The organism is Pedococcus sp., from assembly GCF_036000045.1.
GTDB lineage: Bacteria > Actinomycetota > Actinomycetes > Actinomycetales > Dermatophilaceae > Pedococcus.
Window position 1 is genome coordinate 112,445 of the sequence record NZ_DASYGF010000016.1, and the last position, 54,901, is coordinate 167,345.

At 70.6% G+C, this 54,901-nt stretch carries 59 protein-coding genes (2 of these 59 cut by a window edge); 38 read left to right on the plus strand and 21 right to left on the minus strand.

The features are described 5' to 3' along the window. The 9 genes from VGN50_RS02750 to VGN50_RS02790 all read left to right on the plus strand — a co-directional run. A protein-coding gene (locus VGN50_RS02750) for a zinc-dependent metalloprotease (protein WP_327443104.1) crosses the window boundary here: on the plus strand, positions 1–203 show its 3' portion. 877 nt of this gene lie to the left of the window's left edge; the window shows 203 of its 1,080 coding nt (coding positions 878–1,080); its start codon lies off the left edge, out of view; the stop codon is at positions 201–203. Beyond that, positions 200–1,180 (plus strand): tRNA lysidine(34) synthetase TilS, encoded by a 981-nt coding sequence (gene tilS, locus VGN50_RS02755; protein WP_327443105.1) that lies wholly within the window; start codon positions 200–202, stop codon positions 1,178–1,180. Before VGN50_RS02750 ends, tilS begins: the two co-directional genes overlap by 4 nt. 56 nt (positions 1,181–1,236) lie before the next feature. Further along, on the plus strand, positions 1,237–1,773 hold the full coding sequence (hpt, locus tag VGN50_RS02760) for a hypoxanthine phosphoribosyltransferase (RefSeq protein WP_414694537.1): 537 nt from the start codon (positions 1,237–1,239) through the stop codon (positions 1,771–1,773). Between the two features lie 173 nt (positions 1,774–1,946). Further along, the gene (ftsH, locus tag VGN50_RS02765) at positions 1,947–4,046 is read left to right on the plus strand and encodes an ATP-dependent zinc metalloprotease FtsH (RefSeq protein ID WP_327443107.1); all 2,100 of its coding nucleotides are present in this window, start codon (positions 1,947–1,949) and stop codon (positions 4,044–4,046) included. After that, the gene (folE, locus tag VGN50_RS02770; RefSeq protein WP_327443108.1) at positions 4,036–4,629 is read left to right on the plus strand and encodes a GTP cyclohydrolase I FolE; all 594 of its coding nucleotides are present in this window, start codon (positions 4,036–4,038) and stop codon (positions 4,627–4,629) included. The genes ftsH and folE overlap by 11 nt, the downstream gene beginning before the upstream one ends. Further along, positions 4,626–6,350: a phosphatidylglycerol lysyltransferase domain-containing protein gene (locus tag VGN50_RS02775; RefSeq protein WP_327443109.1), complete on the plus strand. Its 1,725-nt coding sequence runs from the start codon at positions 4,626–4,628 to the stop codon at positions 6,348–6,350. The genes folE and VGN50_RS02775 overlap by 4 nt, the downstream gene beginning before the upstream one ends. A gap of 44 nt (positions 6,351–6,394) precedes the next feature. Next, a complete protein-coding gene (folP, locus tag VGN50_RS02780; RefSeq protein WP_327443184.1) occupies positions 6,395–7,192 on the plus strand; it encodes a dihydropteroate synthase in 798 nt (265 codons plus the stop codon). Next, positions 7,189–8,073: a 2-amino-4-hydroxy-6-hydroxymethyldihydropteridine diphosphokinase gene (gene folK, locus VGN50_RS02785; RefSeq protein WP_327443110.1), complete on the plus strand. Its 885-nt coding sequence runs from the start codon at positions 7,189–7,191 to the stop codon at positions 8,071–8,073. Before folP ends, folK begins: the two co-directional genes overlap by 4 nt. Continuing rightward, positions 8,067–8,534: a DUF3180 domain-containing protein gene (locus tag VGN50_RS02790; RefSeq protein WP_327443111.1), complete on the plus strand. Its 468-nt coding sequence runs from the start codon at positions 8,067–8,069 to the stop codon at positions 8,532–8,534. Before folK ends, VGN50_RS02790 begins: the two co-directional genes overlap by 7 nt. Before the next feature lie 33 nt (positions 8,535–8,567). Here the strand turns inward: VGN50_RS02790 and VGN50_RS02795 are convergent, their stop codons facing one another. Both VGN50_RS02795 and VGN50_RS02800 read right to left on the minus strand, forming a co-directional pair. Continuing rightward, positions 8,568–9,737, minus strand: coding sequence for an NADH-quinone oxidoreductase subunit D (locus VGN50_RS02795; protein ID WP_327443112.1), 1,170 nt, complete (start codon positions 9,735–9,737; stop codon positions 8,568–8,570). A gap of 35 nt (positions 9,738–9,772) precedes the next feature. Next, complete coding sequence (locus VGN50_RS02800) at positions 9,773–10,402, minus strand: sigma-70 family RNA polymerase sigma factor (RefSeq protein ID WP_327443113.1); 630 nt, start codon at positions 10,400–10,402, stop codon at positions 9,773–9,775. 979 nt (positions 10,403–11,381) lie between these two features. Here VGN50_RS02800 and VGN50_RS02805 point away from each other — a divergent pair. Then, positions 11,382–11,669 (plus strand): hypothetical protein, encoded by a 288-nt coding sequence (locus tag VGN50_RS02805; protein ID WP_327443114.1) that lies wholly within the window; start codon positions 11,382–11,384, stop codon positions 11,667–11,669. Here VGN50_RS02805 and VGN50_RS02810 read toward each other — a convergent pair. The 6 genes from VGN50_RS02810 to VGN50_RS02835 all read right to left on the minus strand — a co-directional run bounded on the left by VGN50_RS02810 (position 11,666) and on the right by VGN50_RS02835 (position 16,378). After that, positions 11,666–12,190, minus strand: coding sequence for an exosortase/archaeosortase family protein (locus VGN50_RS02810; RefSeq protein WP_327443115.1), 525 nt, complete (start codon positions 12,188–12,190; stop codon positions 11,666–11,668). The two genes, VGN50_RS02805 and VGN50_RS02810, sit on opposite strands and share 4 nt — an antisense overlap. A 1-nt stretch (position 12,191) precedes the next feature. Then, positions 12,192–13,547, minus strand: coding sequence for a glycosyltransferase family 2 protein (locus tag VGN50_RS02815; RefSeq protein WP_327443116.1), 1,356 nt, complete (start codon positions 13,545–13,547; stop codon positions 12,192–12,194). Beyond that, positions 13,544–13,759: a hypothetical protein gene (locus VGN50_RS02820; RefSeq protein ID WP_327443117.1), complete on the minus strand. Its 216-nt coding sequence runs from the start codon at positions 13,757–13,759 to the stop codon at positions 13,544–13,546. Before VGN50_RS02820 ends, VGN50_RS02815 begins: the two co-directional genes overlap by 4 nt. Positions 13,760–13,763: 4 nt before the next feature. Continuing rightward, positions 13,764–14,903, minus strand: a complete 1,140-nt coding sequence (gene wecB / locus VGN50_RS02825) for a non-hydrolyzing UDP-N-acetylglucosamine 2-epimerase (RefSeq protein ID WP_327443118.1) — start codon at positions 14,901–14,903, stop codon at positions 13,764–13,766. Beyond that, entirely contained in the window at positions 14,900–15,616 is a 717-nt protein-coding gene (locus VGN50_RS02830; RefSeq protein WP_327443119.1) for a hypothetical protein, read from the minus strand. The genes wecB and VGN50_RS02830 overlap by 4 nt, the downstream gene beginning before the upstream one ends. 195 nt (positions 15,617–15,811) lie before the next feature. Further along, positions 15,812–16,378 (minus strand): hypothetical protein, encoded by a 567-nt coding sequence (locus tag VGN50_RS02835; protein WP_327443120.1) that lies wholly within the window; start codon positions 16,376–16,378, stop codon positions 15,812–15,814. Between the two features lie 93 nt (positions 16,379–16,471). Between VGN50_RS02835 and VGN50_RS02840 the strand changes: the two genes are divergently transcribed. After that, positions 16,472–17,674 (plus strand): cytochrome P450, encoded by a 1,203-nt coding sequence (locus tag VGN50_RS02840; protein ID WP_327443121.1) that lies wholly within the window; start codon positions 16,472–16,474, stop codon positions 17,672–17,674. Here VGN50_RS02840 and VGN50_RS02845 read toward each other — a convergent pair. Next, a complete protein-coding gene (locus VGN50_RS02845) occupies positions 17,658–18,599 on the minus strand; it encodes an SAM-dependent methyltransferase (RefSeq protein WP_327443122.1) in 942 nt (313 codons plus the stop codon). The genes VGN50_RS02840 and VGN50_RS02845 overlap by 17 nt on opposite strands. 23 nt (positions 18,600–18,622) lie before the next feature. Between VGN50_RS02845 and VGN50_RS02850 the strand changes: the two genes are divergently transcribed. The 8 genes from VGN50_RS02850 to VGN50_RS02885 all read left to right on the plus strand — a co-directional run bounded on the left by VGN50_RS02850 (position 18,623) and on the right by VGN50_RS02885 (position 25,727). Beyond that, positions 18,623–19,579 carry a Rossmann-like and DUF2520 domain-containing protein gene (locus VGN50_RS02850; protein WP_327443123.1) on the plus strand — a complete coding sequence of 319 codons (957 nt, stop codon included), beginning with the start codon at positions 18,623–18,625 and terminating at the stop codon, positions 19,577–19,579. Between the two features lie 14 nt (positions 19,580–19,593). Beyond that, a complete protein-coding gene (gene panC / locus VGN50_RS02855; RefSeq protein ID WP_414694539.1) occupies positions 19,594–20,538 on the plus strand; it encodes a pantoate--beta-alanine ligase in 945 nt (314 codons plus the stop codon). A 14-nt stretch (positions 20,539–20,552) separates the two neighbouring features. Continuing rightward, positions 20,553–20,978: an aspartate 1-decarboxylase gene (panD, locus tag VGN50_RS02860; RefSeq protein ID WP_327443124.1), complete on the plus strand. Its 426-nt coding sequence runs from the start codon at positions 20,553–20,555 to the stop codon at positions 20,976–20,978. Next, a complete protein-coding gene (locus VGN50_RS02865) occupies positions 20,971–22,656 on the plus strand; it encodes an L-aspartate oxidase (RefSeq protein ID WP_327443125.1) in 1,686 nt (561 codons plus the stop codon). The genes panD and VGN50_RS02865 overlap by 8 nt, the downstream gene beginning before the upstream one ends. Beyond that, entirely contained in the window at positions 22,653–23,600 is a 948-nt protein-coding gene (gene nadC, locus VGN50_RS02870) for a carboxylating nicotinate-nucleotide diphosphorylase (RefSeq protein ID WP_327443126.1), read from the plus strand. The genes VGN50_RS02865 and nadC overlap by 4 nt, the downstream gene beginning before the upstream one ends. 13 nt (positions 23,601–23,613) lie before the next feature. Continuing rightward, positions 23,614–25,131, plus strand: coding sequence for a lysine--tRNA ligase (gene lysS, locus VGN50_RS02875; RefSeq protein ID WP_327443127.1), 1,518 nt, complete (start codon positions 23,614–23,616; stop codon positions 25,129–25,131). Beyond that, complete coding sequence (locus VGN50_RS02880) at positions 25,128–25,316, plus strand: lysyl-tRNA synthetase (RefSeq protein WP_327443128.1); 189 nt, start codon at positions 25,128–25,130, stop codon at positions 25,314–25,316. The genes lysS and VGN50_RS02880 overlap by 4 nt, the downstream gene beginning before the upstream one ends. A gap of 84 nt (positions 25,317–25,400) precedes the next feature. After that, complete coding sequence (locus VGN50_RS02885) at positions 25,401–25,727, plus strand: Lsr2 family protein (protein WP_327443129.1); 327 nt, start codon at positions 25,401–25,403, stop codon at positions 25,725–25,727. Between the two features lie 7 nt (positions 25,728–25,734). Here VGN50_RS02885 and ligD (VGN50_RS02890) read toward each other — a convergent pair whose 3' ends face one another. Then, on the minus strand, positions 25,735–26,607 hold the full coding sequence (gene ligD, locus VGN50_RS02890) for a non-homologous end-joining DNA ligase (RefSeq protein ID WP_327443130.1): 873 nt from the start codon (positions 26,605–26,607) through the stop codon (positions 25,735–25,737). After that, positions 26,604–27,584: a non-homologous end-joining DNA ligase gene (gene ligD / locus VGN50_RS02895; RefSeq protein ID WP_327443131.1), complete on the minus strand. Its 981-nt coding sequence runs from the start codon at positions 27,582–27,584 to the stop codon at positions 26,604–26,606. The genes ligD (VGN50_RS02890) and ligD (VGN50_RS02895) overlap by 4 nt, the downstream gene beginning before the upstream one ends. A gap of 94 nt (positions 27,585–27,678) precedes the next feature. Here ligD (VGN50_RS02895) and VGN50_RS02900 point away from each other — a divergent pair, with 94 nt between their 5' ends. Both VGN50_RS02900 and VGN50_RS02905 read left to right on the plus strand, forming a co-directional pair. Continuing rightward, positions 27,679–28,572 carry a Ku protein gene (locus VGN50_RS02900; RefSeq protein WP_327443132.1) on the plus strand — a complete coding sequence of 298 codons (894 nt, stop codon included), beginning with the start codon at positions 27,679–27,681 and terminating at the stop codon, positions 28,570–28,572. 6 nt (positions 28,573–28,578) lie between these two features. Next, positions 28,579–29,406, plus strand: a complete 828-nt coding sequence (locus tag VGN50_RS02905; protein WP_327443133.1) for an Fpg/Nei family DNA glycosylase — start codon at positions 28,579–28,581, stop codon at positions 29,404–29,406. A gap of 34 nt (positions 29,407–29,440) precedes the next feature. Here VGN50_RS02905 and VGN50_RS02910 read toward each other — a convergent pair whose 3' ends face one another. Then, on the minus strand, positions 29,441–30,073 hold the full coding sequence (locus VGN50_RS02910; protein ID WP_327443134.1) for an MBL fold metallo-hydrolase: 633 nt from the start codon (positions 30,071–30,073) through the stop codon (positions 29,441–29,443). Beyond that, a complete protein-coding gene (locus VGN50_RS02915) occupies positions 30,070–31,155 on the minus strand; it encodes an S-(hydroxymethyl)mycothiol dehydrogenase (protein WP_327443135.1) in 1,086 nt (361 codons plus the stop codon). The genes VGN50_RS02910 and VGN50_RS02915 overlap by 4 nt, the downstream gene beginning before the upstream one ends. Before the next feature lie 61 nt (positions 31,156–31,216). On the opposite strand from VGN50_RS02915, the gene paaK reads away from it, so the two are divergent. From paaK to VGN50_RS02940, 5 genes are all read left to right on the plus strand, one after another. Further along, the gene (gene paaK / locus VGN50_RS02920) at positions 31,217–32,494 is read left to right on the plus strand and encodes a phenylacetate--CoA ligase PaaK (RefSeq protein WP_327443136.1); all 1,278 of its coding nucleotides are present in this window, start codon (positions 31,217–31,219) and stop codon (positions 32,492–32,494) included. Between the two features lie 75 nt (positions 32,495–32,569). Then, entirely contained in the window at positions 32,570–33,082 is a 513-nt protein-coding gene (locus VGN50_RS02925) for a hypothetical protein (protein ID WP_327443137.1), read from the plus strand. 204 nt (positions 33,083–33,286) lie between these two features. Continuing rightward, positions 33,287–35,800: an ATP-dependent Clp protease ATP-binding subunit gene (locus tag VGN50_RS02930; protein WP_327443138.1), complete on the plus strand. Its 2,514-nt coding sequence runs from the start codon at positions 33,287–33,289 to the stop codon at positions 35,798–35,800. A gap of 127 nt (positions 35,801–35,927) precedes the next feature. Then, entirely contained in the window at positions 35,928–37,091 is a 1,164-nt protein-coding gene (locus tag VGN50_RS02935; protein WP_327443139.1) for an LCP family protein, read from the plus strand. Beyond that, complete coding sequence (locus tag VGN50_RS02940) at positions 37,075–37,593, plus strand: amino-acid N-acetyltransferase (RefSeq protein ID WP_414694533.1); 519 nt, start codon at positions 37,075–37,077, stop codon at positions 37,591–37,593. The genes VGN50_RS02935 and VGN50_RS02940 overlap by 17 nt, the downstream gene beginning before the upstream one ends. Here the strand turns inward: VGN50_RS02940 and VGN50_RS02945 are convergent. The 7 genes from VGN50_RS02945 to VGN50_RS02975 all read right to left on the minus strand — a co-directional run bounded on the left by VGN50_RS02945 (position 37,590) and on the right by VGN50_RS02975 (position 44,515). After that, on the minus strand, positions 37,590–38,912 hold the full coding sequence (locus tag VGN50_RS02945) for an MFS transporter (protein ID WP_327443141.1): 1,323 nt from the start codon (positions 38,910–38,912) through the stop codon (positions 37,590–37,592). The two genes, VGN50_RS02940 and VGN50_RS02945, sit on opposite strands and share 4 nt — an antisense overlap. Before the next feature lie 136 nt (positions 38,913–39,048). Next, positions 39,049–39,951 (minus strand): A/G-specific adenine glycosylase, encoded by a 903-nt coding sequence (locus VGN50_RS02950; RefSeq protein WP_327443142.1) that lies wholly within the window; start codon positions 39,949–39,951, stop codon positions 39,049–39,051. Continuing rightward, the gene (gene disA / locus VGN50_RS02955) at positions 39,948–41,024 is read right to left on the minus strand and encodes a DNA integrity scanning diadenylate cyclase DisA (protein WP_327443143.1); all 1,077 of its coding nucleotides are present in this window, start codon (positions 41,022–41,024) and stop codon (positions 39,948–39,950) included. The genes VGN50_RS02950 and disA overlap by 4 nt, the downstream gene beginning before the upstream one ends. Before the next feature lie 40 nt (positions 41,025–41,064). After that, on the minus strand, positions 41,065–42,450 hold the full coding sequence (gene radA, locus VGN50_RS02960; RefSeq protein WP_327443144.1) for a DNA repair protein RadA: 1,386 nt from the start codon (positions 42,448–42,450) through the stop codon (positions 41,065–41,067). A gap of 120 nt (positions 42,451–42,570) precedes the next feature. Then, positions 42,571–42,999 carry an SRPBCC domain-containing protein gene (locus tag VGN50_RS02965; protein ID WP_327443145.1) on the minus strand — a complete coding sequence of 143 codons (429 nt, stop codon included), beginning with the start codon at positions 42,997–42,999 and terminating at the stop codon, positions 42,571–42,573. A 20-nt stretch (positions 43,000–43,019) separates the two neighbouring features. Further along, positions 43,020–43,709: a class I SAM-dependent methyltransferase gene (locus VGN50_RS02970; RefSeq protein ID WP_327443146.1), complete on the minus strand. Its 690-nt coding sequence runs from the start codon at positions 43,707–43,709 to the stop codon at positions 43,020–43,022. After that, positions 43,706–44,515, minus strand: coding sequence for a hypothetical protein (locus tag VGN50_RS02975; protein ID WP_327443147.1), 810 nt, complete (start codon positions 44,513–44,515; stop codon positions 43,706–43,708). Before VGN50_RS02975 ends, VGN50_RS02970 begins: the two co-directional genes overlap by 4 nt. A 32-nt stretch (positions 44,516–44,547) precedes the next feature. Between VGN50_RS02975 and VGN50_RS02980 the strand changes: the two genes are divergently transcribed. From VGN50_RS02980 to VGN50_RS03030, 11 genes are all read left to right on the plus strand, one after another. Continuing rightward, positions 44,548–45,474 carry a Ppx/GppA phosphatase family protein gene (locus VGN50_RS02980; protein WP_327443148.1) on the plus strand — a complete coding sequence of 309 codons (927 nt, stop codon included), beginning with the start codon at positions 44,548–44,550 and terminating at the stop codon, positions 45,472–45,474. Between the two features lie 70 nt (positions 45,475–45,544). After that, complete coding sequence (locus VGN50_RS02985; protein ID WP_327443149.1) at positions 45,545–46,369, plus strand: sugar phosphate isomerase/epimerase; 825 nt, start codon at positions 45,545–45,547, stop codon at positions 46,367–46,369. Then, positions 46,366–46,959, plus strand: a complete 594-nt coding sequence (locus VGN50_RS02990; RefSeq protein WP_327443150.1) for a TetR family transcriptional regulator — start codon at positions 46,366–46,368, stop codon at positions 46,957–46,959. The genes VGN50_RS02985 and VGN50_RS02990 overlap by 4 nt, the downstream gene beginning before the upstream one ends. Positions 46,960–47,035: 76 nt before the next feature. Further along, positions 47,036–47,341 carry a metalloregulator ArsR/SmtB family transcription factor gene (locus VGN50_RS02995; protein WP_327443151.1) on the plus strand — a complete coding sequence of 102 codons (306 nt, stop codon included), beginning with the start codon at positions 47,036–47,038 and terminating at the stop codon, positions 47,339–47,341. A gap of 62 nt (positions 47,342–47,403) precedes the next feature. Then, positions 47,404–48,393, plus strand: a complete 990-nt coding sequence (locus VGN50_RS03000; RefSeq protein WP_327443152.1) for a TIGR03086 family metal-binding protein — start codon at positions 47,404–47,406, stop codon at positions 48,391–48,393. Positions 48,394–48,485: 92 nt separating this feature from the next. After that, positions 48,486–49,274, plus strand: coding sequence for a VOC family protein (locus VGN50_RS03005; RefSeq protein ID WP_327443153.1), 789 nt, complete (start codon positions 48,486–48,488; stop codon positions 49,272–49,274). Between the two features lie 111 nt (positions 49,275–49,385). Then, entirely contained in the window at positions 49,386–50,111 is a 726-nt protein-coding gene (locus VGN50_RS03010) for an ABC transporter ATP-binding protein (RefSeq protein ID WP_327443154.1), read from the plus strand. After that, entirely contained in the window at positions 50,108–50,842 is a 735-nt protein-coding gene (locus VGN50_RS03015) for an ABC transporter permease (protein ID WP_327443155.1), read from the plus strand. Before VGN50_RS03010 ends, VGN50_RS03015 begins: the two co-directional genes overlap by 4 nt. A gap of 104 nt (positions 50,843–50,946) precedes the next feature. Then, a complete protein-coding gene (locus VGN50_RS03020) occupies positions 50,947–51,897 on the plus strand; it encodes a proline dehydrogenase family protein (protein WP_327443156.1) in 951 nt (316 codons plus the stop codon). Positions 51,898–51,933: 36 nt separating this feature from the next. Further along, positions 51,934–52,740 (plus strand): pyrroline-5-carboxylate reductase, encoded by an 807-nt coding sequence (gene proC / locus VGN50_RS03025; protein ID WP_327443157.1) that lies wholly within the window; start codon positions 51,934–51,936, stop codon positions 52,738–52,740. Between the two features lie 95 nt (positions 52,741–52,835). Then, on the plus strand, positions 52,836–53,354 hold the full coding sequence (locus VGN50_RS03030; protein ID WP_327443158.1) for a GNAT family N-acetyltransferase: 519 nt from the start codon (positions 52,836–52,838) through the stop codon (positions 53,352–53,354). Positions 53,355–53,393: 39 nt separating this feature from the next. Here the strand turns inward: VGN50_RS03030 and VGN50_RS03035 are convergent, their stop codons facing one another. After that, a complete protein-coding gene (locus tag VGN50_RS03035) occupies positions 53,394–54,059 on the minus strand; it encodes a TrkA family potassium uptake protein (RefSeq protein WP_327443159.1) in 666 nt (221 codons plus the stop codon). A gap of 104 nt (positions 54,060–54,163) precedes the next feature. Between VGN50_RS03035 and VGN50_RS03040 the strand changes: the two genes are divergently transcribed. After that, positions 54,164–54,901, plus strand: the 5' portion of a protein-coding gene (locus VGN50_RS03040; protein WP_327443160.1) for an acetoin utilization protein AcuC. 459 nt of this gene lie beyond the right edge of the window; the window shows 738 of its 1,197 coding nt (coding positions 1–738); its start codon is at positions 54,164–54,166; the stop codon falls past the right edge of the window.

Below are 54,901 nucleotides of genomic sequence, written 5' to 3' on the forward strand. Positions count from 1 at the left end.
GCGCGTTCGACCGGCTCCTGCGCAGGCTCCTCGGCCTCGAGGCCAAGATGCGCCAGTACCGCGATGGCGCGGTCTTCGTCCGCGGAGTCGTCGACGCGGTCGGCATGGACGGGTTCAACCGCGTCTGGGAGTCGCCCGAGACGCTGCCGCTGCCGACCGAGATCGAGCACCCCTCGGCCTGGGTCGCTCGCGTGCACGGGTGAGCGGACCCGACACCGCGACCGCGGAGGTGCGCCTGGCGGTGCGTTCGATGCTCGCCGAGTGCGCCTCGGGGGACCTGGTGCTCGTGGCCTGCAGCGGGGGCGCCGACTCCCTGGCGCTCGCGGCGGCGACGGCCTTCGAGGCTCCCAGGCACGAGGTCCGGGCCGGTGCGGTCCTCGTCGACCATGGGCTCCAGGGCGAGTCCGGTCGCATCGTCGAGGAGGCGGCGGGCTCCTGCCGCCGGCTGGGCCTCGACCCTGTCGACGTGGCTCGCGTCGAGGTGCGCCCCGGCAGCCGTGGGCTCGAGGACGCTGCCAGGCAGTCGCGCTACGACGCGCTCTCGGCCGCGGCCTCCCGGCGAAGCGCCCGCTTCGTGCTCCTGGGCCACACTCTCGACGACCAGGCGGAGCAGGTGCTCCTCGGGCTCACCCGAGGCGCCGGCGCCCGGTCCCTGGCCGGTATGCCGCGCGTACGTGACCGGTTCCGGCGTCCCCTCCTCGGGGTGTCCCGCGCCCGGACGCGGGCCTCCTGCGCTGCCCTGGGCCTCGAGTTCTGGGACGACCCGATGAACGAGGACCGGGCCTTCACCCGGGTCCGGGCCAGGGCGGCCCTCGTCGACCTCGAGCGCGACCTCGGTCCAGGGGTCGCCGCGGCGCTGGCCCGCAGTGCCGACCTACTGCGCGAGGACGCAGACCTGCTCGACTCCCTCGCCGACGAGGCCGTCTCGGCCCTCGGCACCGGGCCGTGGGCGGTCGGCGACCTGGACGCCCTTCCCCGCGCCGTGCGCACGCGGGTCTGGCGTCGCCTGGCCCTCGCGGCCGGTGCCCCGGCGGGCCAGCTGAGCACGCGGCATACGGAGGCCTGCGACGCGCTGCTGACGCGCTGGCACGGGCAGGGCGCCGTGAGCCTCCCCGGGCCCCTGCGGGCCACCCGCTCCGGCGGCCGGGTATCCATCGCCGCGCCGGACCCGGTTGAATAGCCCCACCCGCCGACGCACCACCCCCACCCAGGAGAAGAGCCGTGGACGCTGCCCATATGGGAGCCGATCTGGAGAAGGTCCTCATCACCGAGGAGGAGATCCACCACCGCCTCGAGGAGCTGGCCTCGGAGATCTGGGCGCAGTACGACGGCCAGGACCTGCTGCTGGTGGGCGTGCTCAAGGGGGCGGTCATGGTCATGGCGGACCTGTCGCGTGCCCTGCCCGGCACCGCCCCGGTCGACTGGATGGCCGTCTCGTCCTACGGGTCGGGCACCAAGTCCTCCGGCGTCGTGCGGATCCTCAAGGACCTCGACACGGACATCACTGGCAAGCACGTCCTGATCGTCGAGGACATCGTCGACTCCGGGCTGACGCTGTCGTGGATCAAGTCCAACCTCGAGTCGCGTAACCCCGCCTCCGTCGAGATCTGCACCCTGCTGCGCAAGCCTGACGCGGCCAAGGTCCATATCGACGTCAAGTGGGTCGGCTTCGACATCCCCAACGAGTTCGTCGTGGGCTACGGCCTGGACTACGCCGAGAAATACCGCAACCTGCGGGTCGTCGGCACACTCGCCACCCACGTCTACGCCTGACGTCCCGCCGCGCCCGCGACCCGACCGGAACACTGCGGCCGCCCAGGTCGTTGTCCAGCACGAACGGCGCCACCACCGCCGTAGTACCGTCGTGGCATCGCCGCGCCCAGGCCGGGCAGCGGCGCGGAAGCTGATCGAGCAGGAGGCACGGGGCGCCCAGCCCCGCTACACACATGGATTTCAAGCGCATCCTTCGGGCCCCCCTGTTCTGGGTCGTCGCGGTCGTCGCGATCACCCTCATGGTGTTCTCGCTGAGCGACACGGGCGGCTACACGCGGATCGACACCTCCGCCGCCCAGAAGCTGATCGCCGAGCACAAGGTCGCCCGGGTGGTCGTGACCGACAACGTCGTGGTGGACCTCGACCTGAAGAAGGGCGAGAGCTACTCCGACGGCAAGTCCATCAAGGGCGCGACCAAGGTGCGCACCCAGTTCGTCGACGCGGGCGGCCCCAGCTTCATCAAGCTGCTCGAGGACAACGTGCCCCCCGGCGGCATGGACCAGGTCGTCAAGGACACCAACCCGTTCCTGGCCCTGCTGGGCTCGATCCTGCCCGTCATCATCCTGCTGGGCCTGTTCTGGTTCCTCATGAACCAGATGCAGGGCGGCGGCTCCCGTGTCATGCAGTTCGGCAAGTCCCGGGCCAAGCTCGCCACCAAGGACACCCCCAAGGTGACCTTCGCCGACGTCGCGGGCGCTGACGAGGCGGTCGAGGAGCTCCACGAGATCAAGGAGTTCCTGGCCGAGCCGGCCAAGTTCCTGGCGGTCGGCGCCAAGATCCCCAAGGGCGTCCTGCTGTACGGGCCGCCCGGCACCGGCAAGACGCTGCTGGCGCGCGCCGTGGCCGGTGAGGCCGGGGTGCCGTTCTACTCGATCTCGGGCTCCGACTTCGTCGAGATGTTCGTCGGCGTGGGCGCCTCCCGCGTCCGTGACCTCTTCGAGCAGGCCAAGGCCAACGCCCCTGCCATCGTCTTCGTCGACGAGATCGACGCCGTGGGTCGGCACCGTGGTGCGGGCCTGGGTGGCGGTCACGACGAGCGTGAGCAGACCCTCAACCAGCTGCTCGTCGAGATGGACGGCTTCGACGTCAAGACCAACGTCATCCTCATCGCCGCCACCAACCGTCCCGACATCCTCGACCCGGCCCTGCTGCGCCCCGGCCGCTTCGACCGCCAGATCGCGGTCGAGGCTCCCGACATGATCGGCCGCCACCGCATCCTCGAGGTGCACGCCCAGGGCAAGCCGATGGCGACCGGCGTCGACCTCCTGGCTGTCGCCCGTCGGACGCCCGGCTTCACCGGCGCCGACCTTGCCAACGTCCTCAACGAGGCCGCTCTGCTGACGGCCCGCAGCGACAAGCTGCTCATCGACGACCAGGCCCTTGACGAGGCCATCGACCGCGTGATCGCGGGCCCACAGAAACGGACGCGCATCATGTCCGCCAAGGAGCGCAAGATCACGGCCTACCACGAGGGTGGCCACGCCCTGGTCGCCGCGGCGATGAACCACACGGACCCCGTCACCAAGGTGACGATCCTCCCGCGCGGCCGCGCGCTCGGTTACACCATGGTCATGCCGACCGATGACAAGTACTCCACCACGCGCAACGAGATCCTCGACCAGCTCGCCTACGCGCTGGGCGGTCGCGTCGCCGAGGAGGTCGTCTTCCACGACCCCACCACGGGCGCCGCGAACGACATCGAGAAGGCCACCGCGATGGCCCGCAAGATGGTCACCGAGTACGGCATGAGCGAGCGGGTCGGTGCCATCAAGCTGGGCCAGTCGCAGGGCGAGGTCTTCCTCGGTCGCGACATGGGCCACCAGCGTGACTACTCCGAAGAGGTCGCCAGCGTCGTGGACAAGGAGGTGCGCGCCCTCATCGACAACGCTCACGACGAGGCGTGGCACGTCATCAACGACAACCGTGAGATCCTCGACGGCCTCGTCCTGGACCTGCTCGAGCACGAGACGCTCAACGCCAAGGAGCTCGCAGCCATCTTCGAGCCGGTGCGCAAGCGCCCGCTGCGCCCCACCTGGCTGTCCAGCGAGGCCCGGCTCCTGTCCGACCAGCCGCCCGTGCTCACCCCGGCCGAGAAGGCCGCCCAGAACGGCTCGCTGAACGGGCTCGAGGCCGCCGGAAGCGACCGGCACACCGCCCAGGCGATCGACAAGGCCGCCGAGGAGGGCGCCGTGCCGCAGGTCGACGAGGAGCACCCGCCGACTCAGGTCATCGAGGTCCCGGAGGGCGGCCAGGTCGATCCTCGTGAGCACTGAGCGCCGGCGGCACGTGGTCGACCAGCCGCGAGCCGAGGCCGCTGTGCGCGAGCTGCTGCTCGCGATCGGTGAGGACCCCGACCGCGAGGGTCTGGTCGAGACTCCGGCGCGGGTCGCCCGGGCCTACGGCGAGTTCTTCGCCGGCCTGGCGCTGGACGCCGGTGAGGTGCTCTCGAAGACCTTCCAGATCGAGCACGAGGAGATGATCCTGGTGCGCGACATCGAGGTGTACTCCATGTGCGAGCACCATCTCGTCCCCTTCCACGGGGTGGCCCACGTCGGCTACATCCCCGGCAAGGACGGTCGCGTCACCGGTCTGTCCAAGCTGGCCCGCCTCGTGGAGATGTACGCGCGCCGGCCCCAGGTGCAGGAGCGGCTGACCACCCAGGTCGCCGACGCCCTGACCACCCACCTAGCAGCCCAGGGAGTCATCGTCGTCGTCGAGTGCGAGCATCTGTGCATGTCCATGCGCGGCATCCGCAAACCCGGTTCCCGCACCATCACCTCAGCCGTCCGGGGCCAGCTGCGCAACCCGGCTACCCGGGCGGAGGCGATGTCACTGCTGCTGGGCGGCAAGCGGTGACCCAGGAGCCCGCCACCCGAGCAGCTGCGGGCAGAGCCCTGCCGGCCATCCTCGCGGCCAACCGCGTGCCACGGCTGGTCGGCAACTTCACCTACCTCGTGGGCTTCCTCGACCTGGCCACGGCGCTGCTGCACAGCCTGCGGCACCGGCTCAACGGCCTGTTCGACGTGCTGCCCGGTGCCGTCTCGGCAGCAGCGACGGCGGCCACGGTCGTCTCCGGCATCCTGCTCGTCGTGCTGGGCCACTCACTCAAGCGGCGCAAGATCCGGGCCTGGCGCGCCGCCACCGTCCTGCTGGCGTTCTCGGTGGTCCTGCACGTCGTCAAGTTCGAGCCCGCGTCCGGCCTCGCCTCCGTGGTCGGCCTGGTCCTGCTGCTGATGTACCACAAGGAGTTTCGCGCGCTCGGTGACCCCTCGACGCGGTGGGGGGCGGTCTGGGTCGGTGCGGTGCTCCTGTCCGTGTCGGTGCTCCTCGGGTTCCTGACGGTCTGGCTCAACCGTCGCTTCATCGTCGGAGGCTGGCCGCACCTTCGCGCGATCGCCGAGGAGATCGGCCTCGGCCTGGTGGGCGTCAGCGGGCCCCTGCAGTTCTCGCGCGACCGGTCCAACGACATCGTCGGCGCGGTCCTGCTCGGGCTCGGTCTCATGACCGCCCTCACGACGGCATACCTCGCACTGCGACCCCCGGAGCCGCGGCCCGAGCTGACCGACGAGGAGGCAGCACGGCTGCGCGAGCTCCTGAGCCGCCACGCCGACTCCCTCGCGTACTTCAACACCCGGCGTGACAAGTCGGTGGTCTGGTCGGCCACCGGCAAGGCCGCGATCGCCTACCGCGTGGTGTCCGGCGTCATGCTGGCCAGCGGTGACCCCATCGGCGACCCCGAGGCCTGGCCGGGCGCGATCAAGGCGTTCGTCGAGGAGGCGGTCGCCCACGCCTGGACGCCGGCGGTGCTCGGGTGTTCCGAGGCTGCCGGCACGGTGTGGGTGCGCGAGACGGGTTTCGCGGCGCTCGAGCTGGGCGACGAGGCCGTGGTCGACACCTCGACCTTCACCCTCGAGGGACGACCCATGCGCAACGTGCGTCAGATGGTGGGTCGCATCGCCCGGACCGGGTATGCCGTGGAGGTCACGCGCGTGCGTGATGTCCCCGCCGGAGTGCGGGCCCGGGCCATGCGCGATGCCGCAGCGTGGCGTTCCACGGACACCGAGCGCGGGTTCTCCATGGCCCTCGGCCGGCTGCTGGACGACTGCGACCCGGACTGCGTGTTCGTCGCCGCGCGCCAGGACGGCGTGGTCCGCGCGTTCCTGCAGTTCGTCCCGTGGGGGCGGGACGGCATGTCGCTCGACGTGATGCGCCGCGACTCGACCGCCCAGCCCGGGGTCAACGAGCTGATGATCGTCGAGGCGCTCAAAGCCGCCCCGTCGCTCGGGGTGAGCCGGGTGTCGCTGAACTTCGCGGCCTTCCGGTCCGCGCTTGAGCGTGGGGAGAAGCTGGGCGCCGGCCCGATCCTGCGGATCTGGCGACGCTTGCTGCTCATCGCCTCCCGGTGGCTCCAGATCGAGAGCCTCTACCGCTTCAACGCCAAGTTCCAGCCCCACTGGCAGCCGCGGTTCCTCGTCTACCCGACCGGGTCCGACCTGCCGCGGGTCGGCCTGGCCGCCCTCGAGGCAGAGGCGTTCCTGACCTGGCCCAAGCTGGGTCGCCTCGGGGGTGCCCGGTGACGTCGCAGTGGCCGCTCGTGCGGGGCGACGGGCTTCCGGTCGTGATGGGCGTGGTCAACGTGACCCCTGACTCGTTCAGCGACGGCGGTGCGTGGTTCGAGCCGTCCGCGGCGGTGGCCCACGGGTTGGAGCTGTGGGCTCAGGGCGCCGACATCCTCGACGTGGGAGGCGAGTCGACGAGGCCGGGCGCGGATCGGCCGTCGGTGGCGGAGGAGCTGGGCAGAGTGCTGCCGGTCGTGCGCGAGCTCTCCGCGGCGGGTGCGTTGGTCAGCATCGACACCATGCGCGCCGAGGTCGCCGCGGCCGCACTCGAGGCGGGTGCGGCGGTGGTGAACGACGTCAGCGGTGGCTTGGCCGACCCTGCCATGGCCCGCATGGTCGCCCGGGCCTCCGTGCCATTCATCGCGATGCACTGGCGCGGCCACAGTGACCACATGCAGTCGCACGCGCACTACGACGAGGTCGTCGGCGACGTGCGGGCCGAGCTCTCGCGCCGGGCCGACGCGCTTCTCGGTGAAGGCATCGCGGCCGAGAGGCTGGTGCTCGACCCGGGTTTCGGCTTCGCCAAGCTGGCCACCCACAACTGGTCGCTGCTGCGTCACCTCGACCGCCTGCTCGACCTCGGCTTCCCCCTGCTGGTCGGCACGTCCCGCAAGGCCTTCCTCGGCCGGATCGGCATCGCCGAGGGTGATCCTTCGCGTCCTCCGCTCGAGCGCGACGTGGCCACCGCCGCGACCTCGCTGTACGCGGCACAGGCCGGCGTCTGGGGCGTCCGGGTGCACCATGTGCCCTCGACCCTGGACGCCATGCGGGTGGGACGAGCGATCGAGGAGGCGCCATGACCGACCGGATCGTGCTCCAGGGCGTGTCGGCCCGCGGCTACCACGGCGTCCTGCCGTCCGAGAAGCGCGACGGGCAGACCTTTGTCGTCGACGTCGTGATGGAGGTCGACCTCGCGCCCGCCGGCGCCAGCGACGACCTGAACGACACCGTGAACTACGCCGAGGTGGCCGCCGACGTCGTCGCGCTCATCGAGGGAGAGTCGCTCGACCTCATCGAGGCGCTCGCGGCGCGCATCGCCGACCGGGTCCTCGCCCGCCCCCTCGTGGAGGCCGTCGAGGTGACGGTGCACAAGCCGCAGGCACCCGTGGGCCACCCGTTCACCGACGTGCAGGTCAAGGTGACGCGTGAGCGTCAGACGCCAGTCGTCATCGCCATGGGCTCCAACATCGGCGAGTCCCTCGAGACCCTGCACGACGCCGTCATCAGCCTTTATGCCTGGGTCGACATCGTGGACGTCTCAGCCGTCGTCGAGACCGATCCCGTCGGCGGTCCGGACCAGCCGGCATACCTCAACGCCGTGGTCACCGCGACCACACACCTCGCTCCTTCCTCGCTCCTCGCCGGCCTGCATGAGGTCGAACGTGCTCATGGCCGCACCCGCGAGGTCCACTGGGGGCCACGCACCCTCGACCTCGACCTGGTCCAGTATGGCGACCCGGTGTTCGACACCGATGTGCGCATGCAGACGGCGACCCTGACCTTGCCTCATCCGCGGGCGCACGAGCGTGCGTTCGTCCTCGTGCCGTGGCTTCAGGCGGATCCCGAGGCGGCGCTGCGCGTCGACGGCGAGGTGCGACGGGTGGCCGACCTCGTGCGCGACCTCGACACCTCGGGCGTGCGTCAGGGCCCTGAGGTCGACCTCCTGGAGGGGCCATGGTGAACGACGGTCGAGGACTGCGCTGGGCGCAGCTGGCCGGGATCGTCCTGGTCGTCGGTCTGTTGTCCTGGCTCGGGTGGCGCCTCTATCTCGACCGCGGCCACCTGCTGGGTCAGGTCTCGTGGCTGTCGAGTGTGCTGCTCCTCGCGATGGCGGCCCTGGTCATCGCTGCCGGGCTGCCCGTGCGGCGCTTCCTGCGCGGCGAGGCACGCAAGTCGCTCAACCCCGTCCGGGCGGCGCGCACGCTCGTGCTCGCCCAGGCAGCAGCGCTCACCGGAGCGGGCCTCCTGGGCTGGTATGCCGCGCAGGCGGCACTGGCGGTCGCCGACCTCACGCTCCCGGGCTACCGCAGCGTCCTGGGGGAGCTCGTGGCGGTGGGTCTGAGCGCGGCGGTGCTCATGGCGGCGGGCATGCTGACGCAGCGGATGTGCCGCGTCGACCCGCCTCACGACGAGCGCGGCTGACCTCAGGGGTCTCCCTGTCCCGGCGGGGGCTGGCTACTTGTCGATGTCGCCGACGACGAAGAACATCGAGCCGAGGATGGCGACCATGTCGGCGATCAGGTGCCCCGGCAGCACCTCTCCGAGGACCGAGATGTTGTTGAACGACGCCGAGCGCAGCTTGAGCCGCCATGGCGTCTTGTCACCGCGCGAGACGAGGTAGTAGCCGTTGAAGCCGAGGGGGTTCTCGGTGGCGGTGTAGAGGTCCCCCTCGGGGACCTTGAGCACCTTGGGGAGCTTGATGTTCACCGGGCCTCTGGGGAGTGACCGCAGCCGTTCCAGGCAGGCCTCCGCCAGGTCGAGCGACACCTGCGTCTGCTCCAGCAGCACCTCGAGCCTGGCCAGGCAGTCGCCCGCGGTCCGGGTGACGACCCGACCCGGCCCGCCCTCGGCGAACAGCTCGCCGTAGGCCAGGTACGGCTCGTCACGACGTAGGTCCAGGTCGACCCCCGCGGCTCTGGCGATCGGGCCGGAGACGCCGTAGGCGGCGATGATCTCCGGGTCCAGAACGCCCACCCCTCGGGTCCGCGCCTCGAGGATCTCGTTGCCGACGATGAGCGACTCGAGATCCGGCAGCCGACGACGAACCGCTGTCACGGCATACGCGACGCGGTCGAGCCAACCGGCGGGCAGGTCCTCCTTGAGCCCCCCGACGCGGTTGAACATGTAGTGCATCCGGCCGCCTGAGGCCTCCTCCATCACCGCCTGGAGCTCTTCACGCTCGCGGAACGCGTAGAAGATCGGGGTGATGGCGCCCAGCTCCAGCGGATAGGAGCCGAGGAACATCAGGTGGTTGAGCACGCGGTTGAGCTCGGCGAGCAGGGTGCGCGCCCAGACCGCTCGCTCGGGGACCTCCATGCCGAGCATCTGCTCGACGCCCAGGACCACGCCGAGCTCGCTCGAGAACGCCGAGAGCCAGTCGTGCCTGTTGGCGAGGACGATGATCTGGCGGTAGTCGCGCACCTCGAAGAGCTTCTCGGCGCCGCGGTGCATGTAGCCCACGATCGGCTCGGCCGACACGATCCGTTCCCCGTCGACCACGATCCGCAGGCGAAGGACGCCGTGGGTGGCCGGGTGCTGAGGGCCGATGTTGAGCACCATGTCGGCCGTGGCGAGGCCACCGGCGCCCAGTCCCACGGTCAGCTCGCGCTGGGTCGGGGTCGTCATGGCGCAAGTCTGCCGCATCGCCGCTTTTCGGACGTTCAGGCGTGGGTGCGGCGCCCCTGCGGCGCGTGAAGCGTCGAGGCGGCTGCCTGGTTCTCGGCCGCGAGGGCGGCGAGGGTCGTGCGCATGCGTGCCCGGGCACGGAGCGCCAGCTGCCGGGCGGCGTCGACACTGACGCCGAGCTGTTCCGCGACCCGGCTGTAGGGGTGGTTCTCGATGTAGACCATGACCAGGATCTGAGACCAGCGGAGGGGGAGTGCGGCCAGGGCGCGCTTCATCTGGTCGTTGAGGAGCTGCTCAAGCACCAGGTGCTCGGGGGAGTCGGCCACGATGTTGGCGGCGAGGTCGGGGTTGGCCATGGCTGCGGTCTCGATGTCGGCGACCCAGAAGTAACGGGGGTCGTCCTTCAGCTGTCTCAGGTGCAGGTGCAGCACCGTGGCGCGCACGTAGCCCATGAACGCGGTCTCCGGGCCACCGCCGGCGCGCAGCTGCTCCCAGGTGCGGGTGAAGGACTCTGCGACGAGGTCGTCGGCTGCCTGGTCGTGGGATGCCAGCCGCCGTGCGTAGCGCTGCACCGCGGCGAGGTGGCCCTCGTAGAGCTGCGCGAACGCGTCTCGATCGCCGGCGCGTGCCGCCGCGACCAGGCCCGGCACTGCCTGTGCCCGCATCGTTGCGCCTTCACCTGAACGCTCAGCCAAGTACAGAGCCCTTCCCATGACCCTGCAGCCACCCGGGCACCCCACCATTTCCAGTATGCCGCGATGGACCTCCGTGCGTCACCGGCTGCCGCAGGCTGAGCCTCCTCAACGAGCAAGTCCGCGGGTCGCCCACGCGTGTCGCTGGGCGGCAGCCACCGCCAAGGGATGGCAAAGCAGCTGCCGCCCAACCAGCCGGCCCGCACCCCTGCCTGGGCCGGCCACTGGAAGAGACGAGCGCGCAACCCGCACGTGACGACGGGCCGACCCTCGGCGCGCTGAGCACCTCAGCGAGGCCCTCGACCAGCCCGACGATGTTCTCCTCTCCGGCGAGGTCTGGCGCCTGCGCGCGGCGTGCCCCCGCTCGTGCGCCGCACCGTGGCCAGGGCGAGCATGCGTTCAGCAAGCCGCCTCGCCTCGGCCTCTGGGCTGACGCCGTAAGGATGCCTCGTCACCAGCTGTGTGCGAGCTGGAACGATGCCGCCCTCGCCCAGTGCCTCGATCGGTGAGAGCCCGGGGTGTCCCAGGAGCATGTGGGCGAGCTCGTGGCAGACGACGAGGTCACGCTGTTCCGGAGCTGCCGACGCGGCGTACACGATGTAGTCGTGGTTGGTTCCGGCGACCCAGCAGCCTGACGACGACCGGGCACCCAGTTGGGCGGGCAGGAGGTCGATGGGGCGGCTGCGGTGCGCCGCGACAGCGGCGACCAGTCCGACGAGGGAGCCGTCGGCAGGCATGAGTCTCTTGACGAGGGGGAGGGTATGTACGGCGGCTCGATAGCGCGCGGCAGCCCTGTTGATCACGCCCTAGTGAGCCCTGACCGCGCGATTGATGATGCGGCCCTCCGCGGGGCGCCTGAGTGGCCTAGGGAGGTGCTTCGGATCGTCACGATTTCCTCGAGGCGCCGTCATTCACGATGTGCCCGAACCGTTCAGGACCGGAAGGAGTTGGCATGCAGATCCCGGGAGATGACGCGGATCCAGATCCTCTGCACAGCCGGCTCAGCGCCTTCGTGGTCGAGATGACTCGGGCCGAGATGGAGCTGCCCCACATCGTGTACGCGCGGGACGCCCGCGGCTGTATGGACTCCTTCTCCGGGCCCTACCCGACGGCGATGGAGGCCCTTGTGGCAGCGGACGTGGAGCAACAGATCGAGCGGGAGGCGGACTGCCGCCACCCTCTGACCTTCCACATCGCGGCCCTGTACCCGGCACTGGGTCTCGAGGCCGAGGGACGCTAGCGAGCCGCGTTGCCTCCGCGGGCGAGGAGTCGGACCGAGATGACGAGCGTCGCGGCGAATCCGGTGAGTGCCAGGATCGATCCGATGAGGACGTGGCTGATCTCGAAGCCATGATCCAGCCCCCACACCGAGGTGGCCCAGGCGATGACGGTCAGCCGAAGGATGTTGACGGCCAGCAGCATCAGTGCTCCGGCAGCTGTCACGACGAGGACGCGGATGACCGGAATCGTGCTCTTGGCGACGATGGTGGCCATGACGAGCAGAAAGGGCACCAGCAGGCATGCTGTGGTGCAGCCGGAGGTGATGCGCAGCCCTGCCGAGTGGTCGGTGCCGAGGCCGAAGAAGACGACGTCACGTGAGGCACCGGACATGCCGCCCGTCGCCAGGGCGACCATAGGTCGCGCACATCGCGCTTCGAGACTGCGGAATCCATCGTTCTCGACGATGAGCAACGCGCCACAGGAGACGAGAAGCGCGCCGGGCAGGAGCCGGAGACGCGAACCGGCGCGAGAAGCTGCCATGTCAGGCCTCGATCGCGATAGAGCCGGCCGCGAACGGCTCTGCGTTGCGTCGGGTCTTGGCCCATCCGGTGCGACCCGCGAGCGTCCGGCCGAACGCGCGCAAGGTCGTGGGGTAGCTGTAGGCCAGGTAGGCGGAATACCCCAGGCCAAGGAGCAGTGACCGGACCAGGCCCATCTTCGGGTCGACGACGCGGCGATACAACGGTCCCCACACCACGAAGGGCAGAACGCCGGTCATGAGAGTGACCACCGCCAACGGCCAGAAGGCCTGGGCGAAAGCTAGGGGCCCGCCTGGGAAGCCCCATGCCTTCACCGCGAACACGGCATACAGGCTCGGCCAGTAGAGAACCCCGAAAAGCTGCAACCAGGGGGCGACGAGGAAGTACGCGGCTTCCAGGGCTCCCGCTGCACTCAGATGGCGCGACTGAAGGATCGGAGTCAGGTACTTGCGCGAGCATTGCATGGCTCCTTGGGCCCAGCGGGCACGCTGAGCGACCAGTCGTCGGACGCTCTCAACGGCCTCCTGCTCGACCTCGGCGCCGAAGACGAAACGGTTCTGGTATCCCGCGAGCAGGATGTGCAGCCCCAGCTCGTAGTCCTCCAGCAGTGCGCCGTGCCACGGTGCGTCGTGGTGCGCCGCCAAGGTGTTGAGGACCGACAGCCGAGTGAACTGTCCGTTGCCGCCCAGCCCCACGGATCCGGTCTTCTCGCGCAACATCTGCATCGCGGAGATCGTTCCCACGAACTCGAGGTCCTGCATCCGGACGAGGAAGCCGGCAAAGCGCGCTCCCAGGACTGAGCGCGCCGCGCCCTCAGCTCGGCCGAGACGGTTCGACATGCGCACCGAGATCTGAGCTGCTCCCACCTTCTGGTCGCCGAACACTCTGGCGCCGGCAACCAGGTCGAGCACGTCAGTCGCCAGTGACCCATCGGCATCGACGACACCCACGATGACACGTTCAGGGTTGTGGTCCGTCGGCAACCAGTCCAGCAGTGCGTCGTAGGCGGCGTTGAGTGCATCCCCTTTACCGGTGCGCGCATTCGGAAGATGGCGCTGGACGAGGTGGGCGCGCGGGTCCCGGGCCAGCTCCAGCACCACCTGCGCGGTCCGGTCCTCGCTTGCGTCGTCGACGACCCACACGTGTGTCGCCGGGAAGTCGCGCAGCAACCGCGTCACGGTGCCCGCGATGACGACCTCCTCGTCGCGCGCGGGGATGAAGATGTGCCACTCGAATGACGAGGCGTCACCGGGCTCATCGGACGGGTGGCGAACGTACGGCACCACGATGGTGGCGACGTACCCGAGGAACAGGACCATCGAGAACAGCGACAGTGCCTGCAGAATCGCGCCGATCACGGCAGCGGCTTAGCGCGCAGATACGTGAGATACATGAGCGCTCCCCCCACCACAACGCAGAGCGCTCCGAGTGCGGCCAACAGTGGCAGGGCGGCTGCCCCGGTGTACGCGAGAACGCCGCCGTTGGCTGCGCTGCTGCCGTTGGCAGCACCGAGCGCAGCAGCGCCTGCCACGGCACCAGCGCCCGGAAGTGAGGTGAAGGAGCGGTACATGGTGCTATCCCTGGAGTTGCAGTGTCATCGCATGGTTGGGCGAGTTCCGCCTCGCCAGGTGGCGGATCGAGTCGACGACTCGATCCGCGGCGGAGTCGTCTCCGAAAGGACTTGGTAGCTGCTGCAGACGCGTGATCCGTGCGGTGTGCCCGTCAAGGAAGGTCTCGACGGTCCGGCCGATCTCCGGCCCGGGAGAGGCGAGCACTGCGAAGTCCGTCATCGCCTCCGGACGTTCCGTCGACTGACGCACGACCACGAGCGGCCTCTTCAGCACGGTGCACTCTTCTTGTACCCCGCCAGAGTCGGACACGAGAACCGCGGCATGGGCGGCCAGAGCCAAGAAGACAGAAGACCCCAGCGGCTTCTCGACGTAGAGCCGGTCGAGCAACGTCGTGAGGCCCGCCCGCCTCGCCGCCGCGGCGGTCCGCGGGTGCATCGGCACCACGACGGGAAGCTGCAGAGCCGCCAGCTCGCTCAGGATCGCGCGGAGCGCAACGGCCGAGTCGGTGTTCTCGGGCCGATGGATTGTGGCCAGGACATAGCCGTCGGGCGTCAGCCCGCGCGCGGCCAGCAGCCGAAGCCGGGCAGACCGTGCGGGGAGCTGACTCAGTACCGATTCGACGACCGTGTTCCCGGTCAGCCGGATGCGGTCGACCGGAACCCCCTCGGCGCGAAGGTTCGTCACGTTGCCTGGCGTGGCTGCGCAGAGCACGTCCGCGAGATGGTCGGTCAGGACCCTGTTGTGCTCTTCGGGCATGGCCCGGTCGTAGCTGCGCAAGCCGGCCTCGACATGCACGACGGGCACACCTCGGGCGTTTGCTGCCAATGCCCCTGCCAGCGTCGAGTTGGTGTCGCCCTGGACTACCACCGCGACGAAGTCGCCGCCGGCAAGCAGCACATCCAGGCCGTGGAGCATGCGCGAAAGCTGCTCCGCGCGTGCATACCCTCCCGCGGCAAGCCGCAGGTCAGGCTCCTGTAGGCCGTACTCGCTGAGAAAGGCCTCAGACATGTCAGCGTCGAAATGTTGGCCGGTGTGGACGACGAAGGCCGCATCGCCCAGTCGTCTGATCACTGGAGCGAGCTTGACGATCTCGGGCCTCGTCCCCAGGACCACGGCGACGCTGCCACGAGGCAGCGAAGTCATGAAAGCTGAGCCCGCCGGCCAGCTCGCCGGCCAGCCCGCCGAACGCCCAGCAGCGCGATCGCGCCGATGGGTAGAAGGGCGAAGGCGACCCGAAGGTCGATGACCGGCACAGCCACCACCGGGGTGATGGTGATGTCCAACGTTCCGTAGGTGATGTCCTGCTGGCCCTCGACCGTCCCGGGCGCGGTGTTGTACGGCGTGGTGGCGTCCGTGGCGGCGGAGTACGTCCCCGGCGTCGCGGTCGGACTCACCAGGACGGTAGGGGCGAATCGGAAGTAGCCACCGCTGGGCCAGCCGTAGGGACCTCCCGTGGAGGTGGTGGCCTCCCAGGTGCAGGTCAGCGTGGTCCCGCCGCTACCGACCATGCAGCCGTCGAGCCGTGCCGCGTTCGCACCGAAGGTGGTGCCGTTGGAGCTGTAGGAGGTCGGAACCGTCGCCTGTGCGGGAAAGATGGTGCCCGTTGGGGCGTTGAAGGTGACCGTTCCGTTGGTCAGCGGCCCAACGGTCGACCCATACAGGCCGGGAGCACCGGTGTTCTTGATCGTCCAGTCCAAGGTGGTCGTCGACCCCTGTGCGGCGCTGACGACCGTCGGCTGGTTCGTGCCGACGAATGCCAGGTTCGCGGCGAACGCCGGCGCAGCCGCCGACAGTGCCAAGGCGCCGAACACGGCGACAACGGACAGTGTGACCCGACGGGCTGTACCACGAAGCATGAACTGCGCCTTCCACGTTCCCTAGGCCCCCACCTAGGAGCTCAGGGATAAGACGCTCAACAGTCCGCATCGTGACGCCGGGGGCCCCCGACTTTCGGCGGCCCCGGCGTCGGCCCGTGGGAAATCGACCGCCCTTCGACTCACGAGGTCGATTTCCCACCACTTCGGAGGGGACGCACCTGCCGTGGAGCTCCGTCAGCCCGGACAGGCGGGGATGTTCTCCGCCGCGGTGACGCTTCCCTGAGCATCGAGCGTCACCAGCACGGTGTTCTCGGGGGCGTGGAGGCCGGCAAGGTCAGCCGGGGCGACCGACTTGGTCTGCAACGGCTGGTCGGGTGCGACGCAGTGGTGGTACAGGATCCGGGCCCCGTCGGCGACCGGGAGCCGGTAGGTCAGCGTGGTGTTGAGGTTCTCGTAGGGCACCTTCCCCTTGAACGGCTTCACGGGCAGGCCCTGCTGCGCGAGCTTGGCGTCGTCCAGGCCCTTCCAGGTGTAGCGGTCGAGTATGAGAACGGTGACCCCGCCGACGGCCCTGGCGCTCACCACGGCGCCGTAGTCGAACTTCCGTCCGACGTCGTCGCTCCCAGGAGCGCTCGGGGAGGCGGAGGTGGTGGGGCCTCCACCCTTCGCGGTCACCGTGGGCGTCACCGTCACGGTGACCGCGGAGCCAGGTGGCGTCGCTGAGCCGCCGCACCCGGCCACCGTGGCCAGGGAGCCGCCCGCGGCGAGGGCGAGCAGTGCAGTGCGGTGCTGGTACTTCATGGGGACTGACGTCCTTTCGATGGACAGCAACAGCCAAGTCTGCCCGTCCCTGGCGACCTGACAAAACGAGGGCCGCTGCGGCACGCTTCCCCTGTGACCGCCCGTCCAGGCCCTGACGCCGCAGACCTGCTGGACCTCGCCGATCCGGCGACGATCGCCGACCCGTACCCGCGACTGGCGGCCCTGCGTGCCACCGCCCCGATGGCCTGGCACTCGGGCCTGGGGGTCTGGGTGGCCACCGGCCACGCGGAGGCAGGCGCCGTCCTGCGCGATCGCCGCCTCGGTCGCATCTTCCGGCCAAGGACTCCCGCTCCCGAGTGGGACGTCTTCAACTGGCTGCACGCCGACGCGATCCTGGACTCCGAGCCGCCGAAGCACACCCGCCTGCGCAGGCTCGTGTCGGGCGCGTTCGGGCGCGGGCACGTGCAGCGGCTCGCCCCGCGCATCGAGGAGCTGGCCGGTGGGCTGGCGGCCCAGCTGCCGCCCGACGGATTCGACGTCATCGAGGCCTATGCCGAGCCCTTGCCTGTGCTCGTCATCGCCGAGCTGCTCGGCGTCCCGGAGGCCGACCGTCACCATCTGCGCCCGTGGTCACAGGCGATCGTCCGCATGTACGAGGTCGACCGCACGGCGGCCGACGAGGAGGCGGCGCGAAGCGCCGCTGGTGAGTTCGCGGCATACGTGGAGCAGCTGGCGGGACACCGCGCGGACTCACCGGGCGAGGACCTCCTGACCGATCTCGTCCAGGCCCGGGACGGCTCGGACCGGCTGTCGACGCAGGAGCTCGTCGCCACCGCCGTCCTGCTCCTCAACGCCGGTCACGAGGCGAGCGTCAACGGGTTCGGCAACGGCCTGCACTCCTGGCTGACTGCGCCGGACAGAACCGCTGTGGACGTCGCGGACCCCGAAGCAGTTGCGCGGCTCGTCGAGGAGTTCCTGCGTCACGACTCCCCTTTGCACCTGTTCGAGCGGACCGCCAAGGAGCGCGCCGAGGTGGCCGGGGTCGTGCTCGAGCCGGGCGACACCGTCGCTGCGCTGCTCGGGGCCGCCAACCGCGACCCCGCGGTGTTCGCCGACCCGGACCGGTTCGACCCCACACGGGAGCCGAACCCACACCTGGCATTCGGCGCCGGCATCCACTTCTGCATCGGGGCGCCGCTCGCCCGCCTCGAGCTGGAGATCTCTCTGCGGACCCTGCTCGGCCGCTTCCCGCAGCTCGACGTGGTCGACGCCGTGCGCCGGCCGACCTTCGTCCTGCGTGGCTTCGAGCGGCTCGTCGTCAGCCCACGCTCCTGAAGGCCCACAGGAAGTCTCCGAACCCGCCGGGTGCGGTGAGGGCAGCTGCGGCCCCCGCCCGCTCCAGGGCGCGCAGGTAGCCGGCCGGGTCGCTACGAGCCAGGTCATGCGGCGGGGGAGCACCGTTGACCCCGAGACCGCGCAGCACGGTCCGCTGGTCGAGCAGCTGGGTGTGATCGAGGCTGTCCATCGCCACGTGGGCGGTCAGGTCGCACGTGCCGTCCGGCACCGGTTCCACCTGCCGGCCCGACCGGTATGCCGTGAGCGTGCCGTCCGCAGGCCGCTCGCCCCGCCGGTGGCCGTAGTCGACGGCCACCGCGAGGCCACTGTCGATGCGGCGCAGAAGCCCGGCCCACGCGAGATCCCGCGTCAGGCCTACCTCGACGCGCTGTCCCGGGTCGCCCGCGGGCCAGTGAGCCTTGGACCACGCGAGTGCGTCGGCGGTCAGGGGCGCCCCCCAGCTCTCTGCCCCGGCCCGGTCGACCCACCGCAGCCGCAGCACCCCCTGTGCATCGACCTCGGCGACCGGGCAGGGGACGACGTCGAGCCACTCGTGCGCCACCACGAGCGCCGACGTGAGGCGGTCAAGGCCGTCCGGCAGGTCCGCGCCACCTGGCGACACCAGCCACTCGACCTGATCCGGCAGGTCGGATGGGCGGCCGACGACATCGACTCCGGTCAGGCGCAACGACGGGTTCGCCTCGTGCAGAAGGGTCAACAGCTCGCCTCGCCCCGCGCCGACGTCCACGACGTGCGTGAGGCCGTGCTGCTCAGCCAGGCGCACGAGCGCCTCGGCCAGCAGGACCCCGGTCGGGCCGTGGGTGGCCGTGGCGAAATGCCCGACCGGACCCTCCTGCGACCGGTAGAAGCCATGCGGGCCATACAGGGCCTCATGCCAGGCCTGCTCCCATGCGACGGCTTCCACGGCCCAGACGGTACGGACGCCGCGTGCTCACCGCCAGCGTGGGCAGCGGTAACGTTCACGAGGTGACCCCCAGCGACGAGCGTCCGGCGCGCCTGGACGTCGGCGTCGTCGGCGCCGGCCGGGTGGGCGCCGTGCTCGGAGCAGCCCTGCAGCGGGCGGGCCACCGGCTCGTCGGAGTGTCCGGCGTCAGCGACGCATCCCGAACGCGCGCCGAGCAGCTGCTCCCCGGCATACCCGTCCTGGCCGTCCAGGAGGTTGTGGCCCGGGCGGAGCTGGTCCTCCTGACCGTTCCGGACGACGCCCTCGCCGACCTGGTCGCCGGGCTTGCCGTGACTCGCACCTGGCGCGCGGGTCAGCTCGTCGCCCACACCTCGGGCCGACACGGTCTCGAGGTCTACGGCTCAGCGGCGGACCAGCACATCCTCGGGCTGGCCCTCCACCCGGCCATGACCTTCACCGGGACCGCCATCGACCTGGACCGGCTGCTCGACTGCTGCTTCGGCGTCACCGCTCCGGAGCCGCTGCGACCCGTGGCCGAGGCCCTGGTCCTGGAGATGGGCGGCGAGCCGGTCTGGGTCGAGGAGGAGGCGCGACCGCTCTATCACGCGGCCCTCTCCCATGGAGCGAACCACCTGGTCACGCTGGTGGCGCAGTCGCTCCAGGCGCTGGCCGCGGCGGGCGTGGAGTCGCCCGCGCGAGTCCTCGGCCCCCTCGTGGCGGCGGCCTTGGACAACGCGCTTCGATCGGGTGACGCCGCTCTCACCGGACCGGTGGCCCGTGGCGATGCGGGTACCGTGGCTGAGCATCTTCGACAGCTGCAGACGTTGACGCCTGACGTACGACCCACCTACGTCGCCCTGGCCCGCGCCACCGCCGAACGCGCTCTGGCCAGTGGTCGCCTGCGGCCCCAGATGGCGGCACCTCTGCTGGATATCCTCGCGACCGACCCGCACGACCCGACGCCCAGGAGCGCTGAGTGAGCGAACAGACCGCCGTGTCCGCCCCCGTGGCAAGCCGGCCCGCCGAACCTCCCCAGCCCGGACCCGTCGTGGCCCGCACCCGTGACGAGCTGAAGGCGGCCCGCAGCCTGCTCGCCGATGGGGACGTTGCGGTCGTCATGACGATGGGTGCGCTGCACGACGGGCACGCCACCCTGATCCGCACCGCTCGCCAGCGCGCTGCACACGTCGTCGTCACGATCTTCCTCAACCCGCTGCAGTTCGGCCCCCGCGAGGACCTCTCCCGTTACCCGCGCACCTTCGACTCCGACATGGAGATCTGCCGTAACGCGGGCGTCGACCTCGTGTTCGCCCCCACCCCCGACGTCATCTACCAGGACGGCGACCCGGGCGTCCGGATCTCGGCGGGCCCGCTGGGCAACGTCCTCGAGGGCCAGGCCCGCCCCGGCCACTTCGACGGCATGCTCACCGTCGTCGCCAAGCTCATGCACCTCACCCGCGCCGACTCGGCCTACTACGGCCAGAAGGACGCCCAGCAGCTCCTCCTCATCCGCCGCATGGTTCGTGACCTCGACTTCCCTGTCGAGGTCGTGTCCGTGCCCACCGTGCGTGAGCCGGACGGTCTGGCGATGAGCAGCCGGAACACCTACCTCACCGAGTCCGACCGCGAGGTCGCCCTGTCGTTGTCGCGCGCCCTGCAGGCCGGTGCCGCCGCGGCGGCCGAGGGCCCCTCGGCGGTGCGGCGCGCGGCCCGTGCGGTCCTCGTGCGCGAGCCGCTGGTGCTCGTCGACTACCTCGTGCTGGTCCACCCCTCCACGCTCGAGGATGTGCCCGAGTGGTACCGCGGCGAGGCCCTGCTCGCCGTCGCGGGCCGCGTCGGCACGACGCGCCTCATCGACAACCTGCCCATCAACGTCGGCCCTGGCGGGGGCGCGCTGGAGGTCTTCTCCGACGTCCCCTCGGCAGCCCTCGACCAGTAGCCCCGAGGACCGTCATGCAGCGTTTCATGCTCTACGCCAAGATCCACCGGGCGACGGTGACGCAGGCGGATCTGCACTACGTCGGGTCGCTGACGATCGACCGTGACCTCATGGATGCCGCCGGCCTGCTGCCCGGCGAGCAGGTGGACGTCGTCGACGTGGACAACGGCAACCGGCTCACGACCTACGCGATCGAGGGCGAGCGCGGCTCGGGCATCCTGTGCGTCAACGGCGCCGCGGCGCGTCTGATCTCGCCCGGCGACACCGTCATCATCATCGCGTATGCCGCGATGGACGACACCGAGGCGCGCACCTTCGAGCCGCAGGTCGTGTTCGTCGACAAGCACAACAAGATCGTCGAGGTGGGCCATGACGTGGGCGACGTGCCGGACGGCTATGGGCTGAGCACGTCTGCGGTGACCCACCGCCACCATGACTGAGGTGCCTGGGCTTTCGCTGCCGGCGCGTCTCGTGGCGCCCGAACCTGGCTGGACGACCGTTGCCGACGCTATCGTCGTGGGCTCGGGCATCGCCGGACTGACCACCGCCCTGCGACTGCGCCAGCGCGTCGACCGCGTCCTGCTGGTGACCAAGACGGTGCTGAGCGAGGGCTCGACCCGATGGGCCCAGGGCGGCATCGCGGCGGCTCTCGACCCCGGCGACTCGCCCCAGGAGCACCTGCACGACACGCTCGTGGCCGGCTGCGGCATCTGCGACGTCGACGCCGTGACCGCTCTGGTCCACGAGGGACCCGAGCGTGTCCGAGAGCTGGTCGCGCTCGGCGCCGAGTTCGACCTCGACGAGTTCGGCGAGCTGAAGCTGACCCGTGAGGGTGGGCACCTGAAGGACCGCATCGCCCATGCCGGCGGCGATGCCACCGGCAAGGAGATCTCCCGCGCGCTGATCGCCGCACTGCATCGTGTCAAGGACGACCCGGGGATCGAGGTCATCGAGCATGCCCTGGTCGTGGACCTGCTCCGGGACGCCGGTGCCCGAGTCTGCGGGGTCACCCTCCACGTCATCGGTGAGGGCCAGGTCGACCGCGTCGGCGCGGCCCTGGCCAGAGCCGTCGTGCTGGCCACCGGTGGTCTGGGGCAGGTCTACTCGGCGACCACCAACCCGAGCGTAGCCACTGGCGACGGGCTGGCCGCGGCGCTGCGTGCAGGCGCTGAGGTCGCCGATGTCGAGTTCGTGCAGTTCCACCCCACCGTGCTGTGGCTCGGTGTCGGCTCCAGCGGCCAGCAGCCCCTCATCTCCGAGGCGGTCCGTGGCGAGGGGGCGTTCCTCGTGGACTGTGACGGCGTAGCGTTCATGAAGGACGTCCACCCGCTGGCCGACCTGGCTCCTCGCGACGTCGTCTCGCGCGCCATCGTGAACCGGATGAGCGAGACCGGGACCGACCACGTCCACCTCGACGCCAGGCACCTGGGCCGGGAGTTCCTGGAGTCGCGGTTCCCCTCGATCGTCGCCCGCTGCCGCGAGCTGGGGTTCGACCCGGCGACCGACCTGCTGCCGGTGGCACCGGCGCAGCACTATGCCAGCGGCGGGATACGCACGGACCTGCACGGACGCTCCAGCCTGCCGGGGCTGTATGCCTGCGGCGAGGTGTCCTGCACCGGCGTGCACGGCGCCAACAGGCTCGCCTCCAACTCGCTCCTGGAGGGGCTGGTGTTCGCACATCGCATCGCGGACGACATCAGCGAGCGCCTCAGTGCAGGCGAGCTCCCGCAGGCGGAACCCGTTGCGACGCAAGGGATCCCGGCCCTCGTCAACGCCGACCAGCGCACCGCCGTCCAGTCCGCGATGACCGCAGGGGCCGGAGCCGTGCGGTCGGCACAGTCGCTCGCGGCCACCGCAGCCGCGCTCGGCGCGCTCTACGACAGCGGCCCTGCCGGCGAGCCGGGCCCGTTGTCGTGGGAGACCACCAACCTGCTGCACGTCGGCCAGGTGCTGACGCTGGCCGCCACGCTGCGCACGGAGACGAGAGGGGGTCACGTGCGCGCCGACCACCCGGCCGTCGACGACCCGGCCTGGCGCGGACACACCGTCCTGCGCCGTGACGCCGACGGCCGCCTCTCCAGCCGATTCGAGCCCGTCCCCGAACAGGACCTTTCATGACCGACCTGAACTTCCCCGTCGATGCGGCGGCCGACGTCGTCGAGACGGCCCTCGATGAGGACCTCGGCGGCCCTCGGGGCGTCGATGTCACGACGGCCGCGACCATCCCCGCCCACCAACGCAGCCAGGCCGAGGTCGTGGCGCGCGCCGATGGTGTCGTCGCCGGCCTACCTCTGGTCGCCGTGGTCTTCGACGAGGTGGCCAAGCGGCTGGGGGCGCCGCCGCTCACCATCGCCGCGGTGCGTCAGGAGGGCGACGCGGTCAGACGGGGCGACATCGTCGCGACCCTCGAGGGCAGCACCCAGGTCACGCTGGTCGGCGAGCGCACGATGCTCAACCTCGTCTGCCGGCTGTCCGGCATCGCGACGCACACTCGCGAATGGGCGGCACGCCTCGAGGGCACCGGAGCGGTGGTGCTCGACACGCGCAAGACCACCCCCGGGCTGCGCGCCCTGGAGAAGTACGCCGTCAGGGCCGGGGGAGGCACCAACAAGCGGATGGGCCTCTATGACGTCGCGATGATCAAGGACAACCACAAGCTCGCCGCAGGCTCGCTCAGTGCCGCGTATGCCGCGGTGCGCCGCGCCTTTCCCGAGGTGCCCGTGCAGGTGGAGGTCACCACCACGCCCGAGGCACTGGAGGCCGTGGCCGTCGGCGCCCGGTTCCTGCTCTGCGACAACATGTCCGTCGAGCTCCTTCGGACAACCGTCGAGGCCGTGCGCTCCACCGGGGAGGACGTCGAGCTCGAGGCGACCGGTGGGCTGACCCTGGAGGTCGCCCGCGACTATGCGCTGACCGGCGTGGACTACCTCAGTGTCGGGGGCCTGACCCACTCATCACCGATCCTCGACCTGGCGCTCGACCTCGTGGAGGAGGCGACGCCGGCACCTGCGGTCGGCCAGGACGTCGGCGCGGTGGGCTCAACGACGGCTCAACAGCGATAGGTACCCTTGGCGGGTGAACGACACCGCTACGGACGCCCCTGCGCTCCTGCCCGCCGCCGACGTGCCCGAGCAGGTCAGCGTGCGGCGCGAGAAGCGCGACCGGCTACTGGCCCAAGGCATCCAGCCGTACCCGGTGGCGGTGCCGCGCACGCACACGCTCGCCGAGGTGCGCGAGCAGTGGGGACACCTGGAGACCGGCGAGGAGACCGACGACGTGGTGGGCGTCGCCGGCCGCGTCATCTTCGTCCGCAACACCGGCAAGCTGGCGTTCGCGACGCTCCAGGAGGGGGCCGGCACGAGGCTCCAGGTCATGCTGAGCCTCGCTGAGGTCGGCGAGGAGGCGCTCGCCGCCTGGAAGTCCCACGTCGACCTCGGCGACCACGTCTTCGTCGAGGGACGCGTGATCTCCTCCAAGCGCGGTGAGCTGTCCGTCATGGCCAAGCGATGGGAGATGGCCTCGAAGGCCCTGCGCCCTCTGCCCGTGCTGCACAAGGACCTGTCGGAGGAGTCGCGGGTCCGGCAGCGCTACGCGGACCTCATCGTGCGCCAGGAGGCGCGTGACATGGTCCGCACCAAGGCCACCGCCCTGTCGGCGATCCGTGCGGTCCTCGACGCGCAGGGCTACCTCGAGGTCGAGACCCCGGTCCTGCAGCTGATCCACGGCGGTGCGGCCGCCCGGCCGTTCCTCACTCATCTCAACGCCTTCGACCAGGCGATGAGCCTGCGGATCGCCCTGGAGCTCAACCTCAAGAAGGCCGTCGTTGGAGGGGTGGACCGGGTCTACGAGATGGGCCGCATCTTCCGCAACGAGGGCGTGGACTCCACGCACAGCCCCGAGTTCACGATGCTCGAGGCCTACCAGGCGTACGGCGACCAGACGACGATCGCCGAGCTGATGCGCGACATCTACCTGGGGGTGGCCGACGCTCTGGGGTCACGACAGGTGGAGACGGCCTCGGGCACGGTCGACCTCGACGGCCCGTGGCGCTGGCTTCCCGTCTACGAGGCGGTGTCCGAGGTGGTCGGCGAGACGGTGACCATCGACACCGACGTCGAGACCCTCTCCGCGTATGCCGCGAAGCACGACGTCCCGCTGGACCCGGCCTGGGACAAGGACAAGGTCTTCCTCGAGCTGCTCGGCGAGCTCGTCGAGCCCCAGCTGCTCCAGCCGACCTTCCTGTGCGACTACCCCGCGATCGCGCAGCCGCTGGCGCGGCCACACCGCTCGAAGCCGGGTCACATCGAGGCGTGGGACCTCATCATCGACGGGGTGGAACGCGGGACGGGCTTCTCCGAGCTGATCGACCCGGTGGTCCAGCGTGAGGTGCTGACCGCCCAGTCGATCCGCGCGGCCGGAGGCGACCCCGAAGCCATGCAGCTCGACGAGGACTTCCTGCGCGCCCTCGAATACGGCGCACCGCCGATGGGTGGCCTCGGGTTCGGTATCGACCGCCTCGTCATGTTCTTCACCGGTACCAACATTCGCGAGACAATTCTCTTTCCGCATCTGAAGCCGGAGAGTGGCCGATGAGCACGTTGTGGCCCTATCTTGCCGCGCTCATCCCGTCGGCGGGTGTCGGCTTCCTCTTCTGGTTGGTCATCAAGAACATGATCGAGGGCGACCGGAAGGAAAGGCTCGCACATTCCCAGTGGGAGCGCACCCAAGAACACCAGCCCGAAATCGGACATTCCGACGACAATGGGCCGACTGCCTGAGATCGTGAATGGCTCAAGCCATTTCCCTTTCGGGGGAACAGGCTCTATTTTGGAGTCGCCCATTCTCGCTCGGAAGGAATTCGCATGGCTCAGCGCGTCAACATTGTTCTCGAGGACGACATCGACGGCTCTGAGGCCGACGAGACCGTGAGTTTCGCCCTCGACGGGGCCACCTACGAAATCGACCTGAGCTCAGCAAACGCGGCGCAGCTTCGCGATTCTCTGGCTACGTATATCGGTCACGCTCGACGCGCCGGTGGTCGCCGCGCCGCGGGTCGTCCGGCCTCCCGTACCGCCGGAAAGCGCGACCTTGCTGACGTCCGCCAGTGGGCTCGCAAGAACGGCCACACGGTGAGCGAGCGGGGTCGCATCTCCGCCGAGATCCAGGCGGCCTACGACAAGGCTCACTGACCGAGGTTCACTCAACGAGCAGGCCAGCGGCGAGGTCCCCGGACTCCTCGAGGCGTTCGAGGACCTCGTCGAACATGAGGTGCTCGAACCGGCCCCCCTGGGCGCCCGTCTCGACTTCGTCCCAGGTTCGCGGGGCCGCGACCGTGGGTGTCAGCTTGCCGCGCAGTGAGTAAGGACAGATCGTCGTCTTCGCGGCGACGTTCTGGCTCCAGTCCAAGAACACCTTGCCGGGTCTCAGTGACTTGGTCATCTTCCAGACGACCAGGTCGGGGTGCCGCCTGGTGAGCTCCTGGGCCAGCTGCTGGGTCAGGTCGCGCACCTGGTCGGAGGTGAGCTCGCCGGGCAGCGCGGCATACAGCTGCATGCCCTTGCTCCCGCTGGTGATGGGGAAGAGGTCCAGCCCCAGCGCGCCGAGCCGTTCGCGCACGAGCAGGGCCACTGTGGCGCACTCGGCGAGCCCGGCCGGGACCCCGGGGTCGAGGTCGATGACGAGCCGGTCCGGGTTGAGGCGTTCGCCGTCCTCGTCGACGCGCCACTGCGGGACGTGGAGCTCGATGGAGTTGAGGTTGACCAGATAGGTGAGCTGGGCGAGGTCGTCGACCATCGGGTACGTGACGTCGTCGACCTTGACCCGAGGCAGCCAGGACGGCGCCCCCGAGGGGAGGTTCTTCTCGAAGAAGCTCTGGTCCCCGGTGCCATGGGGCCAGCGCACCCGGGTCACCGGCCGCGCCGCCAGATGGCGCAACAGCACCGGGCCCACCTGCGCGTAGTAGCTCAGCACCTCGCCCTTGGTCGTCTCGGTCGCCGGGTACATCAGCTTGTCGAGGCTGGTCAGCTTGAGCTTGCGGCCGTCGACGAGCACGGAGGCGTTCTCGCTCATCGGGGCTCACCGCCGGGCGCCTCGACATGCGCGTCAGGCTCGGCCGGGTGCTGCAGGTCCGCGGGCGTCAGGTCCGTGCGGATGCCGAGGTATGCCGGCTGCCGCAGCCGACCGTCCCGGGTCACCTCCAGGGTGCGCACCTCGACCACCAGGACGGGCTCGACCCAGGTGACTCCCGACGCGTCGAGGCGGGGCACCTCGGTGCTGAACGGCGAGCCGTCACGGCGCAGTGGGGCCAGCGCGGCCGCCAGGTGCACCGCGGCCCGGCCGGCGATCCCGCTGCCCACGCCGCCGGCATAGCGCCAACCGCCGGCGCCGTCGGGCAGTCCGACCAGGACGGCGCCGAGGCGTCCGGAGTCGTTGGTCTTCTCCGGGCGCCAGCCGCCGACCACGACCGAGACCGTCGCGTGGTGCGGCGACTTGAGCCAGTCACCCGAGCGGCGGCCGGACAGGTAGGGGGAGGAGAGCCGCTTGGAGACGATGCCCTCGAGGCCCTGCTCGGAGGTGGCGGCGAACAGCTCGTCCCCGTCGTCGTAGACGGGGGGCACCTGCCAGTGGCTGCCGTCGAGGTCGAGGCGTTCGAGCATCTCGCGGCGGGCGGCCAGGGGTTGGGCCGTGAGGTCGGTGCCGTACAGCCGCAACAGGTCGAAGACCATGAGCGTCACCGGGCGGATGGCCGAGAGCCGTTCCGCCTTGCGCGCGTCGCGCACGTGCATGCGCTCGGCCAACGCCCCGAAGGAGGGGCGGCCGCTCTCGAGGGCCACCACCTCGCCGTCCAGCAGCATGTCGTCGTAGAGCGCGCCCAGACCGGCCAGCTCGGGAAAGGAGACGGTGACGTCGTTGCCGGCACGCGACAGGAGCGTCGCCCGCCCGCCGTGGACATCGGCGAGCACGCGCATGCCGTCCCACTTCACCTCATGCACCCAGTCCCGCCCCTGCGGGATGGCCGAGGCCACAGTGGCCAGCATGGGACGCATGAGGTCATCCTGACGCATAGGCTGGAGAGGCGCAGCGGTCACTGCGCAGGTGCGAGGCTGGACCGAAACTGCGGCATACGGGAGGATCCGAGGCATGCGAGCGATCTGGAAGGGCGCGGTGTCCTTCGGTCTGGTCAACGTCCCGATCCGGCTGTACTCGGCCACGGAGAACCACGACGTGCAGTTCCGCCAGGTGCACCGCGAGGACGGCGGACGCATCAAGTACCAGCGGGTCTGCAGCATCGACGGCGAGATCGTCTCCTACGACGACATCGCGAAGGGCTACGAGACCGAGGACGGCGAGATGGTCGTCCTCACCGACGAGGACTTCAAGGAGCTGCCCGCTGCCAGCAGCAAGGAGATCTCCGTCGAGAAGTTCGTGCCGGCCGACCAGATCGACCCCATGTACTACGACAAGTCGTACTACCTCGAGCCCGACAAGGCCTCCACCAAGCCGTACCTCCTGCTGCGCGACGCACTCGAGAAGGAGAACCGCGTCGCGGTCGTCACGGTGTCGATCCGGACCCGGATGACGATGGCCGTGCTGCGGGTCCACGACGGCGTGATCGTCATGCAGACCATGCTGTGGCCCGACGAGATCCGCAAGCCCGACTTCGCGACGCTCGGGGACGACGCCAAGGCGACCAAGCAGGAGCTCGCGATGGCCGACCTGCTCATCGAGCAGCTGGCCGGCGAGTTCGAGCCGGACGACTACGAGGACGACTACGCCGCGGCGCTGGAGTCCCTGGTCAAGGCCAAGGTCGAGGGCGGTGAGGTGCGAACGGCGCCCGAAGCCAAGGAGGAGTCCGGCGAGGTCGTCGACCTCCTGGCGGCGTTGAAGCGCTCGGTCGACAAGGCCAAGGCGTCGCGCGGCGAGACCGAGACCGCCAAGCCCGTGGCCAAGAAGACCACGGCGAGGTCCGGGGCGGAGAAGGCCACCACCGCCAAGAAGACCGCCGCCAAGAAGGCTTCCAAGAAGGCCAGCTGAGCCGGCGTGCCCGAAGGACACACGCTTTTCGCGCTCGCGCGCGACCTCGACGCGGCATACCGGGGCAGGCAGCCAGTCGCTAGCAGCCCCCAGGGCAAGTTCGCCGCGGGAGCCGCGCTCCTGTCAGGGCGGACGTTCGTCCACGCCACGTCGTGGGGCAAGCATCTGTTCGTGGAGTTCGAGGCTGACGCCTGGCTGCACGTGCATCTCGGCCTGATCGGCACCTTCACCATCGACGACCGCCCGTATGCCGGTGAGCTCCCCGTGGTCGGACAGGTCCGGCTCCGGCTGGCCACCGACGAGCACGTGGCCGACCTGCGCGGCCCCAACCTGTGCGCCGTGATCACTCCCGAGCAGGTCGAGGGGGTCACCTCCCGGCTCGGGCCGGACCCCCTCCGACCCGAGCCCGACCCCGAGCTGGCGTGGCGCAAGCTGTCGCGCAGCAGCAAGACGATCGCCGAGCTGCTGATGGACCAGGCGGTGCTGGCCGGCGTCGGCAACGTCTATCGCAGCGAGATCCTGTTCCGGCAGCGCGTGGACCCGTTCCGGCCCGGCAAGGAGATCCGGCGCACCACCTGGGATGCCATCTGGCTGGACCTCGTCGAGCTGCTTCCGCTCGGGGTCGCGACGGGCAAGATCGTCACCGTCGCGGAGCAGGTCGAGCAGGTGCGGGCCGCCGTCGCGGCGGGAACCCAGGAGCGGCTCGACGAGCGAGTCTCCTACGTCTACAAGCGCGCCGGCGAGCCGTGCCGGGTGTGCGGTTCGCGGATCCGCACCCAGGTCGTCGCAGGACGCAACCTGTTCTGGTGCGGCCGCTGTCAGCGCCGCCGCTGACTGCCCCCGCCGGCCCCAGGGTGCCGGCACCCGGTCAGTGGCCGCGGGCCAACCACTCCTCGAGGTCGCCGGCCTCGGCGCCGATCGTCGTGTCGTCACCGTGCCCGGTGTGCACGACGGTCTCGGCAGGAAGCGTCAGCAGGGAGGCCCGGATCGACCGCACGATCGTGGGGAAGTCGCTGAACGAGCGGCCGGTGGCGCCCGGGCCGCCCTGGAAGAGCGTGTCGCCGGTGAACACGACGTCGAGGGCCGGTACGTGGAAGCAGCACGCACCTGGAGCATGACCGGGCGTGTGCAGGACGCGCAGCCCCACCCCGGCCACCTCGATCACCTCGCCGTCGGCCAGGTCGCGATCCGGCGCCACGGCGTGGACCCGGTCCCACAGCATCCGGTCCTGCGGATGCAGGTATGCCGGCGCGCCGGTCGCCGCGGTCAGGTCGCGAACGGCGCCGATGTGGTCGTCGTGCCCGTGGGTCAGCAGGATCGCGGTGACGCGACGGCCCCGGACTGCGTGGAGAATCGGGCCGGCGTCGTGTGCCGCGTCGACGACGACGCACTCCTGGTCGTCGCCGAGCACCCAGACGTTGTTGTCGACGTCCCAGGTGCCGCCGTCGAGACTGAAGGTCCCCGAGGTGACGACGCGGTCGACCCGCAGCGGGCCGCTCACAGTCGGACCACCGAGCGGAGCACCTCGCCGCGGCCCATCTCGTCGAAGGCGCCCTCGACCTGGTCCAGCGCGATCGTCTCGGACACGAACGCGCCGAGGTCGAACCGGCCCTGTCGGTAGAGGTCGACCAGCATCGGGAAGTCGCGGCTCGGCAGGCAGTCGCCGTACCACGAGGCCTTGAGGGCGCCCCCGCGGCCGAAGATCTCGATCATGGGCAGGGTCACCTCGAGTTCCGGTGTCGGGACTCCGACCAGGACGACGGTGCCGGCCAGGTCACGGGCGTAGAAGGCCTGCTCGTAGGTCTCGGGCCGCCCGACGGCCTCGACGACGACATCGGCGCCGAAGCCGCCGGTGAGCTCGCGGATCGCCTCCACAGGATCCTGCTCACGGCTGTTGACGGTGTGGGTGGCGCCGAAGTCCCTGGCCCACTGCAGCTTCCGGTCGTCCACATCAACGGCGATGATCGTTGTGGCGCCGACGAGGCGCGCGCCGGCGATCGCGGCGTTGCCGACCCCGCCGCAGCCGATCACCGCGACCGAGTCGCCACGGCGCACGCCGCCGGTGTTGACCGCGGCGCCGAAGCCGGCCATGACCCCGCACCCGAGCAGTCCCACGGCGGCCGGGTCTGCCTCGGGGTCCACCTTGGTGCACTGGCCGGCGGCCACCAGCGTCTTCTCCGCGAACGCACCGATGCCCAGGGCTGGGGACAGCTCCGTGCCGTCCGTCAGGGTCATCTTCTGCGTGGCGTTGTGGGTGTTGAAGCAGTACTGCGGCTTGCCCTTGGCGCAGGCCCGGCAGGTCCCGCAGACCGCGCGCCAGTTGAGGATGACGAAGTCGCCCGGCGCGACCTCGGTCACGCCGTCGCCGACCGCCTCCACCACGCCTGCGGCCTCGTGGCCGAGCAGGAAGGGGAACTCGTCGTTGATGCCGCCCTCGCGGTAGTGCAGGTCGGTATGGCACACGCCGCAGGTCTCGACCTTGACCACGGCCTCGCCCGGACCCGGGTCTGGCACCACGATGTCGACGAGCTCGACCGGTGCCCCCTTCGCGCGGGCGATGACTCCCTTGACGGTGCTCGGCATGGAACGGCTCCTTCGGGTGACGACGATCCCAGTGAGAGGTCTGCATCCTAGATTGGGCGTCATGGACACCGTGGTCTCGACCATCGAAGAGCTGCGCGCCCTCCAGCTGGAGCGCCTGCGCTGGAGCCTGGCTCACGCCTACGAGAACGTGCCGCACTACCGGCGAGCCTTCGACGAGGCGCACGTCCGGCCTGAGGACCTGCGCGAGCTCGCCGACCTCGCGCGGTTCCCCTTCACCGCCAAGGCCGACCTGCGGGCCAACTACCCGTTCGGGATGTTCGCGGTGCCGCGGCAGGAGGTGGCCCGGATCCACGCGTCGAGCGGCACCACGGGCCGCCCCACGGTGGTGGGGTACACCAAGGACGACATCGACACCTGGGCCACCGTCATGGCGCGCTCGATCGAGGCCGCAGGCGGGCGGCCTGGCGACCTCCTGCACGTGATCTACGGCTACGGACTGTTCACCGGGGGACTGGGCGCACACTACGGAGCCGAGCGGCTGGGCTGCACCGTCGTGCCGGTGAGCGGAGGCATGACCGAGCGTCAGGTCCAGCTCATCATGGACTTCCAGCCGCGGATCGTCATGGTGACGCCTTCGTACTTCCTGGCCATCCTCGACGAGATGGAGGCGCAAGGAATCAATCCAGCATCGACATCCCTCGAGATCGGCATCTTCGGGGCCGAGCCCTGGACCGAGCAGATGCGCGAGGAGGTCCAGCGGCGCAGCTCCATCACCGCCGTCGACATCTACGGCCTCTCCGAGGTGATGGGTCCCGGCGTGAGCCAGGAGTCCGGGCGCACGCAGGACGGGCTGCACATCTGGGAGGACCACTTCTACCCCGAGGTGGTGGACCCCATCACCGGGGAGGTGCTGCCCGACGGTGAGGAGGGGGAGCTGGTGTTCACCTCGCTCACCAAGCAGGCCATGCCGGTGGTGCGCTACCGCACCCGTGACCTGACCACGCTCCGGCCCGGCACGGCATACCCGCAGTTCCGCCGCATGGCCAAGGTGACGGGGCGCACCGACGACATGATGATCGTGCGCGGCGTCAACGTGTTCCCCTCACAGATCGAGGAGCAGCTGCTCGCGGTCGCGGGGCTCAGCCCGCACTATCTGTGCGTCCTCACCCGGCCCGGGCGGCTCGACGAGCTGACGGTGCAGGTCGAGCGGGCCGAGACGACGAGCGAGGGGCAGGCGGCCGCACTCGGGCGGGACCTCGAACGCCGCGTCAAGGACCGCGTCGGCGTGACCATCCGCGCGCAGGTGCTCGCCCCGCACAGCCTCGAGCGCTCGCTCGGCAAGGCCAAGCGGATCAGCGACCAGCGCGAGCTCCGCTGAGGGGCTTGTCGCGCCGACGTTCAGCCCTGGGCGGACGCTCTGGGCTTTGTCGCGAAGGCGAGTAATCATGATTACATGACAACACGAACAACCGCGGAGGCGTGGCTGGCCGGCCGCCTCCCGGACGACTGGTTCACCGGCCCCGTCGAGGTCCGCCGTGACCGCGACGAGCTGATCATCGTCGGGTCGCTTCCCGCGCCCGAGCTGGCGGACGACGCCGACGAGACCGAGCGCGGGCTCGCAGCGGCGGCCCGCGCCAAGACCTTCCGCGAGGAGACGCGCGAGCGGCGCATCGAGATTGCTCGCGAGCTCGAGCACCTCAGCGGCCGGAAGGTGTCCTGGGCCGTGCGCGTGGGCGAGCACGAGACCCTCTTCACCCACCTCGCCGCCCCCGTCATGACCCGGCTGCGCCAGCCCGAGCGCCGGGTCCTCGACACCCTGGTCGACGCCGGGGTCGCACGGTCGCGCGCCGACGCGCTCGCGTGGTGCGTCAAGCTCGTCGGCGAGAACTCCGACAGCTGGCTGGGTGAGCTGCGCGAGGCCATGGCCCGCGTGGACGAGGTCCGCAAGAAGGGCCCCGGGGCCTGACCGTATGCCGTCCGCTCACGGCGAACATGAGCGGACCGCGCTCAGGTCCGGGAACAGGGTGTCCACCCCCGGCGTTGCGCACGGTGAACGGCCGCACGGCCTCGCTCCTTCGTCCCGATCGAGTATCGGTCGGCGAAAGGCGTACGCCAGGGTCAGACAGCACGGATAGCATCGAGGTGATCTCGATTAGGCAGGAGCAGAGAGATGTTTGAACGGTTCACCGACCGAGCCCGTCGGGTGGTCGTGCTTGCGCAGGAGGAAGCGCGCATGCTCAACCACAACTACATCGGGACGGAGCACATCCTGCTCGGCCTCATCCATGAGGGTGAAGGCGTCGCCTCCAAGGCTCTCGAGAGCCTCGGCATCTCGCTGGAGTCGGTCCGCGAGCAGGTCCAGGAGATCATCGGCCAGGGCCAGCAGGCCCCGAGTGGTCACATTCCCTTCACGCCGCGCGCCAAGAAGGTCCTCGAGCTGAGCCTGCGTGAGGCCCTGCAGCTCGGCCACAACTACATCGGCACCGAGCACATCCTGCTCGGCCTGATCCGCGAAGGCGAGGGCGTCGCCGCCCAGGTCCTCGTCAAGCTGGGAGCCGACCTCAACCGCGTGCGCCAGCAGGTCATCCAGCTCATCTCCGGCTACCAGGGCAAGGAGGGCCAGACCGCGGGTGTCGGCGCCGGCGTCCAGCCGGAGGGCACCCCGGCGGGCTCGCTCGTGCTCGACCAGTTCGGCCGCAACCTCACCCAGGCGGCGCGAGAGGGCAAGCTCGACCCGGTCATCGGACGTGAGAAAGAGATCGAGCGGGTCATGCAGGTGCTGTCCCGCCGCACCAAGAACAACCCTGTCCTCATCGGCGAGCCCGGTGTCGGCAAGACCGCTGTGGTCGAGGGGCTCGCCCAGGACATCGTCAAGGGCGAGGTGCCCGAGACGCTCAAGGACAAGCAGCTCTACACCCTCGACCTCGGCGCGCTCGTGGCCGGCAGCCGCTACCGCGGTGACTTCGAGGAGCGCCTGAAGAAGGTCCTCAAGGAGATCCGCACCCGCGGCGACATCATCCTGTTCATCGACGAGATCCACACCCTCGTCGGTGCAGGCGCCGCCGAGGGCGCCATCGACGCCGCCAGCATCCTCAAGCCCATGCTGGCCCGTGGTGAGCTGCAGACCATCGGTGCGACCACCCTCGACGAGTACCGCAAGCACATCGAGAAGGACTCGGCCCTCGAGCGGCGCTTCCAGCCGATCCAGGTTGCCGAGCCCACACTGAGCCACGCGATCGAGATCCTCAAGGGGCTTCGGGACCGCTACGAGGCCCACCACCGGGTCTCCATCACCGACGGCGCCCTGGTGAGCGCGGCCAACCTGGCCGACCGCTACATCAACGACCGGTTCCTGCCCGACAAGGCGATCGACCTCATCGACGAGGCGGGCGCGCGGTTGCGCATCCGCCGGATGACCGCTCCGCCGGACCTGCGCGAGTTCGACGAGAAGATCGCCGCCGTGCGCCTCGAGAAGGAGTCGGCCATCGACGGCCAGGACTTCGAGAAGGCCGCACACCTGCGCGACGACGAGAAGAAGCTGCTCGCCCGCAAGGCCGAGCGCGAGTCCCAGTGGAAGTCCGGGGACATGGACGTCGTCGCCGAGGTGGACGAGGAGCTCATCGCCGAGGTGCTGGCCGCCAGCACGGGCATCCCGGTCTTCAAGCTCACCGAGGAGGAGTCCAGCCGCCTGCTCCACATGGAGGACGAGCTGCACAAGCGCATCGTCGGCATGGACGACGCCATCAAGGCGCTGTCCCAGGCGATCCGCCGCACCCGTGCGGGGCTCAAGGACCCGCGTCGTCCGGGTGGCTCCTTCATCTTCGCCGGCCCCACCGGCGTCGGTAAGACCGAGCTCGCCAAGACGCTGGCCGAGTTCCTGTTCGGTGACGAGGACAGCCTCATCCAGCTCGACATGTCCGAGTTCTCCGAGAAGCACACCGTGTCGCGGCTCTTCGGCTCCCCGCCCGGCTACGTCGGCTACGAAGAGGGCGGCCAGCTGACCGAGAAGGTCCGTCGCAAGCCGTTCTCGGTGGTGCTGTTCGACGAGGTCGAGAAGGCCCACCCCGACATCTTCAACACCCTCTTGCAGGTGCTCGAGGACGGCCGCCTCACCGACTCCCAGGGCCGGATGGTCGACTTCAAGAACACCGTGATCATCATGACCACCAACCTCGGCACCCGTGACATCTCCAAGGGCTCGCTCGGCTTCTCGGCCGGCGCGGACACCCAGAGCGGTTACGAGCGCATGAAGAACAAGGTCACGGACGAGCTCAAGCAGCACTTCCGCCCCGAGTTCCTCAACCGCGTCGACGACACCATCGTCTTCCCCCAGCTCACGCAGGAGGAGATCGTGGCCATCGTCGACCTCGAGATCGCCAAGCTCGACAAGCGGCTCAAGGACAAGGACATGGGCATCGAGCTCACCGTCGCGGCCAAGAACGTCCTGGCCAAGAAGGGCTACGACCCCGTGCTCGGCGCCCGCCCGCTGCGGCGCACGATCCAGCGCGAGATCGAGGACGTACTGTCCGAGAAGATCCTCTACGGCGAGCTCAAGGCCGGCGAGCTGGTGCTCGTCGACGCCGAGGGCGAGGGCAAGAGCGCGACGTTCACGTTCGTGGGCACGCCTCACCCGAGCAGCATCGAGCTGCCGGTCATCGAGACCGTGGGCGACAGCAGCGACTGACGTCCGCCCCGAGCAGACAGATCAGGTATGCCGCGTGGGTGACCACGCGGCATACCTGTCTGTGCAGTTCTGGTCGGCACGCCTGCCCTTGTCCGATTTCCGCTGCTCTGCCACGTACCCTGGGCGCGTGAATCTGCCCAAGCTCCCCCGTCGACCGCTACTCACCGGCCTGCTTGCCGCGCCTCTGGTGGCTGCCGCCTGTTCCGGGAGCAAGCCCAAGCCGGCCGTCTCGCACACGACGACCCCTCCCGCGCCGACACCGGCCCCGAAGAGCACGGCCGTGACCGGTCGCGGGCTGCCGCCGGACCTGCTGGCGGTGATGACGTCGCTCTACCACGGTGGGGCGGTGCCGGCGAGCCCGGCCGTCGTGCGACCGCTGCACGCCCGCACTCCGCTCAAGGGCGCCGTGGCGACCGCGGGGAGCCTCGGCACCTGGGGCAGGACCCCGATCGCGGTCGTCACGGCCGGCAAGGACGTGACGCTGCTGGTGAAGGCTCCGACCTGGCGCGTCGTGGGCGGCTGGTGGCCCTCCATGAAGGTCGCGGCCCAGCCCACCGGGGTGCGTCGAGTCCTCGTCGTCGGCTCGGACGCCCGGCCCGGTGAGGATGTGGGCCGCTCCCGCGGTGACAGCCTGCACATCGTCGCGTTCGACGGGCAGGGCTCGGGCGGCATCGTGGGCATCCCGCGCGACTCCTACGTGCCCCTGGCGATCGGTGGAGTCGGCAAGATCAACTCGGCCCTGTCCCTCGGTGGGCCCGACAAGCTCGTCGAGACGGTGACCTCCCTGACAGGCGTCACCGTCGAGGGCTATGTGCTGACGGGCTTCGCCGGCTTCCAGGCGTCGGTGGACGCGATCGGTGGACTGCGGTTCAACGCACCCACGACCGTCATCGGCACGCTCGGAGACACGTTGGTGAAGAAGGGCCCCAACCTGCTGAACGGGTTCCGGGCGCTGAACTTCGCGCGAGACCGGGACACCGTGCCCGGCGGTGACTTCGGGCGGTCCGCGAACCAGGGCTTGATCATCATGGCTGCGGCCGTGATGGCGCGTGCTGCCGGGCCCCGCGCGATCCCTGGCTACCTGACCCGCTTCACCCCCCATGTCGCCTCCAACCTCAGCGCCGAGCAGATCCTGACGCTTTCGTCGATGGCCTTCCGCACGTCGCCGGCGCGGTTCCGCAGCAAGGTGGCACCCGGTGTGGGCACCATGCGTGGGAACCAGTCGATCGTCGAGCTCTCTCCCCAGGCCCCGGCCCTCTTCGCGGACATCAAGGATGGCCGGCTTGGCTGACGGCGCTCAAGTGGTGGTTCGGTCGGCCCGCACCTCCGACGTGCGCGCGATCCGCGATCTCGTCGCGCCACTCGCCGAGGCCGGAGTACTGGTCACCAAGGATGCCGTCACCTACTACGAGGCGGTGCAACAGTTCCGGGTGGCCGAGCTCGGTGGTCGGGTCGTGGGCTGTGGAGCGCTGCACGTGATGTGGGAGGACCTCGCCGAGATCCGCACCCTGGCAGTCAGCCCCGACGCACACGGCAAGGGGGTCGGCGCCTCGCTGCTCACGACCCTGATGGACGATGCCCGCGACCTGGGGGTGAGCCGGCTCTTCTGCCTCACGTTCGAGGTGGGGTTCTTCGCGCGGCACGGGTTCGAGGCGATCGAGGGCCAGGCGGTCGAGCCGGAGGTGTATGCCGAGCTCGTGAGGTCCTATGACGAGGGTGTGGCGGAGTTCCTCGACCTCGAGCGCGTCAAGCCGAACACCCTCGGCAACACCCGGATGCTGCGCACCCTCTAGCGGCGTCCGGTCACCCGAATGCGCACCGCGCCGACCAGGACGAGCAGAAGGACCCCTGAGATCACGCCGAAGCCCAGGCGGGGGACCAGCGGCAGCGTGATGCCGATGCCGCCCCCGACCACCCAGGCGATCTGACGCACCGTCTCCGACCAGGCGAACATGCGGGTGCGGACCGACTCGACGATGTCGCGCTGGATGATCGCGTCTCCGGCCAGGTTGATCAGCTGCGCCGACAGCCCCGCGACCAGACCGAGGGCCAGCAGGGTCGTCAGGGAGTAGAAGACCGCTGTGGCCCCAGTGGCGAGCACGTCGACGATGAGCGTCGCGGAGACGATGAGGTCGGGGCGGCGGCGACCCAGTGCGTTGCCCACGAGGGTCGCTGCGGCGTTGCCCAGGCCTGCGGCCCCGGCGACGAGGGCAAGCACCTCCGTGCCGCCGTAGCCCGGGAGGGGATGCTCACGCATGAGGAATGTCATGAACAGGGTGAGGAATCCGGTGAGCAGCCGGGCGCCGACGGCGCACGCGAACGACGCCCGCACCGTCGTCGGCAGCGCAGCGATGCGCGCTCGCCACGCCCTCGCCCCGCGCCCGCGAGGTGGCCCGCCCTCCCCGACCTCCACCGGCACGGTGTCCTCGAGGTAGCGCTCGCCGACGTTGGAGTCGATCCGGGCCGGCAGCCGGATCGCCAGCACCGTGCCGGCGACATAGATGAGGAAGGCGAACCTCAAGGACCACTCGGCGCCCACCCGCGCGAGGGCGCCAGCCAGGCCTCCGCCCACGGCGATGCTCGCCACCCCCGCGAGCGCCTGTCGCGAGTTGGCCTTGACCAGGCTGAATCCCGGGGGGAGGACACGCGGCACCGCCGAGGAGCGACTGACCCCGTAGGCCTTCGAGGCGACGAGGCAGCCGAGGGCGGCCGGGAACAGCCAGGGAGACCCACCGGTGACCACCCCGGCGAGCACCCAGGAGAGGAAGGCGCGGACCGCCAGTGTGGTGCCGATGGCCCACCGTCGGCCGTTACGGAACCGGTCGAGCAGCGGCCCCACGAACGGCGCGAGCACCGCGAACGGTGCCATGGTGAGCAGCAGGAACTGCGCCACCTGCCCGCGTGCCTCGTCCGTGGGCATCGCAAAGATGGTCCCGGCGAGGCTGACGGTGAGTGCCGCGTCGGCACACCCGGTGACGAAGTGGAGCTCCACCAGGCGGGCCAGACCACTCTCGCCCGCACCTGCGGAGTGGGTGTAGGCGCGGGCCCGGCGAGCCCCGGCGCGGCTACCGCGTCCGGCCAGCCTGGCCCCGGCCAGGGCTCCGCGCCCCATGATGCGTCCCGTCCGAGACGCGCCGTGAGCCAGCGCCGAAGCGGTGCGCCGCGCCTGGCTGGCTCTTGGCCCCGGGCCGGCTTCGGGCTGCGGGCCGGCGTGCGGATCCGCGTCGGGCTCGGGGCTGGGGGTCATCTCAGCTCGCCCTGCGTTCGCCGGGCAGCCGGAACAAGCCATGGTCGAGTGGCTCGACCAGCCCGTCCGCGACGAGTGAGTCCAGGCATCGCTCTCGTTGGCCGGGCTCGGCCGCGACTGCGTCGAGGGCGGATCGCTCGACCGGTGCGTCGCTGGCCCGAAGGATCGCGAGCAGGGCCCCCCGAACCATCCGGTCGGTGCCGGCCCATGCCTGCCCCTTGCGGGGAGCCCCCGTGTGCGGGGGGTGGCCGGTGGCCCGCCAACGGCACTGGGCCGCGACGGGGCAGTCGCCGCACCGCGGTGCGCGGGCGCTGCAGACCAAGGCTCCGAGCTCCATCACGGCGACGCTCCACCTCCGGGCCGCGGACGGGTCCGGCGGCACCAGCGCGGCGGCGACCGCCAGCTCGGCCCGGGTCGGCGATCGGGGTGGGTACTGCTCGCCACCGACCACGCGGGCCAGCACTCGGCGGACGTTGGTGTCCACAACGACCGTGCGCTCTCCGAAGGCGAAGGTCGCTACTGCGGCAGCGGTGTAGGTCCCCACCCCAGGCAAGGTCAGCAGGGTCTCCTCGGTGTCGGGCACCAGGCCGCCGTAGCTCGCGACCATCGCCGTGGCGGCCGCGTGGAGGCGCAGCGCCCGCCGTGGGTAGCCCAGCCGCCCCCATGCCCGCACAGCCTCACCGGGCGGCTCCGCGGCCAGCGCCGCAGGATCGGGCCAGCGCTCCATCCAGGCGCGCCAGACCGGCTCCACGCGGGCGACGGGCGTCTGTTGGAGCATGATCTCAGAGACGAAGACGCCCCACGGCGAGGCATCGGGACGGCGCCAGGGCAGGTCGCGGGCCTGCGCGGCATACCACTCCAGCACGCGCTCGTGCAGCGCAGAGGTGGAGGGCGACGCGCTCACACGTAGCGTTCGAGGATGCTCGACTCGGCGAGGCGGGACAGGCCCTCGCGGACGGCGCGGGCGCGGCCCTCGCCGACACCGTCGACGTCCATGAGCTCCTCGAGGTTGGCCGCGAGCAGCTTCTGGAGACTGCCGAAGTGCTCGACGAGGCGGTCGACGATGGCGCCTGGAAGGCGCGGCACCTTGGTCAGCAGCCGATAGCCGCAGGGACTGACCGCGGAGTCGAGCGCGTCCCCGCCGATGGTGAAGCCGACGGCCTTGGCGCCGGCTGCCAGGTCGAGCAGCTCGGTCGACGTCAGCTCCTCGAGGGCGGCCATGGCCTCGTCCACCGTCAGGCTGACCTTGGCCAGTGGGAGGTAGTCGCGGATCACCAGCTCGCGGTCGTTGCCGAGCCCGCCCGTGAGCTCCTCGAGCTGGAGGGTGAGCAGGCGGCCGTCGACACCGAGCTCGACCACGTAGCCCGCGATCTCGTCGCTGATCCGGCGCACCATCTCGAGGCGCTGCAGGACGCTCGCGACATCACGGACGGTGACGAGGTCCTCGATCTCGAGGGCTGACAGGGTGCCGGTGACCTCGTCGAGCCGCGACTTGTAGCGCTCGAGCGTCTGCAGCGCCTGGTTGGCGCGGGACAGGATCGCGCTGGAGTCCTCGAGGACATAGCGGCGGCCGTCGACGTAGATGGCGACGATGCGCATCGACTGGCTCACCGAGATCACGGGGTAGCCGGTCTGCTTGGCCACGCGCTCGGCGGTGCGGTGGCGGGTGCCGGACTCGCTGGTCTCGATCGACGGGTCGGGCACCAGCTGGGTCGCGGCCCGCAGGATCCGTGACGCCTCACGGTCGAGCACGATGCCGCCGTCCATCTTGGCGAGCTCGCGCAGGCGGGTCGCCGAGAACTCCACGTCGAGGGGGAAGCCTCCGGTCGACAGGCTCTCAACCGTCCGGTCGTGGCCCAGCACGATGAGCGCGCCGGTGCGGCCGCGCAGGATCCGTTCGAGACCGTCACGCAGCTCGGTGCCAGGGGCCACCGCTGCGAGGGTGGCGCGCAGCGCGTCGTCCTCGCGAAGTTCCACTCTCACGTCCCTTGCTCTGCCGGTCTGGTCTGGCGCGAGTCTAACCGGGCGGACCCTGCAGTGCGGCGCCGACCGCGCGCCGGATGTCGGGACATTCGACCACGGTCATGCCCTCGGGCGTGGGCCCGGTGCCGACGACCCCCGCGGGGACATAGGCCGTGCGGAACCCCAGTCGCGCGGCCTCGCTCAGACGACGCGGTATGCCGCTGACGGGGCGGAGCTCGCCGGCCAGCCCGAGCTCGCCGAAGGCGACGGAGTGCTCGGCCAGCGGACGGTCGGTCAGGGCACTGGCCATCGCCAGCGCCACGGCCAGGTCGGAGGCGGGCTCGGTGAGACGCACCCCGCCGACGGTGGACAGGTAGACGTCCTGGGTGCCGATGGGCGCCCCCGCTCGGCGTCCGAGGACGGCGATGATCATCGCGACGCGAGCCGAGTCGAGGCCGCTGGTGGCGCGCCGAGGGGTGGGGATCTCGCTCTTGGCGACCAGCGCCTGCACCTCGGTCATGAGCGGACGTCGCCCCTCCAGGGTGACCGTGACGCAGGTGCCGGGGACGCTCAGCGTGCCGCGCGACAGGAACAGCCCGCTCGGGTCGGCGAGCCCCACGATGCCGACGTCGGACAGGTCGAAGCAGCCGACCTCGTCCGTCGGCCCGTAGCGGTTCTTGACCGCGCGCACGAGGCGCAGGCGGGAGTGCCGGTCGCCCTCGAACTGCACCACGACGTCGACGAGATGCTCGAGGACGCGCGGACCGGCGATCGACCCGTCCTTGGTGACGTGCCCGACGAGCAGCGTGGCGATGCCGCGGGACTTGGCGACCTGGATCACCGAGGCCGCCACCTCACGCACCTGGCTGACGTTGCCGGCAGCGCCCTCCACCTCGCCGCTGGCGATGGTCTGGACCGAGTCGATGACCAGCAGGTCAGGCTGCACGGCCTCGATCTGGCCGAGCACCGTGGCGAGGTCGGTCTCGCTGGCCAGGAAGAGGGAGGCTGCCATCGCCTCGATCCGCTCGGCGCGCATCCGAACCTGGGCTGCCGACTCCTCGCCGGTGATGTAGAGCACGGTGCGGCCGTCGCCCTGGCGAGCGGCCCGGGCCGCGACGTCCAGCAACAGGGTCGACTTGCCGATGCCCGGCTCGCCGGCCACGAGGACCACGGCGCCCGGCACCAGGCCGCCACCGAGCACCCGGTCGAACTCGCTGACCCCGGTGCTGCGCGCCTCGGCGCGCCGGACGTCCACATGACCGATGGGCACAGCCGGGCGCTCGACGGGCGCTGCGCTGGTGGTGCGGACGGTGACTGCCCCCAGCTCGCTGACGCTGCCCCAGGCCTGGCACTCGCCGCAGCGACCCACCCACTTGACCGTGGTCCAGCCGCACTCGGAGCAGCGGAACCCGCTCGACTTGGTCGACGCCTTTGCTGCCATGGGCGACAACCTACGGGCCGGGACCGACAGCGGCCGCCGACCTCCGGGGCTGGTGCGACTTACGCGGCCGGAGTCGGCGTGTCGTGGGCCGGGAGCGAGCGCTAGTCGCACCGAGCGGGGTCAGGCGGACTCGGCGACCTGCTTCAGCCCGTCGAGCATCCCCTGCCAGCTCTGGGAGAACTGCTCGGCCTGGGTGGCGTCGGTGCAGCCGTCCTGGGTCAACGCGACGATGGTGACGCCGTCTGAGGACGACAGCTCATAGCGCACCGTGTGGTAGTTCTCCGGTACGTCCTCCGCGCCGGTGAGCGGGCTGTAGTGCGTGACCTCCAGCAGCCGCCCGGGATCGGCCTGCAGCACCTCGCCCTTGTCCTGGTACGCCTTGCCCTCCCACTGACCGCTCCAGGTGATGGGGCTGCCGGGCTCGTAGTCGCTCTCGACCTGGCTGCCCATCATGTACTCGGCCACCTGGGCCGGGTCGGTCATGGCCTCCCAGACGCGCTCAGGCGAGGCCTGGATCTCGGTGCGGGCGGTGGCGACATGGCCCGTCATTGCTACCTCCGGGGTTGAGTTCAGTACCGACGGTGCCACAGGCTGACGGCATAGTCGACCGTCGTGCCCTCGTGCTCGGCCAGGATGCCCTCCGCGGCCGTCTCGGGGAACTCGATCCGCACCACGTCCTCGAAGTCCGCCCGGGAGTCGAAGGTCCACGTGATCGTCAGCCGCTCGCGCGACCACCCCTGCCGGCTCCAGAACCGCTCGACCGCGAGCGGGTCGTAGGACGGGTAGGCCCGCCTGAACCAGCGGCCGAACGTCGAGCGCGTCGCGTCGTTGTCGATGACGTATGCCGTGCCGCCGGGGCGCAGGACGCGCTCCAGCTCCGCGAGGCCAGGCTCCGCGCCCGCGCCGAAGAAGTAGGCCCAGCGGGCGTGCGCGATGTCGACCGAGTCGTCGGCGAGCGGAAGGTCCTGCGCCACACCCTCGACCACCCGAGCCGTCGGGATGCCCTTGACGCGCTCGTGCGCCAGCTCGACCAGCGGTGGGTACGGCTCGACGCCGACGACGGAGGCGCATCCGAGCTCGACGAACCGGGGCAGGTGGAACCCGCTGCCGCATCCCACGTCGACGAGATCGGCACCCTGGAACGGGTGGAGGGCCGCCATGGCGGACTCGATCACGCCGGCCCGGTCGACCCCGAGGTTCTCGACCTCGTAGACGTCAGGCGTGTCCCAGATGTTCGGGCTGCGTGTGGGGTCGTTCACGGGCGCTTGCGGGCCGCTTGGGCGGTCAGGGTCGCCGGGTGGACGAGAAGGGGCAACATCTTGCGGGAGTAAGCGTTTCGCGCGGCCTTCACGCTCGCCAGGTGGGCTTCGCAGCGCAGCTCGAGCTCGGCATACGCCTTCTCGCCCATGAGCTCGATGAGCTCACCGCGGTTGCTGCGGTAGACGGGCTCGCGGCCCACGTGGGCCTCGGGGTTGCCCGAGCAGTACCAGTCGAGGTCGTGGCCGCCGGGCCCCCAGCCGCGGCGGTCGTACTCCGTGATGGTGACCTCCTGCCAGCTCGAGCCGTCGGGCAGCTCGACGGTGCGGTAGGTGCGCCGGATCGGCAGCTGCCAGCAGACGTCGGGCTTGACGGTGTGTGGCGCTTTGCCGGTGAGCACGGCGTGCTGGTGCAGCGCGCAGCCGGCCCCCGCGGGGAAGCCCGGCCGGTTGAGGAAGATGCAGGCGCCGTCGACGACCTTGGTCTTGAGCGCGCCGTCCTCGACCTCGGTCCACGCCGACTGCCTGGTCGAGCCCGGGTGCAGCTGCCACTCGTCCTCGCCGAGCTCCTTGACCACCGCCTTGACCCGCTTGACGTCGTCGTCGTCGGTGAAATGCGCGCCGAGGGTGCAGCACCCGTCGTCCGGCCGGTCGGCATAGATGCCCTGGCAGCCGTTGCCGAAGATGCACGTCCAGCTCGAGGTCAGCCACGTCAGGTCGCAGCGGAACCGCTGCGGCGTCTCGGACGTGTCCGCAGGGTCGGTGAACTCCACCCAGATGCGGGCAGTGTCGAGCGTGGTCTCAGGCACGGAGCAACCCTACGTCCCGATAGCGTTGAGTCATGCGCCTCGGGGTGGTCGATGTCGGCTCCAATACCGTCCACCTCCTGGTCGTCGACGCCCACCGGGGCGCCCAGCCGTTGCCGGCGACCTCCCACAAGCGGGAGCTGCGGCTGTCGGAGCACGTGTCCACGGAGGGGCTCATCGACGCGGCGGGGGAGCAGGCGCTGGTCCGGTTCATCACCGAGTGCCTCGCCGTGGCGGAGGACCAGGGCGTCGAGGAGGTCATGGCCTTCGCCACCAGCGCGATCCGTGAGGCGCCCAACGGTGAGGAGGTCCTCGCCCGCGTGCGGGCGCAGACCGGGGTCGCCCTCGAGGTCCTCTCGGGTGAGGACGAGGCGCGCCTGACCTTCCTGGCGGCGCGCAGGTGGTTCGGCTGGTCGAGCGGCACCCTGCTGGTCGTCGACATCGGTGGCGGCTCGCTGGAGCTCGCTGCCGGGATGGACGAGGAGCCCGACGCGGCCGTCTCGCTGCCCCTCGGCGCGGGCCGCCTCACCCGCGACCTGCTGCCGGGCAACCCACCGGGCGCTGACGTGGTTCGCGCGGCCAGGCGCGAGATCCGGCTGCGCCTGGCCGGCGCCGTGAGGCCGCTGACCAAGGCCGGACCCCCCGACCGCGCGGTCGGCACCTCCAAGACGATGCGCTCGCTGGCGCGCGCCCTCGGCGCCGCACCCAGCAGCGATGGCCCGTATGCCGTGCGGCAGCTCGAGCGCACGGAGCTCACCCTGCTGGTGGGCCGGCTGGCAGATATGACGGCCGCCGAGCGCGCTCAGCTCCCCGGCATCTCGCCTGGCCGGTCCCGGCAGCTGCTCGCCGGGGCGCTCGTGGCGGAGGCTGCCCTGGACCTGCTGGGGGTCGACCGCTTGGAGATCTGCCCATGGGCCCTTCGCGAAGGCGTGATCCTCAGCAGGCTCGACGCCCTGCGCTGACGGTCGCCGCGTCCGTCGCCCCTCCGCAGCCCTGCTCGCCCGTACGAGGCGGCTCGGTACGCTCGGTGGCATGTCCTCGGCGGTCTCGATCCCCGGCGCGACGGTGGCGCTCTCGACCGCCTCGGTCTATCCCGAGGGCTGTGCCGCTGCGTTCGCGACGGCCGCGCGGCTGGGCTACGACGGCGTCGAGGTCATGGTGTGGACCGACCCCGTCTCGCAGGAGGCCGGTGCGCTCGCCGCGCTCGCCCGCCTCCACGACCTGCGGATCGTGTCTGTGCACGCGCCGACCCTTCTGCTGACCCAGCGGATCTGGGGCCCTGACCCCTGGACCAAGGTCGACCGGTCGATCGAGCTCGCCCAGGAGGTGGGCGCCGACACAGTGGTGCTGCACCCACCCTTTCGCTGGCAGAAGGAGTACGCCCGCGACTTCGCCGAGGGCGTCGCACTGCGCGAGCACGAGACGGGGGTGCGCCTCGCGGTCGAGAACATGTTTCCGTGGCGGGCGCGGCAGCGTGAGTACCAGGCCTACCTGCCGCACTGGGACCCGGTTCCCCAGCCCTATGACCATGTGACGCTCGACCTGTCGCACACCGCGACGGCCGGTTCGGACGCCATGGAGATGGCCCGCGTGCTCGGGCCGCGGCTCGCGCACGTGCACCTCGCCGACGGCCTGGGCTCGCTCAAGGACGAGCACCTCGTGCCGGGCCGTGGCACCCAGCCGTGCGCCGAGCTCTTGGAAAGCCTTGCCGCAGAAGGGTTCTCCGGCTCCGTGGTGGCCGAGGTGACGACCCGCAAGCTCACCGCCGAGGAGCGCGAGGTGGACCTGGCGGAGGCCCTCGCCTTCGCCCGGCTGCACCTGGCCTCCCCCGTGACCTCGCCGGGTGAGGCTCGATGAGCCCGCGGGGCCGGCGCCCCGGAGGGGTGGACACCCGGGCGGCAATCCTCGACGCCGCGCGGACCGAGTTCGCCGATGCGGGCTACGACGCCACCTCCATGCGTGGCATCGCCCGCCGCGCCGAGGTCGACCCCGCTCTGCTGCACCACTACTTCGGTGGCAAGCCCCAGCTCTTCGCCGCCGTCATGGACATCCCCGTCGACCCGGCCGCTCTCATCGGCCAGGTCATGCAGGGGCCGCGCGAGGAGCTCGGGTCGGCCCTGGTGCTCATCTTCCTCACGGTGTGGGACTCGCCCTCCGGACGTGAGCGCTTCCAGGCCCTGATCCGCTCGGCAGTGACCCACGCCGAGGCCACGCGCATGCTGCGCGAGTTCCTGGTCCGTGAGATCTTCGGCCGCATCCTGGGCCAGCTGTATGCCGATGGGCCCGCCCCCACGGACGTCGAGCTGCGTGCCGGGTTGGCCGCGTCGCAGATGGTCGGGCTCGCGATGATGCGCTACATCGTCGAGTTCCCTGCGGTCGTCCAGGCCTCGCGCGACGAGCTCGCCGGACTCGTCGGGCCCACCATCCAGCGCTACCTCGTGCCCTAGCCGCACCACCCACTTCAGTGACTGACGCTGGGTCGAGGATTGACGATATACGTTAGTGAGGACTAACGTATATCCCGTGACCGACGCTCTCAGCGCAGCAGCGGAGCCCACCCGGCGTCGCATCCTGCAGCTGCTCGCGGCGGGTCCGCGTTCCGTCAACGAGCTCGCCGAGCATTTCCCTGTCACGCGTTCGGCGATCTCCCAACACCTGCTCGTGCTCGCCGACGCAGGCCTCGTCGTCGCCCGCAAGGACGGGCGGCAGCGCTTCTACAGCATCGTCCCGGGCGGCGTCGTGAGGCTGCGCGCAGAGATCGACCGCTTCTGGACCGACGAGCTCGACCTTCTCGTGGCCGACGCGACCCGGCTCGTGACCCGCTCCTGACCTCCCTCGCGCCGGACAGCAGACCCTCGCCCGCCACCTCCACCGACCAACCGGAGAGCACCATGACCAGCACGCCCACCACCGTCGCGGCCGAGAAGACCGCCTTCCTCCCGGTGCCGCCCGACGACGCCTTCGCACTCATCACCGAGCCCGACCGCCTGCGTCGGTGGAAGACCATCGCGGCGCGCGTCGACCTCAGGGCCGGCGGCGAGTACCGCTTCACCATCGTCCCCGGTCATGTGGCGCGCGGCACCTACAGAGAGGTCGTCCCGGGAGAGCGGATCGTCTTCGGCTGGGGCTGGGAGGGCTCGCCCGACCTGGGTCCGGACGCATCGACGGTCACCGTGACCCTGGAGCCGGCCGAGGGCGGCACGCTGGTCCGGCTGGTCCACGAGGGCCTCACCCCCGAGCAGGCCACCAGTCACCTCGAGGGCTGGAACCACTTCTTCGGCCGGCTCGAGCGGGCGGCGGCGCAGGGCGACGCCGGTCCGGACGAGTGGTCCTGGGTCCCGCAGGAGCTGGGCGAGCTGTCCTGTGCCGATGCCACGCTGGCGGTGCTGCAGCGGGTGCTGCTCCCGGTCACCGACGCCGACCGTGAGAGGCCCACTCCCTGTGAGGGCTTCACCGTCCACCAGCTGGCCGAGCACCTGTTCGGCACCCTGACGTTCGTCGGCACCCTGGCGGGCATCGAGGTGGCCCGCACACCGCAGCCGTGCCTGGTCGCCGCCGTCGCGGAGGTGGCCCAGCAGGTCAACGAGGCCTGGGCCGTCCGCGGGCTCGAGGGGAACGTCACGGCCGGCGACCTGACGATTCCCGCAACCATGGCCGTCGGCATCCTCAACCTCGAGTACCTCCTGCACGCCTGGGACTTCGCGCAGGCGACCGGTCAGGAGCTGCACGTCTCGGAGGAGGTGGCGCAGTACGTCCACAACCTCGGCGCCCAGATCATCCCGGGGGCCAGAGCCAGCGGCTCCTTCGGGCCCGCGGTCGAGATCGCCGGGCGCGCAGGTGCGCTCGACCGGCTCGTCGCGCTCTCCGGTCGCACCGCCTGACCCTGCCGCACCCTTTGGCCCGCCGCACGCGGCATACGCATCGCAGTCACACATCCACCGCCGTCCACGACGGCCCACCGAAAGGCACGACCATGACCACCAAGACCTCGTACGCCCAGGGCACCCCCTGCTGGGTGGACCTGCAGACCTCCGACCAGGGCGCTGCGCGCGCCTTCTACTCCGGCGTGTTCGGCTGGGAGTACGTCGAGCAGCCGATGCCCGACGGTCCGGTCTACGCGATGGCACAGCTGGGCGGCCGCAACGCCGCAGCCATCGCCCCCCAGAACCCCGAGCAGGCCGCCGCGGGCGTCCCGCCCATGTGGAACACGTACCTGGCCGTCGACGACGTCGATGCCACGACGGCGCGCGTCGCGGGCGCCGGTGGTGTCGTCGCCATGGAGCCGTTCGACGTCATGGAGGCCGGCCGGATGTCCTTCGTCGCTGACCCGTCCGGGGCGTTCGTGGGCCTCTGGCAGGCCGGCGAGCACATCGGAGCCCAGGTCGCCAACGAGCCTGGCGCCCTCACCTGGAACGAGCTGGTGACCTCGGACCCCGACGCGGCGCACCCGTTCTACGACAAGCTCCTCGGTCTGAAGGCAGTGTCGACGCCGATGGGTCCCGACGACAGCTACACGATCTTCCAGGTGGGCGACCAGCAGGTCGGGGGCTCGACGCCGCCGCAGATGGAGGGCGTCCCCAACCACTGGAACGTCTGGTTCTCGGTGGCCTCGGCCGACGAGGCTGCGGCGCGCATCACCGAGCTGGGAGGCTCGCTGCTCGTCGAGCCGACGGACATGCCGGTCGGCCGGATGGTCGTCGCCCGCGACCCCCAGGGTGCGATGTTCAACCTCCTCCAGCCGGGGGAGCAGCAGGACGCCTGAGCCCAGCCGCACGCCCGCGCACACGAGGTAGGCCGTGCCACCCGTCGGTGGCACGGCCTACCCCTGTCTGGTCTCTTGTCGACCACGACGACGCGGCGTATATTTCATCGTATGATGAAAAACGCCATCGAGATCGACCACCTCCGGGTGGTCCGGGGGGGCCGCCCGGTCTTGCTGGACCTCAGCGTCCGCATTCCTGCCGGTCAGGTGGTTGGGCTGCTCGGCCCCAGCGGGAGTGGCAAGTCCACCCTCATCCGCGCGATCGTCGGCGTACAGCTGGTGCGAGCCGGGGACGTGCGGGTGCTGGGCGAGCCCGCCGGCGCGCCGGCACTGCGCCGCCAGGTCGGCTACGTCACGCAGAGCCCGAGCGTCTACGACGACCTCACCGTGCGCGCCAACGTGCGCTACTTCGCGAGCCTGCTCGGTGCCCCGCAGACCGCGGTCGACGAGGCGATCGAGGCCGTCGACCTCGACAGCCACGCCGACGTGCTCGTCGGCCAGCTGTCCGGCGGCCAACGCTCTCGAGTCTCCCTCGCCTCGGCCCTGGTCGGCGACCCGCAGCTACTCGTCCTGGACGAGCCGACCGTGGGCCTCGACCCGGTGTTGCGCCGCGACCTGTGGGAGCTCTTCCATCGGCTTGCGGCACAAGGCCGTTCGCTGCTGGTGTCGAGTCACGTCATGGACGAGGCGAGCCGCTGCGACCGGCTCCTCCTGCTCCGGGAGGGGCAGCTCCTCGCCGACGACACGCTCACCGGACTCCTGGCGCGGACCGGCACCACCGACGCGGAGAGCGCGTTCCTCGCACTGATCGACCAGGCTCAGGAGGCTGCCCGATGAACGCCCACCGCACTCTCGTCACCGCCGGGCGCGTGCTGAACCAGCTGCGCTCGGACCGTCGCACCATCGCGCTGATGCTCGTCGTGCCCTGCGTGCTCCTGGGTCTGCTGGCCTGGATCTTCAAGGACACGCCCGTCTTCGACGCCATCGGCGCCTCGCTGCTCGGAGTCTTCCCGTTCGTCGTCATGTTCATCGTGACGAGCGTGGCGACCCTGCGAGAACGCACGTCCGGCACCCTGGAGCGGCTGCTGACGACGCCCCTCGGTAAGGGCGACTTCATGTTCGGCTACGCCCTCGCCTTCGGGATCATGGCGGTCCTGCAGGCGCTCATCGCGACGGCCTTCGCGGTCTATGTCTGCGGGCTCAGCGTGGCCGGGCCGCTCTGGCAGCTCGTCATCGTCGCAGTGCTCGACGCGGTGCTGGGCACGGCGCTGGGGCTGCTCGCGAGCGGTTTCGCCCGCACCGAGTTCCAGGCTGTCCAGTTCATGCCCGCCCTCGTGCTGCCGCAGTTCCTGCTCTGTGGGCTGCTCGTGGAGCGCGACCGGCTGCCCGACGTGCTGCGCTGGGTCTCCGACGTCCTGCCCCTGTCGTATGCCGTCGACGCGATGAAGGCGGTGACCACCAGCGCCACGCCGGGCTCGGACGTGTCCGGAGATCTCGGCGTCATCGGTCTGTGGGTTGTGGTGGCACTCGTGCTGGGGAGCCTGACCCTGCGCCGCCGCACCGCCTGAGGCGCTCGAGGAGTCGTGCGACCGGGCCGGGCCCACAGGGCGCCGTGCGTGGCCTAGCCTTGTCGCCGGCCACGAGATCCGTGGCGACGGTCGGAAGGACTCTCGTGGACGCCAGTGACGTGCTGCGCAACACCCTGCTCCAGCTCTCCAAGAGCGGCGCCGTCCGGCAGGCCGTCGAGAAGGCGCCGGTGAGCCGCAGTGTCGTGCGACGCTTCGTCCCAGGTGAGCACACGGAGGACGCCGTCGCCGCGACGGCCGAGCTACGGGCCACCAACCGGCTGGCGACGATCGACTACCTGGGTGAGGACACCACCGACCTGACCCAGGCGATCCGCACCCGCGACCACTACCTCGAGCTGCTCAAGGCACTGGCCGACGCCGACCTGAGCCAGCTCGGCATGGGAGAGGTCAGCCTCAAGCTGTCCGCGCTCGGCCAGTACCTGCCCGGTGACGGCGACAAGATCGCTCTCGAGCACGCCCGCGAGATCTGCCAGGCTGCGGCGAACGCCGGCACCACGGTGACCCTCGACATGGAGGACCACACCACGACCGACGCCACGCTGGAGTCCCTGCGCGAGCTGCGCCAGGACTTTCCCTGGGTCGGCGCGGTGATCCAGTCGTACCTGCGGCGCAGCGAGGCCGACTGCCGTGACCTGGCCTACGAGGGCAGCCGCGTCCGGCTGTGCAAGGGCGCCTACAAGGAGCCCGAGTCGGTGGCCTTCCAGGGGTCCGCCGAGGTGGACCAGAGCTACGTCCGCTGCCTCAAGGTCCTCATGAGCGGCCAGGGCTACCCCATGGTCGCGAGCCACGACCCGCGGCTCATCGAGATCGCGGGGGCGCTCGCGAGCCACCACGGCCGCGAGGCCCACAGCTATGAGTACCAGATGCTCTACGGGATCCGCCCCGAGGAACAGAAGCGCATCGCCGACCGCGGCAACCAGATGCGGGTCTATATCCCTTACGGCGAGCAGTGGTACGGCTACCTCATGCGCCGCATGGCCGAGCGTCCCGCCAACACCATGTTCTTCCTGCGCGGTCTCGCCACGAGAAACTAGCCGACCGGCGGCAGGCCCTGCTGCCAGACTGCCGCCATGGGAACTGTCGCGATCCTGGGTGCCGGAGTCATGGGCGAGACGCTGCTGTCGGGCCTCATCCGCTCGGGCCGGAGCGCGGACGACCTGGTCGTCACCGCCCGGCGCCCGGAGCGGGCCGAGGAGCTCACCCGCACGTACGGCGTGCGCGCCCTGTCCAACGTCGAGGCCGCCGAGGCCGCGGACACCGTGGTCCTGGTCGTCAAGCCCCAGGACATGGGTTTGCTCGTCGAGGAGATCCGCGACCACCTGTCGCCGGGGAACCTCGTCGTGAGCCTGGCTGCCGGAATCCCGACGACCTATCTCGAGAGCAGGCTTCCCGAGGGTGTCGCCGTCGTGCGGGTCATGCCCAACACTCCGGCACTGGTCGACCAGGGCATGGCCGCTCTGAGCGCCGGCCGTAGCGCCGACCCGGCCCACCTCGAGGAGGCCTCGGACCTGCTGCGCTCGTGCGGCCGGGTGGTCCAGGTCGCCGAGAAGCACCAGGACGCGGTCACCGCGATCAGTGGCAGCGGCCCGGCATACATCTTCTATGTCGTCGAGGCGATGATCGAGGCGGGCGTGGTGCTCGGGCTGCCGCGGCCGACCTCCACCGAGCTGGTGGTGCAGACGCTCTTCGGCGCCGCCACGATGATGCGCGAGACCGGTCAGCACCCCACCGTGCTCCGCGAGCAGGTCACCTCGCCGGGGGGCACCACTGCCGCCGCGCTGCGGCAGCTCGACGACCACAAGGTGCGGGCGGCCTTCATCTCCGCCATGGAGGCGGCAGCGGTGCGCTCGCACGAGCTGGCGTCCGGGCTCGACTGACCCCGTCGTCTGCGGCCGGCGCTCAGCCCGCTGACAGTGAACTCTGGGGAAACTCACCTGACCCCGGGGGTGGTAGTCGTGCGACAGTGGTTCGCATGAGCGACATCACGGTGCGCACGCTGACCGAGGACGAATGGGAGCGGTACCGCTCGGTGCGGCTCAGTGCGCTGGAGGAGTCACCCGACGCCTTCGCCGCAACGCTCGAGGAGGAGCGCGGCTACGACGAGGAGCTCTGGCGGGACCGGATGCGCCGCTCGCGCCGGCTGGTCGCCGAGCGTCAGGGCGAGGCGGTCGGTGTGGCCAGCCTCGGCCGGCACAGCGAGAACGAGCGCGTCGCCGAGCTGTTCGGTCTGTGGGTCGCCCCGACGGCTCGGGGCACGGGTGTCGCCAGCCAGCTGGTCCAGGCCGGCGCGGACGTCGCCCGCGCCCAGCGGAGCACGCACCTGGCCTACTGGGTGAGCACGGAGAACGGGCGCGCCGTGGCGTTCGCCAGCGGCTTCGGGTTCCGGCCGACGGACTCGCGCCGGCCCATGCGGGTGCGGACGTCGGACGCCGAGGAGGAGATCGCGATGGTCCTCCCGCTCGGCGACGACCGGGGCGTGCCCAGCCTGTAGAAGTCAGGGCGCCAAAGCCCAGGCCGCCGTCGGGAGCCGTCAGGGGCGCGAGGCGAGCCGGTCGAGCAGGTCGGTGGGTCCGCTGACGATGAGCGTGTCGTGGGCGGTCACCTTCGTGTCCGGGACGGCGTGCGTGAAGTCGGCCCCGGGGGACTTCACCCCGACGACGGTCACGCCGTACTTGCTGCGAATCGCGCTCTGTCCGAGGGTGAACCCGATCGCCTCCTGCGGCGGGCGCATCTTGACGATGGCGAAGCCGTCGTCGAACTCGATGTAGTCGAGCAGCTTGCCGTTGAGGAGGTGCGCGACCCGGCGCCCGCTCTCGGCCTCCGGCAAGATGACGTGGTGGGCGCCGATGCGCTCGAGGATGCGCGCGTGCTCGGGTGAGATCGCCTTGGCCCAGATCGTCGGTATGCCGGCGTCGACGAGGTTCATGGCGCACAGCACGGAGGCCTCGACCGAGGACCCGATGCCTACCACCGCGAGTTGGAAGCTGCGTGCCTTGAGGTTCGCGACCGCCTTCGGCTGGCTCGCGTCGGCCTGGACGACCTTGCCCACTCGGCCGACGAAGGCCTCTGCCCGCTGGGTGTCCCGCTCGACCGCCACCACGTGGTGGCCGAGCCGCTGGAGCTCGACCGCGGCGGCGGCGCCGAACCGTCCCAGGCCGATGACGAGGACATCGTCGTCGTACAGCTTCTTGCCCACAGCGGTCCTCCGCGCTCGTCGGTGAGATCAGACCAGCACGCTACCGCGTCCCACGGGAGGTACCCGGCTGTGATGACGACGGGGCCACAGGTAGCGTGCCGGACATGCCCTCACAGGTGCGGGTGGTCTGGGACCACGGCTTCACCGCCTACGACTTCGGCCCGATGCATCCCATGAACCCGGTCCGCCTCGACCTGACGGTGCGGCTCTGCGAGGCGCTCGGCGTCCTCGAGGCCGAGGGGGTCGAGGTCGTGTCTCCGCCCGTCCCGGACGACGACCTCCTGGCCACCGTGCACGACCGCGACTACATCGCCGCCGTGCGGGCCGCCTCGCAGGACCCCGCGAACGCCGACCCCCAGCGCGGTCTCGGCACCGAGGACGACCCGGCGTTCTCGGGGATGCACGAGGTCAGTGGGCGCATCGCCGAGGGCACCCGTCAGGTGTGCGCGGACGTGTGGGAGGGGCGGGCCGAGCACGGCGTCAACTTCTGCGGGGGGCTGCACCACGCGATGCCGGGCAACGCATCCGGCTTCTGCATCTACAACGACATCGCCGTGGGAATCCAGTGGCTGCTCGACCACGGTGCGCAGCGGGTGGCGTATGTCGACATCGACGTCCACCACGGTGACGGGGTCGAACGCATCTTCTGGGACGACCCGCGGGTGCTCACCATCTCGCTGCACGAGTCGGGGCGAGAGCTGTTCCCCGGCACTGGGTTCCCCGGAGACATCGGGGGACCGGATGCCCTGGGTTCGGCGGTCAACGTCGCGCTGCCCCCCGGCACGGGCGACTCGGCCTGGCTGCGCGCCCTGCATGCCACGGCCCTGCCACTGGTGCGAGCG

Coding starts and splice junctions, on each gene's coding strand:
- VGN50_RS03030 (WP_327443158.1), top strand. CDS start 52,836: ATGAGCGACATCACGGTGCGCACGCTGACCGAGGACGAATGGGAGCGG.
- VGN50_RS03010 (WP_327443154.1), top strand. CDS start 49,386: ATGATGAAAAACGCCATCGAGATCGACCACCTCCGGGTGGTCCGGGGG.
- VGN50_RS02810 (WP_327443115.1), bottom strand. CDS start 12,190: ATGGCAGCTTCTCGCGCCGGTTCGCGTCTCCGGCTCCTGCCCGGCGCG.
- ftsH (WP_327443107.1), top strand. CDS start 1,947: ATGGATTTCAAGCGCATCCTTCGGGCCCCCCTGTTCTGGGTCGTCGCG.
- panD (WP_327443124.1), top strand. CDS start 20,553: ATGCAGCGTTTCATGCTCTACGCCAAGATCCACCGGGCGACGGTGACG.
- VGN50_RS02795 (WP_327443112.1), bottom strand. CDS start 9,737: ATGACGACCCCGACCCAGCGCGAGCTGACCGTGGGACTGGGCGCCGGT.
- VGN50_RS02930 (WP_327443138.1), top strand. CDS start 33,287: ATGTTTGAACGGTTCACCGACCGAGCCCGTCGGGTGGTCGTGCTTGCG.
- radA (WP_327443144.1), bottom strand. CDS start 42,450: ATGGCAGCAAAGGCGTCGACCAAGTCGAGCGGGTTCCGCTGCTCCGAG.
- VGN50_RS02900 (WP_327443132.1), top strand. CDS start 27,679: ATGCGAGCGATCTGGAAGGGCGCGGTGTCCTTCGGTCTGGTCAACGTC.
- nadC (WP_327443126.1), top strand. CDS start 22,653: ATGACCGACCTGAACTTCCCCGTCGATGCGGCGGCCGACGTCGTCGAG.
- paaK (WP_327443136.1), top strand. CDS start 31,217: ATGGACACCGTGGTCTCGACCATCGAAGAGCTGCGCGCCCTCCAGCTG.
- wecB (WP_327443118.1), bottom strand. CDS start 14,903: ATGACTTCGCTGCCTCGTGGCAGCGTCGCCGTGGTCCTGGGGACGAGG.
- folP (WP_327443184.1), top strand. CDS start 6,395: ATGGGCGTGGTCAACGTGACCCCTGACTCGTTCAGCGACGGCGGTGCG.
- VGN50_RS03000 (WP_327443152.1), top strand. CDS start 47,404: ATGACCAGCACGCCCACCACCGTCGCGGCCGAGAAGACCGCCTTCCTC.
- VGN50_RS02940 (WP_414694533.1), top strand. CDS start 37,075: ATGGCCGGCTTGGCTGACGGCGCTCAAGTGGTGGTTCGGTCGGCCCGC.
- VGN50_RS02965 (WP_327443145.1), bottom strand. CDS start 42,999: ATGACGGGCCATGTCGCCACCGCCCGCACCGAGATCCAGGCCTCGCCT.
- VGN50_RS02805 (WP_327443114.1), top strand. CDS start 11,382: ATGCAGATCCCGGGAGATGACGCGGATCCAGATCCTCTGCACAGCCGG.
- VGN50_RS02915 (WP_327443135.1), bottom strand. CDS start 31,155: ATGCCGAGCACCGTCAAGGGAGTCATCGCCCGCGCGAAGGGGGCACCG.
- folK (WP_327443110.1), top strand. CDS start 7,189: ATGACCGACCGGATCGTGCTCCAGGGCGTGTCGGCCCGCGGCTACCAC.
- hpt (WP_414694537.1), top strand. CDS start 1,237: ATGGGAGCCGATCTGGAGAAGGTCCTCATCACCGAGGAGGAGATCCAC.
- VGN50_RS02820 (WP_327443117.1), bottom strand. CDS start 13,759: ATGTACCGCTCCTTCACCTCACTTCCGGGCGCTGGTGCCGTGGCAGGC.
- ligD (WP_327443130.1), bottom strand. CDS start 26,607: ATGAGCGAGAACGCCTCCGTGCTCGTCGACGGCCGCAAGCTCAAGCTG.
- VGN50_RS02985 (WP_327443149.1), top strand. CDS start 45,545: ATGTCCTCGGCGGTCTCGATCCCCGGCGCGACGGTGGCGCTCTCGACC.
- VGN50_RS02790 (WP_327443111.1), top strand. CDS start 8,067: ATGGTGAACGACGGTCGAGGACTGCGCTGGGCGCAGCTGGCCGGGATC.
- VGN50_RS02835 (WP_327443120.1), bottom strand. CDS start 16,378: ATGAAGTACCAGCACCGCACTGCACTGCTCGCCCTCGCCGCGGGCGGC.
- VGN50_RS02865 (WP_327443125.1), top strand. CDS start 20,971: ATGACTGAGGTGCCTGGGCTTTCGCTGCCGGCGCGTCTCGTGGCGCCC.
- VGN50_RS02925 (WP_327443137.1), top strand. CDS start 32,570: ATGACAACACGAACAACCGCGGAGGCGTGGCTGGCCGGCCGCCTCCCG.
- VGN50_RS03005 (WP_327443153.1), top strand. CDS start 48,486: ATGACCACCAAGACCTCGTACGCCCAGGGCACCCCCTGCTGGGTGGAC.
- VGN50_RS02800 (WP_327443113.1), bottom strand. CDS start 10,402: ATGCGGGCACAGGCAGTGCCGGGCCTGGTCGCGGCGGCACGCGCCGGC.
- VGN50_RS02880 (WP_327443128.1), top strand. CDS start 25,128: ATGAGCACGTTGTGGCCCTATCTTGCCGCGCTCATCCCGTCGGCGGGT.
- VGN50_RS02990 (WP_327443150.1), top strand. CDS start 46,366: ATGAGCCCGCGGGGCCGGCGCCCCGGAGGGGTGGACACCCGGGCGGCA.
- VGN50_RS03015 (WP_327443155.1), top strand. CDS start 50,108: ATGAACGCCCACCGCACTCTCGTCACCGCCGGGCGCGTGCTGAACCAG.
- proC (WP_327443157.1), top strand. CDS start 51,934: ATGGGAACTGTCGCGATCCTGGGTGCCGGAGTCATGGGCGAGACGCTG.
- VGN50_RS02945 (WP_327443141.1), bottom strand. CDS start 38,912: ATGGGGCGCGGAGCCCTGGCCGGGGCCAGGCTGGCCGGACGCGGTAGC.
- VGN50_RS02885 (WP_327443129.1), top strand. CDS start 25,401: ATGGCTCAGCGCGTCAACATTGTTCTCGAGGACGACATCGACGGCTCT.
- ligD (WP_327443131.1), bottom strand. CDS start 27,584: ATGCGTCCCATGCTGGCCACTGTGGCCTCGGCCATCCCGCAGGGGCGG.
- VGN50_RS02830 (WP_327443119.1), bottom strand. CDS start 15,616: ATGCTTCGTGGTACAGCCCGTCGGGTCACACTGTCCGTTGTCGCCGTG.
- VGN50_RS02980 (WP_327443148.1), top strand. CDS start 44,548: ATGCGCCTCGGGGTGGTCGATGTCGGCTCCAATACCGTCCACCTCCTG.